We start from the raw sequence: 56,720 nt of genomic DNA, 5'->3' as shown, positions 1-56,720 counted from the left end.
CTTGACCTCGATGCCTGCGCCGTCCCCAACCATCTTCACAACGGTCGGGATCGCGATCACAGCCAGGACGGCGAGAGCGAAGCCGGACCACGCAATCGAACGCCGGTACCGAGCAACTGGACTGCCCCCCATTGCTGAAACCTGCGGTCGGCTCTGTTCCGACGCAGCAAGAACGCCAGCCGCCCGCACCACCAAACCCGCTGGGGCCGTCGCAGGTTCTGCGTGGATTTCGTCCAGCAATGCCGCCGCGGAAGTCAACTCCGCGCGGGCCACCGGGTCGTTCGCAAGTCTCGCGGCGACAGCTTCCCACTCTGCGCGCGGCAGGGAACAGTCGAGAAACGCAGCGATCTGAGCGTTGTCGATCTCGCCCCATTGACCTGCTGCAAGGGAACCCTGCTCCAAACCCTCGGAAATGGTCCGCGACAGTTGCGCGCGAAGCAACTCATAGGTTTGTAGCCGGTCGGAGCGGTCATCGTCCTCGGCGAGCACAGGCGCCGGTTCCTGACTAGGGCGTTCGATCATCGGGCAGAAATCCAATACCCATGTTCAGACGGACATATCGGAATTCTTTTCCAATTGCACCGTAATTTCTTTCAACCATTTCTGGGTTCGCTGCTTCAAACGATAGACTTCCTCGACCGCGCAACCCATCAGCCTCGCGATGTCACGTGCTGGCAACGACTCAGTGGCCGAAAATACAATCTGAAGGTACAACCGTTCATCGGCGGGAAGCTTTTCCGCAGCCGTATTGATGGCAGCGACGAGAGCTGCGCGGTGCTTTTCCTCCTCAAAGAGCAGCAAACGGTCCTCGGGCGTCGGCGACGAATCCGCGATCGAAATACCTCCACCCTCGCCAAGCAGCACGTCGAGCGAGACGGCCTCGTTGGCGGGGGGCGTGCGTTCCAGCCTCGCCATGCCGGCAACACGTGCGACCGACTCGGTGACGTCAGCAGCTGTCGGATCTTGCGCCAGCCTGCCGCGCAGTGCAGCAACGAGGCGATTGGTGTCCAGCGGACAACCCTCCCACACCACGGCTGCATAAATCGCCTGGTCGAGCGGCGTCGAACGAGAAATCGCCACCGGCATACGCCGTCGAGGCGCCTCACGCCGCACGAGATCGATCAAGATGCGATCGACCACGGTCAGAATAAAGCCAGTGAAGCTGCCGCGGCCTCCGTATAAGCGGATACGACGGAAATCATTCTCGATCAGCTTGAGGCATACTTCTTGATACGTATCCTCGCGTCCAGCTCGACCAAGGTTGCGCGGCAATTGTCTGGCGATCCGGCTGCGAATGTCGGTCTCGAAGTAACGCGAGAATCTCTCCCACGCCTCGTGCGGCGCTTTACTGAATTGTCCCGCCAGCTCGTCGGCGAGAACATCACGGGCGACAAGCGACAAATACGTCGCAAGCCGGGCGCGCCCGTCGAACCCCCGCAGCCGGGCATAATCGTCAGCCTTCAGTGATGCGACGATGTGAAGGAACGCAGCCTCCGCGTCCGCTCCTTCGCCTACCAGCTTCACGACGATCGACCACAGAGTCGTCGAGACGTGTTCGAGAAATCTGCTCGCCGCCCCAGCGTCACCGGAGAGGGCAGCATTGACGAGCGCGCGCTCAAAGTTGCCGCTCTGCGGTGGCACAATCTGCATCTCAGAGGAGACTGGCCGTTCGGCGACCGCATTCGCACGGTCGGCATCGTTGTCTTGCGGCTTGGCCTTTTTCGGGACCAACAGATTCTGGACCAACAGGCTGCGCGACCACATGACTTCTCCCCTGACAAACAGCCGACCCACCGAATGACAGTTGAACAGCCAGAGACTACGGCCTTCCCAAGTTGGCCTCTTTTGTCGCCAAATAACTGGTTCTTGTCGATAAACAACTGGTATCCCAATCTGGCGAGATTATGAATTGCAACAATGCAGCAAGCGCTAAAATTGCATAATGAATGCGTTGCTCGATCCTAAAGCGCGCGCTCCGCTTGCTGTGCAAGCGACGTCTGTTCGTCGTGCCTGCCCCGACATGGCAGTGAATTGTCACAACTACGCCAACCTTTGCGCCCGCAAATACCACAAGCCACATTTGCGTCGATCGCCGAGTCCACGCACCCATTGAAACTGCATGGTTATCGCCGGCGGCGTCAGCTGCGATGGGCGCGCGAGATCAGCACCACGTTTCCAGGGCTCGATACAAACAGGATTTAACCTGATAATCGCCACCCATGATTGCGCCATTGGGCTGGTGTGGCCGAGGCCGCACAGTCAGCAAAAATTCACAATCGTCCGACTGCACATTGCCTCGCCGGGCATGTGTTTCGAACCGGCGGCGTCCTTTTGAGACCGCGATAGAAAAAGAAGCCCGCCGGGTTGAGTCGGCGGGCTTCCTACGCGATTACTCCCGCTGGACCTTAGCGGCGATCTGCGATTGCTGGTGATCCTAATCCCGGGAAGTTAAGGAGCGACTGGCCAGTGCGCTCGCGCGATCCAATAGTGGCTCAGGGCTATTCCATCCCCTCAAGCTCAGGAACATCCCATAGCGAAACCGCCAGGATAATAAGCGATGGAGTCCACGCGAGCATAGCGCCTAATGCGACCGCTTGCAGAGTGGTCATGGATTACTCCGTGCTTCTTCACCCCACACGGGAGTAAACTAATCTGGCCAGAGTTGCTTCCCCGAGCGGTTGGGCGGCGATCTGAACGGCTTCCCGTTGGAGCCACGGCTGCTCTTCATGCCATAGCCCCATGCCGCCGATCCTGCGTTCCGATCTGCTCAAGCAACCCGTCGTGATCGCCGATGCCGGTATCTTCCGGCTCGCGGTCGGAGTCGTCCACCTCACCATCGACTGCGGGTTTGCGTGGAATCGCCTGATCGAGATTCCCGCCCCCGCTGCTGGCACCATGCTGCAGTGCCGCTGGATAGACTCCCGGACTGGGATTGGTACGATGTCCTTGCGCATTTGAAGTGCACGCGGTGCGGCTCGGTTAACTGGGTCGATCCGCGTCCGAATTGGACTGAAGTAATTATCAAAGGGGCATTTGTTCGCCCGAGTTTATCATTTGCTTATCGAGCTTTGTCGCATGTCTATTTCTGACGAACTGGCCAAACTCATTCCTATTGGCGAAGAAAACGCGGTATCTGGCCTGTTGCTTTGGAAGCAACTGAAGATGTGGTCGCCGGCGAGTATTAAACACAATTTGAGGCTGATGGCTCGGGAGGGCTTGATCGAACGCAAGCAAGTTCGGCTCGACGGGCACGAGACGAATTTGTATTTCAGGTCCCGCAGTTGATTCAGCACAAGCCCCGAGGCAAAGGCTGACTCAAGAGGGACCAATGACCGTGTAGGTATTCTCGGGGGTCAGACCTGCACATTGCTCATGGAAAGAAAAGATCATCATCCGACGGGACTGCAAAGATCTCTCCTCCAAAGCGCCTTGCGAACTCGGCCGCATTCTTCGGATCTCGGAAGCGGAAGAGAATGCAGTCTCGCCGGTCGATTTCTCGGAAACACCCAATGCGAAACTCTTCGCCGTGCTCGAGACAGAACTGGACCATCGCATCGAGTTCGCTACCAAAGCCTCGTTCGGGCACATTCAGCTGGACGAAATGCGGATAGACTGTGATCGCTGAGGGTCTTCCTCCATTTAAGCCGGGCATGGCTAGCGCCCTCTCGCTACTGGTCAATGCTCTCAGCGCTCGCGGAAGGCGCGATTCATCTGATCGGTGAAGGGTTTCGACAGATAGGAGGCGACCGTTCTTTCCTGGGTCGAAACAAACACCTCTGCCGGCATTCCCGGTACCAGTTTCATTCCACTCAGTTGAACGACGGTTTCCTCGGTCGGGAGCAGATTGACGTATGCAATGTAGTGCTCCTGGCCGTTGGTGGGATCACGCGCCGAGGCTGGCGAAACCAGAGTGACCTTGCCCTTCATCTCGGGTGTCGTGGTGCGGTTAAAGGCGGTGAGACGAATTCGGGCGGGCTGCCCTTCCCTTACCTGGTCGATGTCGGCGGGTGAGATCTTGATCTCGAACTTGAGTTCTGCGTTTTGGGGAACGATCGTGGCAATCTTCGCTGCAGGCGTAATGACGCCGCCCACCGTATGAACAAACAGTTCGTTGACGTAGCCCGAAACAGGAGCCCGTATTTCAGTGCGGGAAAGACGGTCCTCAATAGCCAGTTTGCGTTCGTTCAATTCGGAAATGCGGGCGTCCACTGTCCGGAGGTCGCGCTGCGCCTCGGTGCTGGCGTTCTGGTCTATGGCAATGATCTGGACCCTGATTTCGGTGGCGCGGACCTTGGCGCGGGCAATGCCGGCCGATATTTCGCCCCGCTCTCCGAGTATTCGCGCCCAATCACGGTGCGCGGAGTAGACGCGGGTGTATTCCACGATCTTTTTCTCGAAGAGAGCGTCCAGCTTGTCGCGCTCGGCACCCACCAATTTGATCTCTTGCTCTTTGGCAGCGAGCCGCGCTTCCATTCCTCTGATCTCCTCCCGGGTCTGGTTGATGCTAAGCTCGAGCTGCTCCTTCTGGCTGTCCCTGCCCAACTTGTTGCCCGCAAACAAACGGCTCTCGCCGTGGATCACAGCGTCAGCAGTGCTCGATAATCGAAAAAGGTCGGCCGGAAATTCAATTGAGCGAAGGTTGTCGCGTTCCGCAATCAGGCGCGCCTGGCGGCCCATGGCCTCGCCCAGTTGGGAGCGCACGATGAGAAGCTCTGCCCTGATCTGAACGTCGTCCAACGTCGCCAGCACCTGCCCTTCCTTAACGAGATCGCCCTGCCGAACCGCAAGCGTTTTTACGATGCCTCCGTCCCTGTGCTGGACCTCTTTCAGGTTTTGATCGACCTTCACGGTACCGGCGGCCACTATTGCGCCTTCCAGCCTTGCGATCGCCGCCCATCCGCCGCAGCCGATCACCAACAGACCCACGAGCGCGAGACCACCCAATACCCTTGGCCAAACGCGAAAGGCCCGTTCCGTGCCGCGAGCGATCGGGGATGGCAATGCGTCCGAGGTGAACGATTTCGAATCGTAATGTTTCATGGGCTGGTTTCCTCGATTGCCTTAACCGACGGCGACGGTGAACTGAAGGTGATGATGTCCGACAAGTTCAATGGTGAAGAACTCATCCGTGCCGGGCCGATCGTGTACGTCCACCAACGTCAACTGGTTGCTGTCATCTTCCTCGAATCGGAAACGAACCGGGCGATTGTCGCCGCCTGCCGACAGATAGACGTCGCTGAACATGTCAGAGATCGGGTTTGCCGCGCCGTCTTCCTGGAGGTAGCTGATCTCGTAGGTCGCAGCGACGATCCGATCGCCGACCGTGAAGTCGGTGATCTTGCGGACCGTCATCGCCTGCTGATCACCCTCAGGCCTTTGGAATTCGAACGTGTCTGCGCCGTCACCGCCCGTCATCGCGACCGAGGTTGATCCGGAGATGAGATGGTCATCGCCGGATCCGGTAATAACCTCGTCAAAGGCAGCAATCAGGTCGTGACCAATATCGACGCCGTCGGCCGTGCCGCTTCCGACATTGACCGTAATGCTGAAGGTTGCGGTCGAGTAGTCCAGCCGGTCCTGCCCGGCGCCTCCGTCATAGGAATCGTTAGCCGCGTCCGCCGCAGCCACGACATGATCATCGCCGCCGCCGCCGCTGACCGTGTCAGATCCCGCGCCATCCGAAATGGTGTCGTTGCCATCACCAGCTGTTATCGAGACCGAGGTTGATCCGGCGACGAGTTGGTCATCGCCAGATCCGGTAATGACTTTCTCGAATGATGCAACCAAGTCGTGACCAATATCGAGACCATCGGCCGTGCCACTTCCAAGGTCGACCGTGATGCTAAGCGTCGCGGTCGAATAATCCAATTCGTCCTGCCCGGCACCTCCGTTATAGGAATCGTTAGCCGCGTCCGCCGCAGCCAGGACATGATCGTCGCCACCGCCGCCGCTGACCATGTCACTTCCCACGCCATCCGAAATGACGTCATTTCCGGCTCCGCCCTCGATCGTGTCATTACCGGCACCCCCGGTCATCGAGACCGGCGTTGACCCCGCGCTTATGCGATCGTCCCCGCTTCCGCCGGCGACTTCCTCGAAGCTAGCGATCCGATCGTGGCCGATCTCCGCACCGTGTGCGGTTCCGTTCCCGAGGTCGGCCGTGACACCCAAGGCGGTCGCGGAGTAGTCCAGAGTGTCGCGTCCGGCGCCCCCGTCGTAGCTATCGTTAGCCGCGTCTGTTGCAGCTATTACATGGTCGGTGCCAGCCCCGCCTTGAACCGTGTCCCGGCCCGCCCCGTCCGACAATATGTCGTTCCCCGCGCCGCCCGAGATGAAATCGTCGCCATCCTCCCCCATAATCTTGTCGTCGCCGTCTTCGCCAAACAAACGGTCATTGCCGGATCCACCGTAAGCAACGTCGTTTCCTGGACCCGCGAACACCGCGTCGTTCCCTGCTCCAGCGTAGACAATGTCATTGCCGGCCCCCGCAGTGATGTAGTCGTCGCCGGATCCGCCCATGATGGTATCGTTGCCTTGGCGGGCGTAGATGGTGTCGCTGCCCGCACCGCCGTCGATCGTATCGGCCTCCTGCGTGCCGAGAAGACTGTCATCCGCGGCGGTCCCAATGATTGACGGCGCATCGAGCACGCTGAAACGGGCTGTCTGCACGACGGATGCAGCGCCGTCGGTGATCGTGTAGGTCAACGTGACGTCGCCAACCATGCCCTCGTCGACCACGAACATCCAGCCACCTTGTTCGGTCTCTGTAAGCGTGCCGGAGGTCGATGAAATGTTTACTATGCTCAGCGGGTTGCCATCCGGATCAGTGGCGCCTCCCAGCAGGGTTAGCATGGAAATCATCAATACCTGGTTGCCGACCAGGTCCTGCAGGTGGACCGGACCGATGGTGCGCGGCGCTCGGTTATGAAGGGGATCCAGAGATGTATCGGGCGCACGTGACTTGCGTTGCTTGTCATCTTCTCCGCCACCGCCACCGCCACCGCCGCCGCCACCACCGTCTTTGCCGTCTCCGTCGTCACCGGAATTTGCTCGGGCGGGCGGGTTCTCGCCAGCCCGAACCGCATTTCCGACCGGGCCGGTCGCGACAGGAACCGAAAACAGAGGCGCCGGTTCAAGGGGCGGAGAACCACTCACCGGAAATGCCCCAGCTTCCTGCGGCAGAGCCATCCGGATCGGGACGACGTTGCCAGAAAACTTGACGACGGGGTCCGCTGCGGTGGTCGCCTCCCCGTCAGCTACAGCTTCTTCAATGAAGGCGCTGACTTCACCGTCCATTTTTGACTCAGTCTGGTCGGCATCGTCATTACCCTTGTTGCTCGGCTGCGGTTTTTGTTCTTCCGCATTGACCGGAAGAAAACTTTTGAGATACGCGGCACAGCCGGTCAAGAACAACAGAAAAGCGAGCGGTACGATCCTTCTCTTTTCTTGCTCGGGCTCAGCGTAGTCGTCACGCTTCGGTTGCGACTGCTGTGATGCTGGCTTGAATGCTTTGACGCCGATCATGCTGGCCTCCTCACCTGCGTTCGGAGTTCTTCGGGAACCGGTCTCGCCGTCGGTTGGAGCCCCCCCGGCGTCATGATGTCCTGCTTTTTGCCGAACGAAGTGATGCGACCGTTCTGCACAATGGCAATGAGATCCACGGCGACCAGCGCACTGGGACGATGTGCAATGACGATCGTGATCCCGCCACGCGCGCTGATGCTCGCGATCGCTCGGGTGAGAGCTTCCTCTCCTTCGCCATCAAGGTTCGAATTCGGTTCGTCCATGACGACGACGAATGGATTGCCGTAAAGCGCACGGGCCAGCGCCACGCGCTGCCGCTGACCTGCCGACAAGGCTGTACCCTGCGGGCCGAGCTGCGTTCGGTATCCTTCCGGCATTTTCAGGATCATGTCGTGCACGCCTGCCGCCTTGGCCGCTTCGATAACCTTTAGGGAATCCGGCTGAGGCTCGAACCGGCAGATGTTGTCTTCGATCGTCGCATCCATCAGGCTGACTTCCTGCGGAAGGTAGCCGATATGCTGTCCGATCTCCTCCTCGCGCCATTGTGTCAGATCAGCGCCGTCCAGCCGGACGCTGCCGCGCAGCACCGGCCAGATGCCAGTGAGCGCGCGCACCATCGTGGTCTTTCCGCCGGCGCTGGGTCCAATGATGCCGAGCGCCTGGCCAGCCTCGAGCTCGAAGGCGACATCGCTCAGGATGATCTGTCCCGAACCAGGCACGGCGACCGTGATCTTCTCCACGCTGAGACGTTGGCGTGGCACCGGCAGCTTCATCGGCTCGTCAGCAGCGGCTAGTGCCACGACCGTGTCGCGAAGCCGCTGGTAGGCCATCCTCGCCGCGACGAAGGGCTTCCAGTTTCCGATCGCCTGGTCCACCGGCGCCAGGGCACGCGCCGATGCCACCGAGCATGCGATGATGGCTCCGGCGGTGAGCTCGCCCTTGATTGTAAGATAGGCACCGAGGCCAAGCACCGCTGATTGCAGCAGCATCCGCAGCACGCGCGACACCGCGGCAAAGGTGCCAGTGATGTCGTTCGCCTTGGTCTGAAGCTTCAGATGTTCGCTGTTGGCGTCGTTGAAGCGCCTCACGGCACGGCCCGCAAAGCCCATGGCCTTGAGGATGTCAGCACTGCGCGCGTTGCTGTCGGCAATGGTGTTGCGCGCCATCGCCGCCTTCCGGGTGGAAACGCTGAGACGCTTCGTCATGATTTCGCTAACGACGGTCAGAACCGTAAGCACGAACGCACCGCCGAACGTCAAGGCACCCAGAGCCGGATGCAGAAAGTAGATAAATGCCAGATAGATTGGCATCCATGGCAGATCGAACAAAGCTGCCGGTCCCTGGCTACCGAGGAAGCCGCGAACCGTATCGACGTCTCGTCCGCGTTCGAGGGCTTCAGACGTCGAGAAACCGAAACGCGGCATGTCGATTGCCACTCGATGCGCCAGCGGCGCCACCTTTTGATCCAGCCGAGCGCCTACACGCACCAGTACCTGGGAGCGAATGACGTCGAAGCAGCCCTGGAAGAGATACAGGCCGATGACCAGGCTCGAAAGGACGAGAAGCGTTGGAATGCTGCCGCTGGTCAGCGCCCGGTCGTAGATCTGCATCATGTACAATGATCCGGTCAACGCCAGCACGTTGATCACTCCGGAAATCAAGCACAGGAAGAGCACAATGCCACGGAATCCGCGCGTCAGCTCGGCAAGGTTACGGCGCTTCGCCGGAGTTAGCTCTTTTGAATTGGCCATGTGATGCGCTCAGTTCGTAAATGATGATTGAAACCCGGAAAGACGAGAACGCACGGGAAGCAGAATTCGCATCTGCTTCCCGTCTCGTTGTTGGAGCTTCACAGACCGAGGTTGGCGTTGGTCAGGTCATGATGACCCGCGATCTCGATCTTGAAGTCAGCATCGGCGCCATCGACGTTGCCTTGAATGACGGTGAAGTCGCCGTCGGCCCGAGTTTCGTGGCTTACCCCGAGCTGGCCCGCCGCAGTGGCTGCGCCGTTCACGAGCGTGAAGCTCTGGCTTCCTCCTGTGCCGGTATCGGCATCAATACCGCTCAGATCGAGCCGATCGCCAGGTTCGAACCCGAGGATGGTATCGCCGTTGGCCGCCGCGGCCGTCTGGAACTTGAACGTATCGTTCCCTTCGCCGCCGTCCATCACGTTGACCGCGTTGCTCGCCGTGATGATGTCGTTGCCTGAGCCAGTGCGAACGTTCTCGATGTTGCTAAACCGTTCGGCAACCGTCGGGCTTCCGATATCGCGGATTTCCCCGAGCTCCAGGTTCACTTCAAGGCCGTTGGCGAACCTATACTCAAGGGTGTCGGATCCCTCGCCGCCGTCAACCCGGTCTTTGCCATATCCGGCATTGATCCAGTCATCGCCGGCGCCGCCGAAGATGTCATCGTTGCCATCCCCGCCTTCGAGCCGGTTGGCGACGTCGCTGCCGGTTATGACGTCGTCCCCTGCGCCGCCGATGAAGTTCTCGATGCTGGTGAAATGCTCGACAGCCACTGGGTTTCCGATATCGCCGAGTTCTCCGGTCTGCAGGTTCACCCACAAGCCGTTAGCAAAGGAGTAGTCGAGCGTGTCGGACCCCTCGCCGCCGTTGTACTCGTCGACACCAAATCCGGCCTTGATGACATCATCGCCGGCGCCGCCATTGATGATGTCATTCCCCATGCCGCCGTTCAGATGGTCGTCACCGTCAGTCCCGTCGACCACGTCGTTCCCGTTGTTCGCGTTGATCACATCCTGCGGACGCAGCGCTCCGATGATCGTGTCGTTACCGCCGTTGAAGCTGAAGTTGATACGGTGCTGTGAAGTCAACCCGGAGATGTCCACCGAGTCGTCACCCACACCGCCTTCAACGGTGATGGTGTTGAAGTCGAGGCTGGTGCCGGTGAAGTTGCCGATGACGACAATGGTGTCGCCATCGCTGACGCCGCCGTCGGGTTGAGTGGGATTGTTGTTGTTGTTGGCGGTCGAGCTTAGTGCGTTGACGTTGATCTCTTCAATATTGTCGAGTTCGGCAATGATCGAAGCGTTGTTGGTGCCATTGCGGGTAATCACGATCTCCGTAGTCGCGTTGAGCCCCGTCATTCCAGCCAGTATTGCTTCCGCCCGGGTGTAGATCCGGAAGGTTTCAGCACCAGCCACGCCGTTGAGTTGGTAGGTGTCGGTTCCGTCGCCGCCGTCAATCAAGTCGCGGCCATCGGCGCCGCCCTGGACGATTTGATCGCCCCCGGCACCACCGAACACGATGTCGTTTCCGGCACCGCCATTCATCACGTTGTTGTCGCTGTCGAGGCTGAACAAAGCCTGCGAACCTCCCCCGCCAGTGATGTTGGTGTTGGTGTTCGCTATCACCGCATAGTTGTTCACGCCGTTAAAGCGGAGTGTTTCGATTCCGCTCAATGTATCGGTGCCTTCTGCACCGGTCGTGTCGGTGACGACAATGTTGGTTCCGGCGACATTGAAGCTGAAGTTGGCGAGGGGTCCAACAAAGTTTGCAACGTCGGTTCCGGCACCGCCGGCCACGAGGTCGTTGCCTGCGCCGCCGGTGATCGTATCGTTGCCGCCGGAGCCGGCAAGGTCATCATTGCCGGCATTGCCGTTGAGCGTATCGTTACCTCCGATAAAGAATGGGGAAACGCCGACGGCGATATCATCGCCGGCCGTTCCGTTGAAGGTATTGTTCAGCAGCGGAATGCCATTCCAGTCGACACCCACGGGACCGGTCGGTGTCGCAAAAACGGTTTCCGCCGTGCCGCCACCGTCAGTGAAGCTGACCACCACCCGAAGCTGGAGGCCAGCCTGATCACCGAACGAAGTCAACGCGTTATTGTCGGGGGTGAACGTCGCGGCAGTAGCCCCGGCAATGTTCGTCCACGTGGCACCATCGGGCGACGTCTGCCACTGATAGCTGAACGCTCCAAGACCGTTGGCATCGGCGATAGAAGCCGTGTTCAACGTGAGCGTCTGGCCCTCGGTCGGAGTAAGATCACTGATCACCGGCGCGCCCGTGGGCGGCACGTTGATGCCGATCTCCATATTCGAGAACCGCAAACGCTCGATATTCCAGAGCGTATCCGTACCGTCCGACTCCAGCCCGTCCGATACCGTCACGTGCGTGACCGTAACGCTTCCATTGGCGTTCGGAGTGATCGTGTAGTTGGCGCGAATGTCCGAAAAAACAGCTATATCGGTATCGCCCGCGCCATTGGCAGTCTTGATCGTACGCACGATCCCAAGCTGGCCGGGATTGATGAGGCCCGAGAACATGCTGGAGGCAAGGTTGGCCATGCTGTTGTGAACCGACAGCGGCGTACCCGTGTGCCCGGTATCGCTAGCGGCGAACACGCCGATCTGGACGTCGAGCCACTTGTCGCCGTCGATGATGTCGTCACCCATGCGACCGGTGATGAGATCGTTGCCGTCGCCGCCAAGGATGATGTCACCGGCGGTGAAGGACGTGACGCCGGTTCCAAGCAACGCCTGCAGCCCGCTCACGTGGGCGATGCCCTCGCCGTCGAGGGCGCTGCCGAGAAAGCCGGTCGTCCCCCCCGCACTTAGCGGGCCACGGTCCGCCGCCACGTCGTTGGTACCAGCCAGCACGTCGTTGAAGGCGGATCCCGACAGCCCCTCCATGGACTCGAACTCATCGAGCGAGGCGTTCTGCGGCAGAACTGGCGCCTCGTCAAAGATGATTGGGATCGACAGGTCGGCATTCACGCCAAACGTGTTGTCCTTGTAAGTCGCCCAGTCGAACCCGGACATGCCCACCATCTTGCCGCGGCCGGCGCTGCCGACCATGATGTCGTCGCCGCCCTCGCCGATAAACTCGTCGAAGCCGCCGTCGCCAAGAAACACGTCATGACCGTCGATACCGTCCTGGGCGAATATTTCGTCGAAGTTGTCGCCCGGGGCGCCGTCGAAAGTACCGGTCTCGATCCAGTCATTACCCTCGTTGCCAAGGATGCGCTCGGCATTCTTGTTGCCATAGATGAAGTCGTTGCCTTCGCCGGCGAAGACTTCCGAGCCCTCGTCGGTTCCGAGGAAGATGAAGTCCTGCCCCGCCCCGCCCATAACCAGGTCGAGACCCGGCCCGGCATGGACGACGTCGTTGCCAGAGCCGGCCTTGATGTTGTCGTCGCCGCCGGCATCGACGATGATGTCGTCGCCGTCGCCGCCGTTGAGGATATCGTTGCCAAAACCGCCGTCGAGGTAGTCGTTGCCGCCATCGCCATAGAGCGTGTCGTCGCCAATGCCGCTGATGAGGGTGTCTTCACCTGAAGGATTGAACGCGCCGACCGGCCCCGGATCGGTGCCGCCCAGCACGACGTGATCCCCGCCAGTGTAGCGCAGATATCCCGTGTCAGGCCCGGCCGTTGACGGGTCGTTGCGGATAACGAGCTGCGTCAAGATGCCGGTGCCGACCGGATCGGTGCTCTCGAGCGCACCGTCGCCATCGAGGTCGTTGAACTGCCTGGTCTGATCCACCTCGAGGATGAGGCCGGGGGTTGAGAACACGTCGGACGGCAGGTGCGTCGCGTCCGTGTTCCGCATCATCATGGCAGCGAAGGAGTTGTTCTCCATTTCGCCGAACAGATGCAGTCCATCGAGCCGCTGCAGGTAGTAGAAGCGGTCGCCGCTCTGCAGCATTTCCATCTGCACTTCGAACACGAAGTTGAACGTCGAGCCGAGCATGCCGCCGAACGGCATGATCTCTTCGGCCAGGCCGCCGATCCAGAGATCGACGTTGTTGAGGCCGCCCAGCGTGCTGCCAAGCACGGTAGCTGCGTAGTCGCCGGTGGCGTTGAGGAAGGCTTCTGCGTCATCCGGAACCGTAAGGCCTCCAACCGAAACGCCAGTTATGATGGTCAACGCAGCGTCACGCTTGCCTTCGATCGTGGTTTGGCCGGTGATCAGTGTGTGCGTACCGTAGGCGGCGATGAAGTTGATGATCGACGCTTCATGCTTGAGATGGCTCGCGAAATCCACCCAGCTCGTATAGGGCTTGAGCAGGACGTTCTGATTGCTCGCCTCGTAGAACTCCGCGCGGGCAGCATTCAGCGAGGGCACGCCGGTATCACGGCCGCGCGCCAGGTTGATGGTCGCGAGGTCGAGCGGAAGGCCGAGCAGGTTGTTGCGCAGGGCGCTGGTTACGAACTCGTCGATCTCGTTGCCGACCTGGCGGGTCATGCCACGGATGATGGCTGCTGCGGCGACTTCGTCGTTGATCACCCCGTCCACGCCGTTGAACGCCGTCGGATTGAGGAAGCCGGCGATCAGGCTGATATCATCGGCCACGAAGTTCGGGTCGAATCGGTCGATCGATTCGGTCAGCATCGAGTGCCCGAAGCGATAGACCACGTGCGCGAACTCGGCCACGATCGACGGGTCGAGCGTCGTGTCGAACCCATCCGGCACCAGGAACGTGTTGATCGTGGGCTGCACCTTACGGGCAAACTCTTCGAACACGAGGTGCTGGTACTGCATCTCGGTGCCGAACTTAGCGGCCTGGAACAGACGCTCGCCGTTCCACGAACCATCCGGGAGCTGCCATTCCGCGATGAAGGCCGCATCGCCGGTCGCGAGAACCACCGCCTTCGTATGCTCGACCAACCGGTTGTGCTCGGCATGGAACACGTGGTGGACCGCGGTCAAGCCGATGTTCTCGTTGACGCGGCCATCGCCGGCGATGAAGTGCGCATCGAGCAGCTCGTTGTCGTATTCGGTATCGCCGTTGCCCGGATTTCCCAGGCCGATGGTGATGTCGCCATCGGCGATCTTGCCAACCGGCACGGCATCGTGGGCAATGTCCGCCAGGAAGGCGTGACCGGTGCGAAGCGCAAGAGCGGTCGTCGGATTGACCGGGGCACCGGGGGTGCCCGACACGACGACGTCATCGGCGGTGTTCGGGATTCCGTCCCCGCCGATGCCCGTGATGATCTGTGGGAAGCCGGCCGCGTTGGGAATGAAGTTGCCGTAGGCGTCGGTCCTGAGCAGGGGAACGCTTCCGACGTCGAAGTCGGTCAGGTCGATCCCCAGAATGGTCCGGGCTTGCTCCTTGACCTCGCCCCAGGTCGCCATGCCGCCGTTCTCGCCTTCGATGAGCCGGCCTGTCGCTCGCGGCTCGAAAATGCCGGGCTCGACCTCGACGAGTTCGTACTGCCGCAGGAACACCTGGTGCGAGGCATGCGACGTGTAGGTCTGGTTCTGATCGACAAAGGAGGTCGTGGTGTTCACCGGCCTGACATCGTCCGGCGTGCCCATGATTCCGTCTGTTCCGGCGCTAACGGTTGCGCGGGTCAGCACCATGAAGTTCGTGTGGCTGCCCTCGACATAGAGCGGATCGTCCGGCTGCAGCGGGACGAACACCGTGCCGCTGCCGCCCTTGTTGACCAGGTCGAGGCCGTGATCGAAGAACTGCCCGAACAGTGTGAACCACGAATTGAACGACGCCGACAGGCCTTCATCGGGCGCGACGTTCGGCAGATGGACATTGTCGCCGTCCATGGTCACGCCGAAAGGCTCGAGTGCTGTGTCGCGCACGACACGGGCCCCCTCCAGGGTCGTCACGGCCGCTTCATGGACATCCGTGGCCGCAACCAGGGCAGCAGCCGCTGCGTCGATTTCTGACTGGTCCGCAGGTGGGTCCTGCACGGCCAGTGCGTCCACGAGCGTCTGCGCGTTCTGCATCACCACCCGCGCCTGGTACTCGGCATCGAAGGCCGGCTTGAACGTCTGGTAGATGGCAGTGATGGCAGCGAGATCGGCCATCTGGGTCTCAGAACCCGCACGCTGCAGTGCCGTCAGGATGGCTGCGGGATTGCCCAGCGTCTGGTCGACCAAAAGGTTCGAGATGGTGCGCAGGCTCGAGTCGAAGACGAGCGAGTTGGGATTGTTCGAGGGATTGTAGTTGGGCGCTGTTGGCATTGCCGGAGCCGGCCCCCCGGGGCCGTCGGGATCGAACACCGTGCCGTCTGCCGGCCTGTAGGCCGGATCGAGCAGCTCCGGGAACTGCCTGTCCGCGGCGCCCCATTGCTCCTGGCCCGGCAGCAGGTGGTTATAGGTACCGTCGACGGTGCGTAGGCCCCAGGCGAGGTTGTAGGCGGGAATCAGGCCGCCCGGTCCATACAGCGGTTGTCCGGCGGCGTGCGCCTCAGAAATCTCAATCTGCTTCAGAATGAATTCCAGATCGCTTTTGATATAGACAACCATGACACCCTCACCCGTTGTTGGACCAGACCGCTAAGGCGGCCAGGTTGTTGAAGTTAAAATCGATCATGAATCTGGTGCGCGGATCTGCACCGACGCCGCTGCTCGAAATGCTGCAGCTGCCTTGACCGCAGGCTGAACTCGATCTCGCCTCTGTCGACCGCCTCGTGGTCATTGCAACGCATCCTGCCCAATCGCGCTTCGTCTCTCAGGTGTGCCAAGACCGTGGCTCACGCGGATCGAAACCTGCTCTATGGTGCCATCTGAGACTTTTCGGAAAGCGCCGCTAAGGGGACAAGGTCCCGCGACGTGCGAGGCTCAAGGTCCCGGGCGCAACGAGGAGAAAGGTCCCGATAGAGATTAGGACCAAGGTCCCGAGACATCGTCCGGCTGAGGCGTTCCGCTGGCCGATGGCGCCGGCACCGTTAACCGGCTTCAGGCCGGCAGAGCGTTATTTCGTCGCCCCTGGATGTGCTATTCTTTGTGTTAATTGACGAGCGACGGAAACGAGTAACCCTTGTGAGACCGCACCGTATTTCGCTGTTCCTCGCTTTGCGCAAAGATGCAAAACTATGATTTGGCGGCCTGGCAAGATCGGCGGCTCCATGGCTACTTCGTCCGGACTTGCTCGCAAATTTGTTCTGGCGGCGGCCACTACGATAGCTGTCTCGATGGGATTGCTTGCACTGGCAGTCTCGCAACGGATCGAGGCCAGCATGATGCGAACGGCCACCGAAGAAGGCGCTCGCTTCACCGAAGTCTTTCTCGGGCCGTTGGCTCAAGACCTAGCCACCTCCCGCAGCCTGTCCCCCGAGAGCATGAAGAAGCTGGATGATCTGCTTGCGGGAAAGTCCGGCGAACGCATGATCCTGGTCAAGATCTGGCTGCCTGACGCGACCCTGGTGTACTCGACCAACAAGGAAGCCATCGGCCAGCGGTTTCCTTCGTCTCACATCACCGCAGCCGTCGCAGGCAAGGCGACCGGCGAGTTTGATTATCTGCAAGACGTCGAAAATGCTGCCGATAAGCATCTGCATACTCCGCTAGTCGAGATCTATGCGCCCCTGTTCCGCACAGGGACACAGGAGGTCATCGCCGTTGGCGAGGTATACACTGACGGCAGGACGCTTGCGGCCGATCTGGCCTCGATCAGGCTCACGTCCGCCGGAATAGTTGGTGCAGTCACCGCGCCCATGATGCTGATACTGTTTTTTATGGTCCGTGGTGCGTCAAACCTGGTCAACGGGTACCAGTCAACCCTGATACAAAATGTGGTCGAGGCAAAATACCTTGCCGCACAGAATGACAGGTTGCGCCGCCTGGCAGATGATGCCCGTCTGGAGGCCGCGGACTCCAACGAAAATCTCCTCGCCCGGATTGGACAGGATCTGCACGACGGGCCGATCCAGCTCGTCAGCCTATTGATGCTCAAGGTGACTGACCCCACGGCCACGAAGCAGCTTGAGACCGGACGTGGCAGCGCACATGATCCAGCCATTGAACCTCTGACAAGGCGGATACTAACCGAACTCCGCAATATCTCGACCGGACTCGTATTGCCCGAACTGGAGGGCTTGACGCCAAACGAAATCATCCGTCTTGCGGTGCAAAATCATGAGGAGGTGACGGGGACGATGGTCAGCCGCCAAATTGGCGATCTGCCCGCAGACCTGGCGAGGCCAGTAACCATCTGCCTGTACAGGATCGTGCAGGAGGGACTGAACAACGCGTTTCATCATGGAAAAGCGATCGGGCAACGCGTTGAGGTTTGGGTTGAAGCACAATCGATCGTCATCGTTGTAAGCGATAGCGGCCCGGGAGTTGTCGATAGTCATCGCGAGAGCTCACGCAGCAGAACGGGCCTTGGTATTGCGGGTTTGCGTAACCGCGTAGAAGCGCTCAAAGGCACTTTTGAAGTGATATCGCAGCGCGGCATTGGGACTCAAATTCGCGCAAAGCTTCCAGTCACTTCCACACCCAACTGAAATTGCAATTCTTCCGTGCGGCAATCTTCAGATGCTAACAGCTTGGTGTTGTACTGCGTGCCCGCACGCGCGGTGTAATCTCAGCTCGCCCGTAGGATTACGGTGAGCATTTAAGTCGGACAGCACCCGCCGCCCGCAACATATTAATGGTATATTAACATCGACGTTTACATTTGTCGCTTGATCGACCTATATTTACTGCCCGTGAGTGAATGACGGAATTTTTGTAGCGTTTTTATTTGTAGGAGGCCGATAGTGGTTTCCATTGGTTTAGTAGATGACCATCCTTTGATGATTGAGGGTATCATCACGCTGTTCTCCCGCGCGCAAGGCCTCGAGATATCATCGACCGGTTCGACGGCAAGAGACATCATCGATATTTCGTCACGCTTTCGTCCCGACGTCATCATCGTTGATCTCAGCATGGCAGGCGATGTCTACGAGGCCATTGCAACGTCGATCAAGGTCTCGCCGAACACGAAGATTGTGGCGTTCACTGCCGCGACCGGCGTGGACTCCGCAATCCGTGCTCTCGATGCCGGCGCAAACGGATACGTCCTGAAGGGCAGCAGCGCGCAAGAGCTGATCCAGGCCGTCGAAGCGGTCCGCCACGGCGAGACATACATTACGCAAAGTTTTGCGAGCCAGGTCATCGCAGCATTGCGCAATGCCTCGCTGCGAAGAGTCGCAGCGGAAGCGGTCAGATTCAGCATCCGCGAAGATCAGATCGTTCGACTGCTGTTGCGCGGAAAGACCAATAAGGAAATCGCTATCGCGCTAAAGATCAGCGAGAAGACCGTAAAAAATTACATGACAATTTTGATGCAGAAACTGAACGCTCGAAATCGCCTCGAGGTTGTCATTGCGGCACAGGCGCTTACCGAATTGGACAATTCCGATCGAACCTCACAAGGGCAGCAGCGTCAACTCTCCTGACTCCCTAGCCGGGCGTGCGGAGTTTTGCTGCATCGTCGGCTTGCAGTCGTTCTTTCTCCCCGCAAGACCATTGCTCGTTTTGCGCGCCGTCAACTCGCTTGTATCCACGACGTCGCGCTTCAACGAGATTTCTTCATTGAGAAGATCGCATTTGGCCTGACGTGCGCGCGCGTAACCTGGACTCACGGTGCTTCTTCAGTATCGAGCGCTCGACGACATGGATCTGGCGCGGCGCCCAACTCCTCAACCAGAGCTTTGAGCTCCGAGGCCCTCTGGGTCAGGGAGGCAGCTATCCGCGCGTCGCTAGCCGACTTGGCGAGCTTGAGCAGCGTCTCCACCTGACGCTCGAAATAGTCTCTGCCGATCACGATGGTCGCCCCCACAACTACCGGTCCAGATACATCATGCAGGAACCGGAAATTTATTCCAACCGAAATGTGCAAAGGTGAACATACCGACCTGACCGAGTTCGAACTGATGAAGAAAGGCCAGTGGTCGTCAACCAGGGCAATGGGCAATTACCTGCACGGCAACGATGCCGGCAAGCGCAAGGTGCAGCTGAGGAGTATCGCGAAGCGCGGCACGAGGGTTTGATCGTCGGCACTTGTCAAGGTTGAGGACAGTCTCGACGGCTCGATGCGTTGCGAACAGACGGAGAAGACTTTGTCGGAAGTGGTCAGCCCAGCTTGTCGGAAGTAGCAACCGTTCGCAGGCTAAATCGTTGAAAACATTGGAGCGGGTGAAGGGAATCGAACCCTCGTATTCAGCTTGGAAGGCTGCTGCTCTACCATTGAGCTACACCCGCGCTGGGTTGACCTAACACGCCGTGCAGGCCGCCTCAACCCGCCCCGCCGGCCCTATCAGAACATCCTGCGGGCCGGCCCATCGGCCCGTCCGGGCCCTTAACAGGGCCTGATTCGGTGCCTATATTGATGTTTCCATCAACAATGAAAGGAGGTGATCCAGTGTCTTATACCAAGCGCTGTCACCTCGCTGGGATCGCCCGCTAGGCCTTGAATTTACGGGTCTGGCATCGGGGCGCTCTCAGCCCTGGACCAGCGAGCACAACAAGTGGGGCGCGACGGGAACCATCCCGCCGCGCCTTTTTGTTTGCCCGAAGCTCATTTGCGCTGATGCCCGGCCTGCGAATTCGCTCACACGGAAACGCTCGCGATCGACCCTGCGATGGCGCTGTTGTTTGGCGGTTTTGCGCGAAGGGATGCGATCAAAAGCCGCAGAGATTAACGCAGCGCGGGCTGCGGCGATCTTTGACGATGCGCTCGCCGCCATTGATGGCCGAACTGCCGTAGTAGCGGTGATGGCCGGTGACGTCGTGCCAATCGCCTGCCTGCGACGACGCCGGCTGTGGTGCGCGCAATCTGGCGGCATCGCAGATGATGGTGGCTGGCTGGCGTCGCATGACGGTCTCCTTGAAGGGGGCGCCTTGGTTGGCGTTCTGCTCATCAGTCGAGAACTTGCCGGGCGACGTTCAAGGGCAATCCGATATATCGTGTTTCCGGAATGTTTCGCGCGGCCCATCGGGATGATCCGGGCCGAATCGTCTTTAAGGGGGCAACCAGTCCGGCCAGCCCATCAAGGAGAACCCGATGCTCTACGCCATTCTCGCCTATCACGTCGAAGCCGAGGTGATGTCCTGGACGCCAGAAGAGGATGCGGCTGTTATGACCGGCCTGCTGGCGGTGCATGACCGGCTCAACGCGAACAAGCTGCTCGGGCCCACGGCGCGGCTGGGCGGCACGGCGGAGGCCCGCACCTTGCGCGGACCGGGGAACGGGATGGTGATCGACGGGCCGTTTGCCGAGACCAAGGAGCAGTTGCTGGGCCTGTACGTGGTGAACTGCGACAACGCGGACGCCGCGCTTGATGTCGCGCGCGACCTGCGGCGCGTCAATCCGTCCGCCGTCTACGAGATCCGCCCGATCAGGCTTTATCTTCCCGGAGAATCCTTGCCGGAAACGGCTCAGGAAGGTGGTCAGAGCTGAGGTTTCGAGGCGTTGAGGCATTCGGATCAGGAAGGAATCACTCGCCTAGTTCGCGAGCGGGAACCAGGTCGTCGCGCCGCAGAGTGTTAGGAACCACACCACCGAAATGACGAACAGTAGATCTTCACGAGTCATGAGACGTCCGGACTGAGAGCCGCTTCGTCGGCCCCGCTTAAGGCACTCGCCTAGCAATTGCAGGCAGCACCGTCTTGTGATCGTCGGCCGGACCTTTGCGACTTCACAACCGCCCGTGCTCGCTTTCACAAGTGACAGCAATCCGCGAAATCACGCGGCCGGAACGGAACGTCCTGATCTATCGCCGGGTGCGGTGCAAGAAGACAAGTGATGCCGCGCCACAAGGAGTCGGTTGCATGTTGAAACTATGGGCGAGTGCGGCGCAGGCGACCCTCAAATGAATACCTGCGCTTCCGCCGGTATTGATTTGAATCAACCGGTGCCGCGACGAAGTCTTCCCGAGGGCACGGACATTGGAGAGCGTGATGCCGGTTCGATAAGCGCACTGCTCGCCGATGCGACGGACAAAATTCAGCGCAGGAAGGCTACAGCCACGACGAGCCCCAGCGTCAAAGCGCTCAACACTATTGCTACCACAATTGACCAATGATCCCGCACAACGTTGGTCAGCTTAGCTGACCAAAGCGGTTCCACCTTTGCGTATTTCAGGCACGGTGTATCCAATCCCGGCACCGTAGTTCTACGGAACGGAGTGGAAGCGCCACGGACGAATGGCATAAGGTTGTTTGGCGCGGCTGCATCGGCGGGCCGATCGCGCTGTCGTTAATTTCTTGGCGTTTGATCTAGATCAGGCCGAGCACCGTCCATAGGTCTCGAAATCTGGCTGCACTCTTTGTAACGGAGTTCATCCGATGCAAACCAGGGTCCGAACGCTGATTGCCCTTGTCATAGCGCTCACTTCGTTGGGCGCGATCACCGAGCGAGTGCGCGAAGCAGGCGTGACCGATACTGAAATTCGTATCGGGAACGTTATGCCCTATAGCGGGAGTTTGGAGGTCTTCGGAGCGATCGGAAAGGCCGAAGCGGCGTATTTTGAGATGATCAACGAGCGTGGCGGGATCAACGGCCGCAAGGTGCGCTTCATCTCATATGACGACAAATCCGATCCATCGGCGGCTCTAAGCCTCACGCGCGATCTCATCGAGAAAGACGACGTCCTCCTGATGTTCGGTTCGTTCGGAACTCCGGGGAACTTTGCCGTTCGCGCATACCTGAATGAAAAGCAAATTCCTCAACTCTTTGTCGCCTCCGGAGACGATCATCTGAGCGATCCGTCGATGTTCCCGTGGACCATGGGGTGGCAGCCCTCCATTCGGGAAGAGGGACGCATCTACGCCAACTACATCCAGGCGTTCTACCCCGGAAAAAGGATCGTGGCGCTTTGGCAGAACGATCATTTCGGTCGAGAACTGTTCAAGGGGTTGGAAGACGGGCTCGGTAACATCGCCCGGATGATCAAGGTCGACATCGCCTACAATATCGCAGATGAGCATCTGGACACACATGTATCGATCTTGAAGCGATCAGGCGCCGAAATTTTTGTATTTGCAGGGGTGCCGGCAAACGCAGCGAAGGTCGTCCGGATAGCGGCGGATCTCAATTGGCATCCGGTGTTCATCTTGAATCATATGGCGTCATCGATCGCGACGGCGCCAAAGTCCGCCGGCCCCGAAAAAGCTTTGGGCGTTGTCACAGCCGCCTTCCTGAAGGACGCAAATGATCCGGCCTGGAAGGACGAACAGGCCGCCAGGAACTGGCAGGCATTCATTGAGAAATATAATCGGGCCGGAGGCAAAGACGACACTTCCGCCGTCTTCGGCTACGCCGCCGCCGAGACATTGGCCCAGGTGCTCAAGCAATGCGGCAATGACCTGTCTCGCGAGAACGTCATGAAGCAGGCAGCGGCCCTCAAGGACTACCAAGGCTCCATGCTGCTGCCCGGGATCAAAATCAGCACTGGGCCCTGGAATTTTCGACCGATCAAACACCTGCGGCTAATTCAATTCGACGGCCGCACATGGCAGCCGATCGGCGAAGTGCTTGAAACGGCTTTCTCCAACGCCCAGAAGTAAGGGGCGCGCGTTTAAGCGGGCGGTCGGTGGGAGATTTCAGGGGCAGCGTATTGGGAGCGTTACGCGCGGCAACGGTCCGTCTACGCTTTCGCTACGCTCAAGCTACGCCGGACACGCTCCGACCTGACGGTCTCTGCGTGGCTGCGCCACGCGTAGCCCGTCAGGGCGAAGCGTGGTGGGGGAAGAAGGACTCGAACCTTCGAAGTCGTAAGACGGCTGATTTACAGTCAGCTCCCTTTGCCACTCGGGACACTCCCCCGTCCAACAACATCGCAAGCCAAACCGCTTGGAGGCGGCGGATCAGGCCATGGATGACGTTAATACCGTGAGCCGATGGCGCGCTCCCGGTCGGGCGCGTTTATGGGCGAAGGGGGGTGGCAAAGTCAACCAAGGCAAGCCCCTAAAATCGGCTCTCGAGGCACCCAAATTGCCATATTCGGGCCTCCGTGACACAAGCTCCCCATGAGCGATCGCGACCGAAAACCGCCGTTCCGCCGTGGTGGCGGTAAACCCTTCGAAAAAGGGCGGAAATTCGCCCGTCCGCCGGGCCGCCGGGACCGGGATGCGAACCCTGACGGGCCGGTGATTCTTTATGGCTGGCACACGGTTTCGGCGGCTTTGGCCAACCCGGAACGGCAGATCCGAAAGCTGTTCCTGACCGAAAACGCCGCAAAGCGCCTGGCGGACGAAAATATCGACACCCGCGTTCCCCCTGAAATCGTCCGTCCGAACGCGATCGACCAACGGCTCGGCCCCGACGCCGTTCACCAGGGGCTTCTGGCGGAGGCCGATCCCCTGCCCTCGCCGGATATCGATACGCTGCCGCTGGAAGGCATCGTGCTGGTGCTCGACCAGATCACCGATCCGCACAATGTCGGCGCGATCATGCGCTCGGCGGCGGCGTTTGCGGTCAAGGCGATCGTCACAACGGCCCGCCACAGCCCCGAGGCGACCGGCGTGCTGGCCAAATCCGCCTCCGGTGCACTCGAACTGGTGCCGCTCGTCACCGTGCAAAATCTCGCCCGCGCGCTGACCGAGTTGAACGACCGGGGCTTCATGACGGTCGGGCTGGACAGTGAGGGGATCGAGGATCTCGGCGCGGTAACCCTGCAGCAGCCCCTGGCGCTGGTGCTGGGCGCCGAGGGCAAGGGCCTGCGGCAACTGACGCGCGAGACCTGCAGCGTGGTGGCGCGGCTCGACATGCCCGGCGAGATCAAGAGTCTGAATGTCTCGAACGCCGCGGTACTCGCGCTTTACATGGGTGCGAGTCGATTGGGCTTGATGAAATGAAGACGCCCGCTCGCGGGAAGCGAACGGGCGCCAAAACTTTCAGGATTCTACTGGATCAGTAGTAGCGGCGCAGTACGCGCTGGCCGTAATAGCGCCCGGCGTGGCCGTAGCGGTGTGCGCGATAACCGTAGTGCGGACGGTTGTAGCCATAGCCGTAGCCGGAGATCGAGCCTTCGCGATAGACCCGACGCGGCGCCCAGTTGCCGGGACCGGTATAGGTCGGGCCCTGATTGACGTAATAATACTGCTGCTCCGGATCGGGCAGACGTTCGCGGACCCAGCCGCCGCAGGGATTACAACCCGCATAGCCATACGCCGCGACCGGCGCGACATAGACCTGCGGCTGCCAGCAACCGTTGTAACCGCACGCCATCGCAGGCGCTGAGGCCATGACGGCGACTGCGGCGATCAATCCTTTAATCAAATGACGCATTACTCTCTCCTGTAAGGTGTTTTCGTTGGCTTGATTTTCTTAGCGTGGAAATTGGTGCGGTCGCCGCCGGTAGTCCTGCGGCGCGTAGATGATCTCTGGCGGATCGACGGGTACGTTCGATTGCGCCGGCAGCGGCGCCGACTGCGCCGACCAGGACTGATGATAGCTCTCGGCCGGCTGCGGTAATCTGCGGTTCGCCGGCGGCTCGATTTCCAGCCGCCCGTAACCGGGCATGCGGCCGGCGCTCGGATAATAACGGCCGACGAGCGGAACGGGATCGATATAACGGCCGCCATAGATGGTCGGCTGGACCTGGTTGCCTTGGCCGAGACCCCACTCACCCTCGACCACTGCATAGGAAGCGTCGACACCATTAATGATGATGGGTACGCCGGGACGGCCGGGAATCACGATGTCGAAGCCACCGCCGGCAAAGGCGGCCGAATTCGTCGCGATAAAAACTGCCAATGTGACGCCGATGCGCATCGCTTGGGATCCCGGTTTGCCTCAAGTCCCAATTTAATCCAACACGGCATCGCAGGGGTTAAGGCGGCGGGCCAAACTGCGGGTAAGGCTAACGCGCAGGCATGGATCGCCGTTCAATTGCGAGAAATCGCGCTATCCAAACGTTAACGCCGGGATACCGCTCGATTGTCATTTGCGCGGCGATATCGCACCATCCCACCTTCGCCCGCTCTCTCCGAACTCCAGCCGAAATGCCTGAAATGACGACCAAAACGCCTGCGAAGAACGTGCTCTGGATCATGTGCGACCAGCTTCGCTACGACTATCTCGGCTGCACCGGGCATCCAGTTCTGAAGACGCCAAACATCGACGCGATGGCCAAACGCGGCGTGCTGTTTTCCAACGCCTATGTGCAGTCGCCGATCTGCGGCCCGTCGCGGATGTCGTTCTATACCGGCCGCTACATGCGCTCGCACGGCTCGCACTGGAACGGCTGGCCACTGCGCATAGGCGAACCGACGCTCGGCGATCACCTGAAGAAGATCGGCGTCCGCAACGTCCTGGTCGGCAAGACCCATATGGCGCCCGACCTGGAAGGGCTGAAGAACCTCGGCATCCAGCCCGACTCGATTATCGGCGTGCATGTGTCGGAATGCGGGTTCGAGCCCTATGAGCGCGACGACGGCCTGCATCCCACCGGGCGACCGCGCCCGGCCTACGACAATTATCTGCGCGAGCACGGCTACGATGCGCCGAACCCGTGGGAGCACTGGGCCAATTCCGGTGCGGCTGATGACGGGACCTTGCAGAACGGCTGGCTGCTGGTGCACGCCGACAAGGCCGCGCGCGTGCCGGACGAACATTCCGAGACGCCCTACATGACGCGGCGCGCGATGGAGTTCATTGCGGAAGCCGAGGATGACGGCCGGCCATGGTGCGTGCATCTGTCCTACATCAAGCCGCACTGGCCCTATATCGCGCCGGAGCCCTACGCCAGCATGTACGGGCCGCAGGACGTGCAGCCGGTGATCCGCTCGCAGGAAGAACGCGCCAACGCCCACCCGGTGTTCGCCGCCTATATGGACATGCGCTATTCCCGCAACATGTCGCGGAACGAGGCGCGCGAAAAAGTGATCCCCACTTACATGGGCCTGATCAAGCAGATCGACGACCAGATGGGCGTCCTGATGCAGTTCCTCGAAGCGCGCGGCCTGCTCGACACCACCATGATCGTGTTCACGTCGGATCATGGCGACTATCTCGGCGATCACTGGATGGGCGAGAAGGATCTGTTCCACGAGCAATCGGCCAAAATCCCGCTGATCGTGATCGATCCGTCGGCGGCCGCCCACGGCACGCGTGGCACCGTGAGCGATGCACTGGTCGAGGCGATCGATCTGGCGCCGACCTTCATGGATTATTTCGGCAGCAATCCGCCAGACCACATTCTGGAGGGACGTTCGCTGCTGCCGCTATTGCATGGCGACAAGCCTGCTGACTGGCGCAAGGCGGTGTTCTCCGAATACGACTACGCCATGCAGGACGTCCGCGTGATGCTGAACCAGCCGATCGAGCGCTGCCGGCTGTTCATGGTGTTCGACGGCCGCTGGAAATTCATTCACGCCTCCGGCTTCCGGCCGATGCTGTACGACCTCGAAAGCGACCCGCAGGAATTTGTCGACCGCGGCGCCGACCCCGCCTGCGCCGATATCGTGGCGCGGCTGCAATCGGAGCTGTTCGACTGGGCGCTGCATCCGAGGATGCACATCACCACGCCGAACGCGAAGATCGCCGCGTATGCGGCCCAGCAATTGCAGGTGAAGAACGGCGTGCTGATCGGCATCTGGGACGAAGCCGAGCTCGGGGCGATCAGGGAGAAGATCGGGATGAAGCCGTAAGACTGCGGCCCCATACGTGCGAACGTATTTGACGCCTCCGCGATCGATTTCTTCGCCCATCCCCTGCGCCGCAAGCCGGCGACGGATGTCTCCACCTCATGGGATATTCTCCCGATGGACATACCAATCCGGCGAGGCCGCCTTTCGCTGCAGCGGAAATGGATTGAATTGGTTCGCCGAAAAGATTTCCAAGAAGCCAACATCGCAAGCGCCAAAACCTGTGCTCGGACAGCGCGCGCCGTAAACCCTGAGCCTGCCGGCGCTCATATGCACTTGCCAGTTGGCGGTAACGACCTCCAGATCGCTCACATTCGCACTTGGGCCCGAAACAATGGCGCTTTTTGCGCCCAGAGCGTCGGTTGCTTGAGCCTGCGTCGAATAGGTGCCGGCAGGCAATCCGCACTCTTGATATTGATAACCCGCCTGCCTCAAATCCGCAGGCTTGAAGCCGCGCGTCGCGAGTTGGACCTCCACCTTGGCGACCTGGTCGTCAGGATCTGAGGCGCTCCCGATCAGCGCGATGCAATCGCCGCGGATCGACAGATTGTCGATAGCGACCAAAGGCGGGGCATTGGTCGGCGGCACTCCGACGGCGACAGGTTGGCCCGTCACGCTCGCCGTCAGGCCGTCACTGTCTTTCGCGGTCGCCACTGGCAGGTAATTCGCATTATTGCGCAGATTGTCGAAAGCAACCGTCCAGCCGGTCGTTCCCGAGGCGATTTTTTGCGGCTGTGGGAATTGACCATCCAATCGCACGCTAACCTCCGCGAGCGGCGCGGCCGAAGCAACGGCTGATCCGGTTACGGTTATGGAAGTCCCGGTGGCCGAGGCGGACGTTATGGAAACAGACGGAGGCGGAGTGTCAGCGAAAGGATGGCCTTTGAAAAAGGTCCACTGCAATTCGCTGGCGCTTGGTCCGTTCGGATTGGCGAATTGCCCGCTGTTGTCCCCAACCCAGTAATGCGCGCTGTTAAAGCCGCGATCGCCTTCGTAAAAGACTGTCTCGACGACAGAGCGCCGAGGTAGCCCATACTTTGTGTGCGTGCAGGCCACGCCTCTTGTCGTGCAGTCCGTGCTCGCGACAGGCGCCTGGTTGATTCCATAACGGCCGAGCCACGAATCCCGAATATTCTCCGAACCCGTTACGTTGACCTTGCAATCATTGCGGGCATGGATCGCCATGATCGGGATCGATCGCTGCTCGTCCGGCCTGCTCTGTTCCGCCCGCATGGCGGCGACGACTGCCGAAACCGGCTTGAAACGTCCCTGCAGATTGCAACCGAACAGTGCGACCGAGGACGCAGTCTCCGAATAGGGCAGACCTTCAACGGATCCCGCGGCCGCGAAATATTCGCTGCGTGCGACCGCCAAGTCCACCGCCATTCCGGCGCCTGAAGACAAGCCGGTGACGTAGCGCCGGTTAGGATCGATCTTAAGCGCAGCTTCCACCTCGAGCGCGATCTGGTACAAATCCTCGACCTCGCCTGCGCCTTCATGGATATGCTCGTCGATAAAGAACCCCCAGCAGTTGGTCGCGCGCTGTGGTAGAGGGTCAAAACTTGTGATGAAGGGGTAGACGACGATGAAATTGTCGCGCTCCGCTAGGTCCTTGAACCGGGTCTCGTTGATCATATTGACTTCGGTCTGATTACAGCCGTGCAAGACCATCACCATCGGCACAGGGCTTTGCCCGGTATAGGCCGAAGGGACGAAAACTTGATATTGGCGATCCCGCGACCCTGAGTAGGATTTCTTCAGGAACGATTTCTGTTCGATCCGCCCGGCGGCGGCCATTGTGGTAAATGCGAAGCAAGTCAAAAACGCCAGCACTAAGCTCGACCTTGACAACATTTGATCCTCCGATTTCTCAAACCATCGGCCAGCATCGCGTCGGCACATCAGCCAATTGCTCAATTGCGAGAATGTCCCAGACCGGAGTCAGGTCACGCGTTGCTCGTTTTTTGAATTGCTGCGGCCTGGCCTGAACTCGTAGCCATTCACGTCAGCGACCGTCGCGGTGTCGCTGTCGGATGTGCAGTTCGGTCAGAACTGCGAGACTGAGCTGCCGACCCGGCAACGATACCTTTGGCCTCGATCTCCCCAGACCTTGCTGGTCGTCAGTTGCAAACCTAGCGCATTTTAGGTTCGGGGGCTGTGAGTTAACTCACAGGTTGTATCGAAAGGATTCGAAGCTCGCGTCCGGCTTGACGATAGGAACACCACACCAAAGGGGAAGCCGTCGATGCCCCCGGCCACAAGAGACCGATAGCGGTGGACGAGCCACGCTAAACAGCTCCCGGCTGTGGTCATCGTGGCGCGGAAATGGGTGTTGCGGCGGAGCCACGTCGTGTTGGTAAATTGTGGCCACTCACGCCACATTTATTGCAGTTCCGAGCGCGCGGGCGCTACGGTCGACCGGCGAAACACTTTGCAGCCCTTCGAGGAGCGCAATGAAGCCCTATCGCGGCAATATCGGATCTGTCGGCTGGTCATCGTTTCTCGGCCAGGCATCGTGGCGTCGGCTACACGCGATGGCGATCGCGGTCTTGCTGCTCCTGGCGATCGGCGCAAGCCCCACACAGGCGAGGAATTCCGCGTCGGGAGCCTCGACTGCTCATGTCTATCTGCTCCGCGGCGTGCTGAATATTTTTTCGCTGGGTCTCGATGACATCGCGGCACAATTGCGGGCGCAGGGTATCCCGGTCACTGTCGCGAACTTCGCCTCCTGGTCGTCGCTCGCCGACGAAGCCGCCGCCGGGTACAAGAGCGGCAGGATCAAGACGATCATTCTGGTCGGGCATTCCTCGGGAGCGACCGCACTGCCCGACATGGTCGCCAAGCTGGATCAGCTTGGCGCTCCCGTGAAGCTTGCAATCGGCCTGGATTCGGTGTTTCGCACCAGGCTCTCGGGGCGCGTGGGACGCTACGTAAACTTCTACATCGCCAACGGCAACGGCGAGCCGGTCGCGAAAACCGCGCAATTCCAGGGCAAGCTCGAGAATATCAATGTGCAGGGCGTTCCTGGCGTCGGGCACATGTCCATCGAAAAGAACCGCATCATGCAGCGGAAGGTGATCAGCGAGATCGATGCTGTCGTCTTCGGCCGATCTGCACCATCTTCGGGGGCACATAGGCCGCGACAGCCTGGAGCGGCAAGCGCGGTGCGACCTGGCTCGGCAAACACCGCGGCGGTACGCCAGTAGCGCGGCTGGCTCGGTTCCGGGGCCGTCGCCGAAGCGACGAGTGCCGCAAATTCTGCCGATTCCTCGACGATAGATTACCCGTAGAGCCGCTGGGTGGCGTTGGGATGTGCATGTACGCCCAGAATCGCGGATGGAATCGCATGAGCAGTCCGACGCAGGTTGCGGCCGTGGTGATCTGGGCGGCTCTTTCCGCCTGCATTTGCTCGCCGAGTTGCAATCTGGCACTCGCCGGGCCGGTCGCACGCTCGACCAATGCTGCCGCGACGACCGCCCCTGTCGCGCCGCCAGCCGCGACCCAGCCGCAGGCGCGCGTCTACCTGTTCCGCGGCGCGCTCGGGCCGATCTTTTCGCGCGGGATGGACCATCTGACCAAGCGCCTCGAAGAAGCCGGCATCCGGGCCGACGTCTACGAATTCACCATTTGCCGGCTGATCGCGGATCAGGCCATCCGCGATTACCGTGACAATGCCGCTCCGATCGTCCTGATCGGTCATTCCATGGGCGGACTTTGTGCCCTGACGTTCGCCGGGATACTGAAGGCCGAAAACATCCAGGTTAGTCTGGTGGTCACCATTGATCCGGCCCAGGCAAGCCCGAAGGTGCCGCTGAACGTCGAGCGTTTCATCAACATTTTCCTGTCCGACAGCGTATTGGGCGGCGGCGATGTGGTGGCCGAGCAAGGCTACCAGGGTCATTACGCAAGCTTCGACTTGAAGCAGCACGAGGAAGTCACCCACATCAACATCGACAAGCAGGATTCCATCCACGAGCAATTGGTGACAGCGATTGCGCAGCTCGCGACGACGCCTTTACCGCCCAAGGGAGAGGCGCTGCCGCTGCGCTACATCGTTCCTCCCGATGCCCCGCTTGAGCTGTGGGACAGTGGCACGCCGCAATCCGCCCGTTCGGGCGATACCTTGCAGCGGCTCGCGGCATCTAACCATGTACCGCTGTGGTCACTTACACAGGTCAATCAGTATTCAGAGAGTGCACCGCTCACACAAGGCCAGCGCGTTTTGGTTCCGCGCCGTATCGCTCCGCCTGTCGCGACATCAGCGGCGACGCGACCGAAACGGTAGCTTGCAGGGTATTCTGCGGCGTCAGGTGGGCGGCAGGAACGGAATCAGCATCGGAACGCGACGGCAATACGATCCATAGGCATCCGCACCGAGTTCAGCCGTGAGGAAGCCTTCTTCCATGCGGGCCTTCAACGACATCCCGAGCGAGATCAGCGCCGCACCCAGCATCGCTGTCACTGTTCCGACCGCGACACCCGTCACCAACATCCCAAAGATAAGCCCCGTATAGATCGGGTGGCGCACCAGCCCGTAGGGGCCGGTATCAATGACCTGATGGCCTTCCTTGTGCGTGATCGCGTTCGACCAGAAACGTCCGAGATGAATTCTCGCCCACCATGTGAACGAGATCCCCGCAAGGACAAGGCACGCCAGCGCGTAGATGCCAACGCTGCCGAACTGCCAGAGCGGCTTTTCCCCCAGAACCTTGCCGGTCAATGGCAAGAAAAGAATTGCCCCTGCGAGAATGGGGAAGCGGTATTTGAGCGAGTCCCAGGTCATCACGTGTTTCTTGGTTTGACCGGACCAGAACGACGCCAAAACCCAACTGATGACCCACAAAATCCAGATGATGGCGAGCAACTGTGTGGGCCATGTAGTGGTCCAGCCACTCAAGGCGAAAGTGAACCATTGACCAGGATCGTTCAGCATGTCGCGGACCTTCAGTGAGGGATTGGATCAACCGCCAAACCGGCGCTCGATGTGAAACGATCGAGCGCGACTACTCGGCGTTGAGCTCCATTCAGGCTGATGGTGGCCGGCATCAAGCAGATGCGCAATGGTTTCTCGCAACACAGGTTCGACGGCGCCCGGCGCATAGCCCAGCTCTCGTTGTGCTTTCTCGATCGACAAGGCCCCTGCTCGCAATGCGATACGAACGCCTTCGGCCGTACCGGACGGGGGCCGGCGCGTCACGTGATCGGCGATGAACTCCAGCGTTGCTGTGACCATTTCGGCGACCTTGCCGTTCACGTGAATGCACCGGACGCGACGTCCGCTGATATCAGCCATGAGTTCGAGAACCTGTCTTAGCGGCATGCTTTCGCCGCCGAGAACGTAGCGATGTCCAGCTTGTCCACGCTCCATGGCGAGGATCAGCCCTTCGGCGGCGTCGCGCACATCGACGAGGTTCACGACAAAATCAAGATGCAATTGAAGGCGTCGCTTGAGAAAATACCGGAGCATTGCCGTCGGCGGCGTAACGTTGTGATCGTAAGGTCCGACCGGCATGGTGGGACAGCCGATTACCACCGGGTATCCGGATGCGGCCGCCTGCATGGCGAACCGGTCGGCGAGCATTTTCGAGCGCGTATATGGACCCGGCATGTCATCCGGCAGGAGCGCATCGTCGGCGACAGGAACCATCGATGGCGAGGCACGGAACAGAATGGATTCCGTCGAGCAGTGCAGAAAGCGCTTTATGCCGCGCTTTCGCGCCGTCTCAATGACGATTTCGGTGCCACCGTAATTGACGGTGTGAAAATCAGCTTTTCGCGGCAGCCACATCCCCGGTAGGCCGGCCAGGTGATAGACCTCGTCGACCCCGTCCATTGCTCGGTCCACCAGGTCGCGATCAAGTACCGATCCACCGACATACTGAACCTGCGTCAAGGCGCGGGGTGGTGGCTGAAGATCGAGAACCCTCACCTGCCCACCTCGCGCGATCAGCGCCGCGACGAGGTGTTTTCCGATGAACCCACTGCCGCCTGTGACCAGTATGCGCGTCATGCTGCGGGTGCACTCAAGCTGAACTATTTGAGATCACGATGTGGCACCTTGCGGATGCCCGTGGATAATGATGGCGAGATCGCGCCGAAAGCCCAGCGCGATAAGCAACTTCGCCATGACAAACATTGGTCCGAGCAAAAGGTGGCTCGGATTGTCAACCAGCGCCGGCTGCCGTCGCTCAAACACGCGGTGCCCAATAATCTGCGATGCGACGCCAACGACAATCAGAATGGCCGTAAGTGACCACATGCCGGCAGTTGTCGCATGACCAACGATCACGGCGGCGACTGAGAGCAACACAACCGCAGCCCCAAGGATCGCGGCTCCGAGCGCGAAGTCGAGCAGGAACCAGTAGATGAGCACCGGCACGACAGCGATGGTCGCCGCGCTGGTCTGGAACCCGAATACGGTGATGGACCACAGGCTGAGCGGGAGAACGGCGGCCAGGAACAAGAACACGATGCCGAAGACATGCATCGCGCAATTCCAGGGGTCACGATGATATTCAACGTAGTCCGCAAGCTGCCGCCGAAAATATGAACTCATGCGGTGATCCCCTGTTCTGTCGGCAGCCGCCGCTAAACTGAGTCAACCAAGAACCCGACGCCCCTGCTGGCTAGAGTTAAACTTGGGAATCATCGTCAAGTCAAAGCGCGGCCGCGGCGGTATTCGCGGCTCATTGAGCGCGCGAAGACGCCCCCAATATAGTCAAATCATGCGGTAATTCAGGCAGCTAACATGGTACATGAGCCCCTGGAACCGACACACCTTGCGACAATTTTTCCAGTAAATGTGGCCGTTTAACCAAGCAATTTATGAGTACACGCCCTGCTCCGCTGAGCACCGGCGCGATGTTCCCACCGGAATGAGGCTGACGACCCGACGACGTATCCGGATTGAACCAACTCATCTGGAACCTGGGCGCGATCAGGAAGAAGGTCGGAATGAAGCCTTAGAGGCGCGTACGCCATAGATGGCGACTTACTCCGATAATATATGCGCCTGCCGCCAGGCCGCCGGCGGCGTCCCTACCGTCCTGCGAAACGCACGATTGAAGGCGGCCTCGGAATCGTACCCCACCGCCTCTGCCACGCGCGCGATCGGATCGCGCCCCGAAGCCAGCAGACCTGCCGCGAGTTGCATGCGCCAGCGCGTCAGATACTGTATCGGCGGTTGCCCGATGAGATAGGTAAATCGCTGCGCGAGCGTCGACCGCGACAACCCCACCATCCTCGCGAGTTCATCCAATGTCCAGTCAGCCGCTGGTTTGCCATGCAGGAGATTCAGCGCCTGACCGACGTGTCGATCGCCCAGGCCGGCAAGCCAGCCGGTCTGTTCGGGACCAAGTGCTTCGATATGGCATCTGATCGCCTCGACGAAGAGCAGTTCGCCCAGTCGGGCAAGGACGCCCTCTCCACCCGTCCGGCGCCCTTCCGTCTCTGCCCGTGCGGCATTGATCAGAAAAGCAAGGCTCGAATTGCCGCGATATGAACTTCCCCGCAGATGCAGGACCGCAGGCAGCGACTCCAGCAGCGGGTTGAAAGGACGCGTGTCGCAGCCGAGAAATCCGCACAGGATGCGCGCGTCGGCGGGGCCGCTGTCACCGAGGTGGATCCTGTGGGGAAGCTGATCGGCCGTCGGCTGATGATAGTAACTCAGATCAGGGATCGCCTGCATGCCCGGCGCACTCGAAAGCACATGGGCTGCGCCTTGCGGAAACGCGATGATGTCGCCCGCGTCGAGCCGTACCGATGGCTCATCGATCAACCCGCCCCAGCAGCAGCCATCGACCACGACGTGATACTCGATCACGTGCTGTGCCCCCGGCAGCACGGCTGAAGCGCAGGCAGACGATGCCGGCGCCGCGGCCACCCACGGCGCGCGGACGTCAAGATGGAAGAACATCGCACTGCTGAGTCGTACGGCGCGCAACACATCGGACAGGGCATCCGCGCCCATAATCGCAGCTCCAATCGGACGCTCGGTTACGCTTTTCGGGCGAACGGCAAAAAATAGGAAGGATTCAGACGCTCAGTCAAGCCATCCGGCGGTCTGGTCATTTGCCGCGCCCTCGCGAGGACCTATGTCCTAGCACGCAAACCGGAGGCTGAAATGAATAAGATGGTTAGAGAATTAAACGAGCAGAAGCTGGAAGGTTTCGTTGCGCGGATACTGGATGATCTGGGCGCGACCATGATTGCGCCTTTGGTCCGCATCGGTGATGAACTCGGGCTGTACAACGCACTCGCTGAGGCGGGCCCGGTGACGCCGGAAGAACTGGCCCGCCGCACCGGAACGGTCGAGCGCCTTGTGCGCGAATGGCTTAGTGCCCACGCAGCAGCCGGTTATCTGGACTATGACGCCACGACCAAGCGCTTTGCCATGAATCCCGAGCAGGCCATGGTCTTCGGAAATCCCGAAAGTCCGGTCTACATGCTAGGCTCATTCGAGGTCTGCCAGGCGGTGATGCTTGACCAACCCAAGGTGAGCAAGGCTTTCCGCAACGGCGGCGCCGCCGGCTATCACGAACGATGCAATTGCCTGTTCAGCGGAATGTCGCGCTTCTTCGGCGTGAGCTACAAAGCCCATCTCGTTCAGGAATGGCTTCCCGCATTGGACGGTGTGATTGAAAAGCTCAATAGCGGTGCACGGGTCGCCGATATCGGCTGCGGCCATGGCATCTCCACCATTCTCATGGCGAAAGCCTTCGAAAGATCCATATTTGTCGGGGTCGACAACCACGAAGATTCTATCGCCTGCGCCCGCGACGCCGCGAAACGCGACGGCGTAGCAGCCAGGACGGAATTTGACGTCGCCACAGCCAAGAATTTTGTGGGCAGCAACTTCGACCTGATCTGTTGTTTCGATGCGCTGCACGACCTTGGCGACCCCGTCGGCGCGGCGAGCCGGATTCTGGAGGCTCTGGCCCCCGATGGCACATTCATGGCGGTGGAGCCACGTGCAGGAGACAGGCTGGAGGACAATATCAACCCGGTCGGCCGGCTCTATTATGCGGGCTCCACCATGATCTGTACGCCGGTTTCGCTGGCGCAGGAGGTCGGGCTCGCCCTTGGCGGGCAAGCGGGACCGGCCCGGTTGGAGGCGGTTCTGCGCGAAGCCGGATTTAGCCGCATCCGGATCGCGGCCGAGACGCCCTTCAACATCGTTCTGGAAGCACGGCGATAAGGGATGGGGCGAACGTGCTGTAAACTTCTTGAGCTGCCGGGAGCACTTGCTCACCGGCGGCAAGGGTCCATGTCATGACGCAGACATTACGAGCAAAACAAAGCAACCGAGAGCTTGGCCAAGCCGGCTGGATCCTTGATTATTGGGTCGCCTCTTTGATCGCAGCGGTGGAGCGCGCCATACGTCATCGACGCGCGAAGCATCGCGCCATGATGCAGGCCGCCGACCCGATCTCCGCTGCATCCACGCGTAACGTTGCGGGCGCGGACCGCGATCCTAATTCGTGATCTTGTACCCCGTTTCCTTCACGACCGGCTGCCAGAACGCGGTGTTGGCAGCGAGTTGTCGGGTCAGGCCTTCGGGCGTCGAGCCAACCGGGATCAGGCCGATCGCGAGCAGCTTCTCCTTGACCTCGGGCTTGGCAAGCGCGGCGGCGGCCGCCTCGCTCAGTTTCTTCGCGAAATCGGTTGAAGCGCCCGCCGGCAGCCACATGCCGTACCAGGCATCCGCCACCAGATCGATGCCGTTCTCCTTCAAGGTGGGCGCGTCCGGCAGGAACGGCGAACGCGTCTCGTTGCCGACCGCGAGAATCCGGATGTTGCCGGCGCGATGCTGCGGGATGGCATCGGTCAACGTGGAAATCGCAAACGGCATATGGCCGCGGACGAGATCGTTGATGATCGGCGCGCTGCCGCGATAGGCCACGCGCGTCAGCTTGATGCCCAGCGCCTGCTCGAGCCGCGATCCGCTAAAATGCGGAATGGTGCCGTTGCTGGGCACGCCGAACGTGGCCTTGTCCGGATTGGCTTTCAGCCAGGCGACGAATTGCTTGAAGTCCTTGACCTCGGCCGGGACGGCGGTGCCGACGAAGACACAGAACTCGAATCGCACAAGCTGGCTGACCGGGACGAAATCCTTCGCCGCGTCAAAACTCGGTGTCGTCTCGACCATCGGCAGCAGATACATCGTCGGTCCCGTGGTCACGAGGACAGTCGTGCCGTCGGGATTGGCCCCCTTCACCGCCTTGATGCCGATCAGGCCGTCACCGCCGGTGCGGTTCTCGACGATGATGTTGCGGTCGAGCAATGGGCCGATGTGCTGCGCCAGCAAGCGGCACAGCGCGTCCCCGCCGCCGCCGGCCGCGAAGGGAAAGATGATTTTGGTCAGCGGGCCCGATTGTGCCAGCGCCTGGCCCGTCAAAGCGGCCAGCGAACATGCGGCGCTTCCGGCCAGAAAATCTCGGCGTTTCATCCTATTCCTCCGAACGCTTTATAATTGTTGATCAGACCGTCGCGCCGAGGCGCCCCGCGTCAGGCCAGTACCGTTTCGACTACAGTCATGATTCCGATCGCGACGGTGGCAAGACCCACTGCCCCCTGCAGGCCGCGATTGGCCCAGGTGAGCGAGCGGGCGGAGACCGCAAGCGGCACCGCAATCACCGTCGACAGCGCGCCCATGCCGATCATCGAGCCGACGCCGAACAGTGCGACATATCCGAGGCCGACCGCAGGACTGGAAGCCTGCGAAACCGTCAGCACCAGAAGCGCGGCAGAGCCCGCCATGCCATGCATCAGCCCGACCAGTAGCGTGCGCCAGCGGAAGCCATGGTCATGCGCATGCGCCGCGCGGGCATGCGGCGCGGTTTCGCCAGCATGGCTGTGGGCGTGGAAATGCACCGTGCCGTCGCCATGGCCATGCTGGTGGAAATGCACGCGGTCGCGCCACAGCCGCCACAGCACATGGGCGCCGAGGCCGACCAGCATGAAACCGACGGCGGTCTCCATCGGCCGTGCAACGTCGTCCGGGATCGCGCGGCCGAGCAGGACGGCGGCGCCGGCAAAGATGAACAAGGTGAGCGTGTGGCCGAGCCCCCAGGTCAGCCCGTGCTTGACGATGTCGGCGACACGGCTGCGGCGCGCGGCGATGCTGGAGACGGCGGCGATGTGATCGGCCTCGAGCGCATGCTGCATGCCCAGCAAAAACCCCAGCCCAAGAATTCCGAACATACGCCCCCTGCTCACTGTATCAGCTGAAGTTCGGCTCAAGCGTGAACTTCTGATTTTGGATTTGACCCGTCTTCTTCCCGCGAACCGGTGCCCACCCACGGATCACGTCCGAGGGCATGCTTCGCTTGAAAACGCTATGAAATACCAGTTGGACGCCTTTGTCAGGTCAAGACTTCATCGAACAGGCTTGTCATCGATGCCCAGGAACGGCGGTCGGCCTGTTCGTTGTACAGCGCGGTGCGCATCATCGAGCCGTCGGCGGCCGGGTTGGTGAAGCCGTGCAGCGTGTTGCCGTAGGCGATGACCTGCCAGTCCTTCGCATCTCGTTCTCGAAATCGGCAACCTATTCCGGCGGCGCCAGGGGATCGTCAACGCCGGTGCAGACCAGCACGCTGGCCTTCACCTGCCCCGGTTGCGCCGGCATTTTTGTCGCCAGCATGCCGTGGAAGCTGACCACCGCCTTCAACTCGGCGCCCTCGCGCGCCAGCTCCAGCACAACCGACCAGAACCCGATCGCCGCCAGCCTGCCGGCATCAACCTGGCAGCGCGGCGAGCGCAGCCAGCGCGGCGCGGCAGGACCGCACCTGGCGCGACAGCTACAACCGCTGGGACGATAACAGCGGCTTCTGGCCGGGCGATGTCGCGGCCGGCGGCGTCGGCGGCGCAGTCGGCGGCGCCATCGCCACCGCCCCGATGGGCGGCGAAGCCTATGCCCGCCGCAACGGTTTTGTCTGTCCCCGGCACCTGGTTCCGCAGCGAGGACGGCCGGCAGCATCTCTGCCAGTAGGACGATTGCGAATCGAGTTTGGAAAAGGCGGCTGGAAAGCCGCCTTTTCCATGCGGAAGCGATGAAAGCAGTTCTTGAGGTTCTGGCCCTTTGCGACCAAGTCTGGTATTCGAGCCGCCGAAGATCGGCCCCGCGCGGCGGGTATTTTCGCCGCGCACCGATCGCTTCAATTCGCCGGTTTAGCTCAGCGGTAGAGCAGCGGTTTTGTAAACCGAAGGTCGGGAGTTCAATCCTCTCAACCGGCACCACGACCTAGGCCTCAGATGGCAAGTACAGGCTGGTTCTGGTACCGGCTTCACTTTTCTTGCCGAGAACCTGCCGATCGTGCGGCATGCCCCCGGGCACAGCCAGCAGTCGTCCCAAAAACGAAAAACCTCCGGCAGGGCATTGCCGGAGGTTTCGGAGGTTTATCATAAGTAGTGTTGCGTCTCCTTCGAGACCAAGGAGGCCGCCAGGGAATCTGCCGGCTACCTGTATGTCAGACTAGCTTATAAAATTAGCTGAGTAAATAATATTATTGAGACTGCTTAATTTTCCCTGCTTTGCCTGGCGAGCCGAAGCCCCGGTTTATTACCCCTTCGCGCGATCGGTTCTGGACGAGCGGCGACTTACGAAGGAGAGCATGAAAAAATAGAACCCCCAGCGTTTTCGGCTGGGGGTTCTTTAGAGAGTGTCAGACGTTCAGGATCAGAAGTTGCGCTGAGCGCGAACGTTCAGGAACACAGTGCTCTGGTCCTTGAACTCGTACACAGCATTCGGCTTCGGAGCCGTCGCGGTGAACGTCGAGCTACCCGTCATCTTCTGGTCGAGGAAGAACGCACCGACTTCAGCCGAGAACGTCAGGTTCTTGACGGGCGTCCAGCGGGTGACCACACCAACCTGAGCGATGTTGAAGTCAGGGTTACAGGTGTAGTTGCCAACGTTGTTGCCGACAGCAGCCTGGCCACCGTGAGTTGCCGCGAAGCCAGCGCAGTAGGCTCCCTTGGCAGTCGTGGTGCCCAGACCGTTGATGTTGTCGTTGGTGCCGCCGTCATAACGGACGGAAGCGTAGCTGCCCCAGAGGCTGGTCGACCAGTAGGGATCCCAGTTGTGGTTGAACGCACCACGGACACCCCAAGCCGAGGTCAGGATGATACCACCCGTTCCGCCGATGCCCGGCATGAAGACACCGTCAGCCGAGTTGCCAAAGGCAACGCTCTGGTAAGCGCCGTTGCCGCTGCCACCGAACATCGAGAAGTTCGGCGTACCACCGCTCGTGGAGATCACGGACTTCGTGGAACCCTTTGCGTACGTGACGTCGATCTTGAAGTCGTCGCCAGCACCGGTCGGGAGGTTCTTGATCTGCAAGGCAGCCGTCACCGCACCGCCCCACTTGTCGTCGGGATGACCGGAGAGTTCCGAGCCGTTGGTCGGAGCGCCAGCGGCGCCAAGGGTGTTGTAGGTGGCGCTCACGAGGTGCGCCAAACCTGAAATCTGGAACAGACCCCAAGCCTGGTCGACGCGGATGTTGCCGGCGATGTCGGGAGAATGCAGCCCGCTGTAGGCGTTGGTGCCGCCGCCGTTGACGTTGACGCCGTTGGCCAGGTTCCAGACCGCGGTGCGGTTGAACACGGTCGGATCATCGAGACCGATGGTGGCCGACACGCCGTTTCCGAACTGAGCGGTGTACTGGATGTTGTTGACGCCGGTGACGTAGTCCGGGCCGCCCATCAGGTACGAGTTGTTGTTGCCCGGATAGCCGTTCCAAGGCGTCGCGTAGGCCGAAGCCGACTTACCGAAGGTGAAACCAGCGAACTGGATGAACACCATTTCAACCGCGACATAGCCGCCGCCTGCCGTGGAAAGCAGCGCGTTGTTGAGCGGCTGGCCGGTGGTGGCAGCAGTTCCGGGGTTCGTCGTTCCGAAGTTCTGGAACTGGAAGTCGCCCTGACCGAAGGTGCGGACTACGCCGTATTCGGTGGCGGTACGGGTATCGACCGTGATCGCCATACGGGAGCGGGAGAGGAAGTAATCGCGGTAGCGATTGCCCTGGCCGCCGTCGCCGCTATAGAACGGGCCGCCATAGACGCCGCCATTGAACGTGGTGTCGACGCGAACGTAACCACCCAGCTTGATGCAGGTGTCGGTGCCCGGGATGTAGAAGAAACCCGCACCATACAGGGAGCAGATCCTGACGTACTCGACCGCTTTGGCCTTGACGGGAAGATCGGCAGCCTGTGCTCCGCTCAGGGCGACGAGACCCGCCGCTGAGCCGAGAATAAGGCTCTTGATCATAGTCATGTTAAACCTCCAAGTTGCTCTGCAAGGACGAGGGCGGACCCAGCTGTTTCCCCCAGAAAAGGTCCGCCCTCGCCTTTTGAAACCGCTCAGTCGTTTCGCGTCTTCGGACACACCCGCATGAACGCGAGGGACTTAAGCGAACCACCAAAACGGAACGATCAAGGACCCCCCAGACCGTCTCCAGAACTATGCATGTGCAACTTACGTAATCAAAATACTTTATGAACTCAGTTATCTCTATCCCGACCGACTGTGTCGCTGCGGCAACACCGAAGAACACGCGATATTGAGTTCGGGGAACCACTTTAGCGCTGCCCAATTGGATGATTTTGTTATTAAATCAGCTAAGCTGCTTCGTGAGACTCGGGGCCAGGCAAAGCCATGGGACAGGACGCACGCAAGGGATCGGACTCGTCGAACCGCGCCAAGCGCGGAGCGTCAAATGAGTTCAGCGGGAAGAATCACGACGTCACCCGGCAATTCGCCTGGGAGATCGCCGCCATCAACGTGCATCTCCAGGAGATTCGTTATTTCTGGGCAAAAGCCCTCGGCGTCAGCGGCCCGCAATGGATGATCCTGATGGCTCTGGCCGATCTGGATCAGGGAGAGGGCGTGGCTGTGAAGGTCGTGTCAAAGATGCTCCATGTTGACCCGTCCTTCGTAACAACCCAGTCGAAAATGCTCGAGAAGAAAGGCTTCATGCGCCGAAAAACGTCGGAGGACGACGCCAGAATTGTGCAGATGTCCTTGACGGACAAGACCTATAAGCTCTTCGCAGGCTTGGCTTCCGAGCAGGAGGCCCTCAACAATTTCATCTTTGCGGAATTCAGCGACCGCGAACTCAGCGAATTTACTGACAAGCTTGCAGCGCTGAAGAACCGCATTGAGAAGGCCAGCCTGAAGCTGACTGTGGGCATATGACCTGCAATGCGGTCGTAGCCTAGTCAGGTACCGATTCGAGGCGATCGGCCACCCAGTCAAAGATGAACTCGTTGGCAAGCGTGGGGTTGTCGCGATGTCCATGCGCGGCAGCCGTTTCAGAGCTCTCGAAAATTTTCAGGGAAACGTCGGGATGCTCGGCCTTGAGCCGTTCGAATAGATCGGTCACGTAGTCACTTTCGAGCCAGCCCTGCTCGCCCAAGGTGATCAAGAGCGGGCAGCGGAGTTTTGGCCCGAGCCAACCGCCTTCAGTTCCGGAACTACTCAGTGAGAGGCGATTCATCAAGAATGCGCGCTCATGCATGTCCCAGATACCGCCGTCACAAACCGCGGCGGCGAAACGATGGTCGAGGGCAACGCCACGCGCCACAAAGGACGACTCCAAACCGTCGCTGAGAATCGCGATCCTGTGTTCGTCGATATCGTCCCTCGTGTAGAGGTAGTCCATCACGTGCCCCACCGATGTTTCCAGATCGGAACGGCCGACTATTTTATCGAACTCGACGCCGGTGCCGGATCCGAACAGATCTACGGCGAGCAGCGCCATTCCCCGGTTGCTGGCATAGCGCGCCACCTTGAAGAGATATTCTTCCTTCCGATGTCCGGGGTCGCCCATGCACACGACGACAGGCGTTTGATGAAAGGCGGCGGGTGCAGGCAAAAAATAGCCCTCCAGCGCATGGCCCTCCAGCCAGGGAATCTCGACGACCTCGCCGGCGGGAGTCATATGCTCGATGTAGCTGCGGGCGCAGCCTCGCATGGTTAGGAGCGCACGCTCCTGTTTCGTGTCGGCGGCGTCTAAACCGAACGCTGAGGCTTGATAGTAGTTGATGGCGCGAAGCCAGTTACTTCGTGCGGTCAGCACATGACCGCGCTCGAAGGCAGCATTGGCACGCTCATTACTGAGGTCGGCCATCCCTATCCATTCCCGATACCAGGAATCGCCGCCATCCGTTGGGTCTATCCGGCTTGCGGCAAGGAAGCATTCGGAGATCATCGAACCGCCTTCCTGCGCCGCACCCAACAGCCTCATGAACTCGATCGAGAACTCTTCGCTGTCAGGCCATTGGACCCAGCCCCCTGCGCCAAATTGAACGTTCATATCGGAGATAGTCCGGAGCAGATCAGGTGACAAAATTAGTTATATGGTATAATATAACATAATACCTTACCTAAGGGCAAGCTCCGGACAAAGGCCCGATGGATCCTGGTCGTGCGGTAGGGTTACTGCAATCGAGGGTAGCTTCGATCAGGGTAGCTTCGATCAACGAGTAGGCCGGAATGTGCCAACTTTTACGACATCCATCCGCGATGGGCGAAAAGAGCGTGTCAGCCTATACCGGTGGCCGCACTCAGTGCTTTTCGTGCAACTTGTCCACTTGGACCGCAATCATCCGTAGGTTTATTTTATGGCCCAAAACCCATCAAATCGGTCTGCCGCAGGATCCGGCGGCTGGTTCTGAGGCTATTCACCGGTGGCTCTGGCGCGTCGTGTCCAACCGGCCTACCCCGCCGTCGCGCCCATATCTCCCCTTCCCAACCGGAACCACCCCTCCTTCTGCACGTTTTCCTCGCATGAGAATTCGTGAAGAAAACTGCAACATGGTTTTGCTCGCCGTTGTCACATCTTTCAGCGTGGCCATCGCAGGCGGCGCTACGCTGCTGGGGTTTGCCGACAACAAGCCGGTCCAGTTCGCTGATCGGACGGCGGGTCGTGTCGAGCAGCCGCCCCCGCCCGACAAGCGAATCATCTACGTCAACGACCAGCCGCCGGTGCGCGTGATCGGCGCGCCATTCGTGCCCAACACGAATCCCCGCGAGCGCTAGCTCCCGCTTCGCGGGGCCGCGCGCTTACGGCACCCGACATCACACGCCATCTGCACATTGCCGGTCACGACTGTCACCGTTTTGTCACCTCGCGCGCAAAAGCGTGGCAGTTATCCCCTGTTACCTCTCCACCTGCTTGATTCCACAAAAGCGGTTTGATGGAGTGACTTGGGCCGAGGTGTTTCATGAAATGGATGAGGGAACGCGATCTCCTGATCGCGCAGACGATGGAGTTCGTTCAATCGGTGACCGGCAAGACGCCGGAGACCGAGAAGACGGTCACCACGCCGGTTGCCCTGCTCTCTGTCGAGACATCCGAAACCATCCTCGCGGCTGCGGCCCTTCCCGACATTGAGGCTCTGCTGGCGGAGACGTCGCCGCCCGCCACCCAGGCGCCGATAAACGTATCAAGAGAAGAAGTACCGCGGGAGATATCGAGGCTCGCTCCTCCTGCGCGTCTTGACCTGCGGGAGGATTTCCAGGCCGAGATCAAGGCGCGGGTCGCCAATTTCCGCGCCCATCAGGAGCGGTTCAACCGCGAGCGCGAGGCCTATTGCAGCGCGACCATGGCGAAGGTCCATGCATCTCTCAGGGAAGGCGAGCCGCCGACGCGTCCGGGGAAGTAGGCCCGGGACGCAAACCGCGTTGCCCCGGCATCCGCACGATTTTCAGAGCCAAATTCAGAGCCAGGCGTAGACCAGCGCCATGTTGGCCGCGCAGGCGACCAGCAGGCAGACGGTCAGCGTGAGTTGGACACGCTCGCAGGAGGTCTGGAGGCTCGTTCTCATGGCCGGAAACATCCGGCGATTCTGGCGGTCGAGTCTCGGGGATTCTTTTTTCGGGAATTTACGGCTCGTTAAAGACTCAGAGACTCCACGAAAATGGGCCGAAACGAGCCAAATTGCTCCCGAAACAGCCTGTGAAATGGCGGCATGGCAGCCAAGCCTGAAACCCGGACCCCGCTTCCGCGTTGACCGTTTTTACCGGAGCCGACAATGCCCTACGCGCTGTTCTCAAACGATGCCAAGCTGAGCAAGGCCTATCCCTCCGCGGCCGACGTCTGGAAGATTGCCCAGAAGAGCGGCCTCGTGGTCGATGTCGTCTCCGAGCAAGACAGCACCGCCCCTCGCCCGGTGCTGGACCATGATTACGAGATCAAGCCGTGCCAGCTCGAGCCGCATGAAGACCCCGCCCGAAACAAGGCCGAGGCCGAGCGCGAAGCGCAGACGGAATTGCAGTTGGCGTCGTAAGGACGGCGGCGGCCGGGCGGGCAAACCCGAACGGACAAGCAAAGCCCGGACGGACAACGGCTCTCGGCAGATGGGTCCCGTTCGCCGGGGACGACATCCGAGGCGGTAAATCGGTTCTACGGCGTCGCCGAGACCAGCGATGCCTCCGCAACCAGAGTGACACAGGCCTTGCGCCGCTGCAGTCCCCTGATCGCGCCGGTCACCTTGCGCACCCTGCCGGCCCCGCACGAGGGGTCCTGCACAAAGGCGATTTCATAGGGAGCAAGGATAAGCGGTTCGGATTTCAGGACCGTTTGAGCAAGGCACGGAAACGCCGCTGCGGAAAAGATCAGCCCTAACGCAAAAGCACGCATGTTCGTTGTCCCACCAGCCGGCCGGAACCATAATATCGGATCGTGACGAAAAGTTGCATGCAGCGCGAAATTTTTTTCGCGCCCGCCAAAAGCAGCCGAGGCACGCTCGCCCCGGCATTCCTCAAACAACGGCCGACGTGAAGCCGGCCTTTGCCCCCAACAAAAAGGCCGGCGTAAAGCCGGCCTTTGTCGTGTCGATACGAAGCGGCGTATCAATATCTGGCGGCGGCAGGCCCACCCCAACCAAACCGGTAGTTCACGCCGACCTTGGCGGTGTGTTCGTCGTTGCGGAAGCTGCGGCCGGTGACATCGGCAGGACCAGACGTGAACGTGGTGTCGCCGAAATTGTAATACTGGTACTCGGCCTTGGCCGACCAGTTCGGGGCGAACATGTATTCGAGGCCGCCGCCGACGGTGTAGCCGTCCTTGTGATTGCCGTTGGTAGTGAAGCCCTGCGGCACACCGGCCACCGACACCCCGAGATTGTTGCCGTCGCGCCAGGCGTAACCGCCCTTGGCGTAGAGCAGCGCCGGACCCCAAGTGTAGCCGAGCCGGCCGGTCACCGAGCCGAGCTGGTCGGTGTTGGATGTCACGAGGGTGCCGCCCGGAAACAGGACGCCATTATTATTGTTGTTCGGCAGCCAGCTATACTGGGCTTCGGCGCCCAGCACCCAGTTCGGCGCGAACTGATAGTCGAAGCCGCCCTGTACGCCGCCAAGGAAGCGGGCGTCGCTGCCCTGCAGGGAATTGTTGCCCGCGAAGGCGCCGCCGACATGGCCGCCGATATAGAACCCGGTCCAGTTATAGACGACCTGAGGCGCGGTATAGGCTGGCGCCTTGGTATAGGGCCGCGGCGGCATGTCAGCCGCAAAAGCTGGAGCCGCCATGGCGGCCAGCGCGGCAGCGCCGAGCAGGAACTTCTTCATATCACTTTCCCCATTCCGGACATTGCGGATACCAATCCAAACAACGTGACCTCATTTAGGTTGCTTTGCGGCAAGTGCCCGCGACCCGATGGCAGGCCGCTGTGACGGTGCAGCAACAAAGCGTTTTAGTTCCCTCGCACGTAAGGCTTTTTCCCCGGTTAAGGAGGTGGTCTCCCACTTAGTTGATGTCCGGGATGACTAAGGCAAGGTTCAACCCTCGCCGAAAAGTGATCCGAATTCGTTCACGGTTCCGCCCCGGGAACGCCAGACGACGGCCCCCGCCGGCAAGCCTTTGCGGCCGCCGGCGGCGAGGCCTCACAACTCAATAGCGAGCCACTTCGATGACAGCGTCGGCAAAGGCCTGCGGCGCCTCCTGCGGAGGGTTATGTCCGATCCCGCCGGTGAGGAGGCGGTGGGCATATTTGCCGGAAAACTTCCTGGCGTAGACCTTGGGATCCGGATGCGGCGCGCCATTGGCGTCGCCTTCCAGGGTGATGGTGGGCACGGCGATGGCGGGGAATTCGGCCAGCCGCTTTTCCAGTTCGTCGTATTTCGCCTCGCCCGGGGCTAGACCAAGCCGCCAGCGATAGTTGTGGATCACGATGGCGACATGGTCGGGGTTGTCGAAGGAGGCCGCGCTGCGTTCGAAGGTGGCGTCATCGAAATTCCACTTCGGCGAGGCGAGCTGCCAGATCAGTTTTGAAAACTCGCGCCGGTATTTTTCGTAGCCCAGCCGGCCGCGCTCGGTCGCGAAGTAATACTGATACCACCATTGCAGCTCGGCCGATGGCGGCAACGGCTTCTTGTTGGCCTCCTGGCTGCCGATCAGATAGCCGCTGACCGAGACCAGCGCCTTGACGCGCTGCGGCCAGATCGCCGCGACGATGCCGGCGGTCCGCGCGCCCCAATCGAAGCCGGCGACCACTGCTTTGTCGATCTTCAGCGCATCCATCAGGTCGATGACGTCGGTGGCGAGCGCGCCCTGCTGGCCATTGCGCGGCGTATCGCTTCCGAGGAAGCGGGTCGTGCCGTAGCCACGCAGCCAGGGCGCGATCACCCGGAAGCCTGCCGACGCCAGCACCGGCACGACATCGACGAAGGCGTAGATGTCGTAGGGCCAGCCGTGCAGGAGGATGACGACGGGACCATCGGCGGGTCCTGCCTCGGCATAACCAACACTGAGGACGCCGGCCTCGACCTGTTTCAGCGTGGCAAACGAAGTGTGGGCGCCCGGCCTGATCGGGGCCGCGCCCGACTTTGCGTCGCCGGACTGCGCAAAGAGGGCGCCGCTCGTGGCGAACGGTGCCGTCGCAAGCGCCGCGGCGGCGGTGCCAAGGAAGCGGCGGCGGTCTGGGTTGGTTTGCTGGGACATGGATCTCACTCCGGTTCTTTATCTTATACGATTATATCGTATACGATATAAATAACACACCACCCGACTGTCAACCCTTCCGATTTAATCGTATGCGATGCAGATGGGCGCAAGGCATCACACTCTCGTGTGGAGGCCAGCATGAAATCCGCCAATGAAGGAATCTGCCAACAAGACCCAAGCTCAAGGCCTTCTGCGCTCTCAAGCAGACGCGCGCAAATCAGCGTGTCATTTTCTCCAGTTCCGCGAATGGCGCGTACGCCACCCCCGCACAGGGTTCGACGGCGTTTTCGATGATGCGGTCGAGGCGGCCGTCGACGAAGAGCATGGCGCGTTCACGCGGCTCGCGGTAGCCGCCGTCGGGCTCGCGCGGGCTGAACCGGAGACAGGCCACATAGCGCTGCCGCCCGCCGACCACGCGCTCGACCGGCTCGGCCATGACGGCATCGCGCACGCCGACGGGATTGTTGAGATAGGTCCTCAGAAACGCCAGCACTTCGGTGCGGTAATTCTTGGGAAATGGCTGGCTGGAGACGCCACGATCGTCGGTATAGGTGATCGACTTGCCGTCATCGCTGGCGGCACAAGCCGACAGCATGATCGGCAGCAACATCATCGCCGCGATTTTGGCCGAACGTCTCAAGCGAACTTCCCCTGCCCGTCGCCGTCTCTTAAACCGCCCGGCGGCAGAATGGAATTCGCAACTCGGTTATCAACTCACATTCGCTCTCGAAAAGTTGAGCGCGCGCCAGCCCACGGCCATTAGCGAAGCAAATGGCGCGTGGGCTGGTCTGACATTCGCAAGGCGCGCCGGGCAATGGGGGCGAAACGCGCGCCGGCGAATCGGATTCAGCTGCGTTTGGCGGCGGGCGTCACGTGCTTGACCGCGATGTGCGGCTTCGCATGCATCTTGTGCAAGCCAATGTGCTGGTGGCGATGATGCCGGTAGTGATTGTGATGACGGCGCACTGAACCTCTCCTGAATCGGACTTTCGGATTCCGTTCATTTGAATGACATCTTCGTCATGTCCGTTGACGGCGACCGCCGATGAAAATTGGCGAAATCAAGGGTAGCGGCGCGGGAATGTTCTCGGCCCGCGGGGGTTCAAATCAACGGGCTTCGGTGTAGGATTGTCGAACCGGCCATCAGGAGAGATGCATGAATAGATTTGCGATAAGGCTTTTGACTCTTGCAATGTTGTCGCTCACGCTCGCGGCAGCTCCTGTCGTCAGCGTCGTCTACGCAGCGCCCGACAACGAGCCCCCGCCGCCGCCGAAGAAGAAAAAGAAATCCAGCGAAGCCCGCCCGGGCATCGAGCAAACCGCATTTGCCGACGGCTATCGCGCCGCCTACGCCGCGATCTACGAGCGCCACGACTACCCCTCGGCGATTACGCAGCTCAAGGCGCTCGGCCGTGACGACAGTGCCGCCGTCGCCAACCTGATCGGCTACTCCTATCGCCAGCTCGGCGACTACAAGGTCTCGCAAATCTGGTACGAGCGCGCGCTCAAGGCCGATCCGAACCACGTCAAGACCTGGCAGTATTACGGCCTGTGGCAGGTCGAACAGGGCAATCGCGATCAGGCGCAGCATCACCTGAACCGGATCGCTCAGCTCACCGGCACGACAAGCGAGGAATATCGCTCGCTCGCCGCTGCGCTGGAAAAGCCGCCGGGCACCGGGCTGGTTTACTGAGGCGCTGACGAAAACAACCGGCGCAGTGCGAAAGCCTGCGCCGGTTTTTTGTTGTTCCGAATTTACTTCATCAGCTTCTCGACTTCCGCGCGGAATGCCTGACGCGCGCCGTCGCGCGAATAGAACATGTGACCACCGGAATAGACGACGAGTTTCACCCGGTCCGGACTGGCATAGTCCGGCAATTGGTCGAGCAATACCTTGGAAGCGAAATAGGGCGTGGCGAGATCGAACAGCCCGTGGCCCACCAGCAGCTTCATTTTCGGGTCGAGCGCGAGAATCTGGCGAAGCTGCGAGACCGACTCGGCTGGCCCGCGGCCGAAATCCCAAGACCGGTTCACGCTCTCGCTGAGCAGTTGGTACGAACCATCAGGCCGCCAATTGAGTTTGCGCGTGGTGATGTCGACGGCCGCGCTCGTCAGCGGCGCCATCAGCGAATCGCCGGAAGGATCGCCGAAATGGGCGTAGTTCGAATCCGGATAGGGATCGAGGCCCGAGACCGAGGCATCGTAACGTCCGGTCACCCGGCCGCTGCGGCGATCGAACTCCCTGCGGAATTCGCCGACTTCGAAACGCCCGGCAAGCCTGCGGCTCACGGCCTGATCGATGCCGGTCAGCGCAGCTACCTTGTCAGCGAGCCGCGTCGTTGCCTCCTTGTCGGCCTGTCCCTTGATGAGATCGGTGAGATATTCAGTCTGTGCGTAGCGTTCGACCTCGGCGAGATCGGCGCGCGTCATCGCGCCCTTGGCCTCGCGCGCCACCGCCGCCATGCTCGGCAGGCTGTACACATACTGCAGCAGGCTCGAGCCGGAAAAGTCGCGGAAGTCGAGCAAGGGAGAAACCAGGATCAGCCCGCGTACGCCGACGCCCTGCTGGGTCTGCAGGTTGCGGACGATTTTCGGACCGCGAATGCCGCCATAGCTCTCGCCTGTCACGAATTTCGGCGACAGCAACCGGTCGTATTTTTCCAGCCAGCGCCGGATCACCAGCGCAATCGAACTGACGTCGCCGTCGACAGAAAGGAACCGCTTGCGCACGTCCTCGCCGGACGCGACGAAGCGGCTGTAGCCGGTGCCGACGGGATCGATAAAAACGAGATCGGTGAAGTCGAGCCAGGTCTCGGCATTGGGCAACACGTCAGGCGTCGCGGACGATACCGCGCCATCGCCGCCGATCGACAATCGCCACGGCCCGGCCGCGCCGAATTGCAACCAGGCCGAAGACGCGCCCGGGCCGCCGTTGAACAGAAACGTCACCGGCCGGTTTGCGCGATCGGCTCCGTCGAGCTGATAGGAGTTATAGGCGATATCGGCCTGCGGCTCGCCCTTGTCGTCGAACAGCCGGATCGAGCCTGCGGTGGCGGTGAAGTTGAGCGTGCGGCCAGGCAGCGCCAGTGTCTGCCTGGTGGTGGAATCCGGCGGCAGGCGATGTTGTTCGGCCGCAGACGGCTGTGTCGCCGCGGTGCCCCGCCCCGCTCCACCCTTCTGGCCCGATGGCGACGGTGACGGCGTGGCGGCGGCCGGCTGCTGCGAGGTCGGCGAACTGGCCTCCTCGGCACGCGCGCCGCTCACCCAACACACGACCAAAAGGGTAGCGGCAAGACGCACGGGCCACGTCGCCATGAAATGAAAAGCCATACCGTTTGCTCCCTGCGCGCCCCGCGATCCAGCCGTGCCCTGCGGATTCTTCCGTAACAGTGCGACAATGAGGCCGTGGTGCACAACAAGGAGAAACTTTCTCGAAAATCACAATCCCGACAGCATCGCGTGAGAAAGCGGTCAGCGCGTCCGGTGGTTGTCCTCACCGGCCGATCGGTGATATCGGTCGGTTCCGCTGGCCCACCGGCCAGGTATTTTTGTCGATCCATGAAACCATTTTGGCGCTGGCGCGACTAACGAACCTGCGCTTTTCAATGGGGTCCTAGAAAATGAAACGTACGATTGCTCTCTGTCTCGGCCTGCTGGCGCTGGTTTCTCCGGCGGCCGCAGATTCGCCGGTCGCGGTCGTCGAGGACGTTCAGGGCAAGGTCACCGGCGCAGAATTCATGGACTATGTGACGCCCAAAGCGGTCATCAAGATCGGCGACGGCGGCTCCGTCATTCTCAGCTACCTGAAGTCATGCCGGCGCGAGGCGATCAGCGGTGCCGGCACCGTCGTCGTCGGCACCGAGGAGAGCGCCGTTCACCTCGCCGAGGTCAAGGCCGAGAAGACGAATTGCGATCCCAACCAGGCAAACGCGACCACCCGCGAGACCAGCGGCGTCGCCGCCACCGTGCTGCGCAGCGTCGACAGCAGCAAATCGGCTTCCTTGCCCCAGCCGCAGCTCACCCTTTACGGCGCCTCGCCGCTGGTGGAGGCCAAAGGCCGCGGCAAGCTGACCGTTCGGCGCCTCGACGTGCCGGGCGAACGTCAGGAGATTAATCTTGGCGGCACCCAGCTTAGGGGACGCTTCCTCGATTTCGCCAGCGAGAACGTAGCCCTGGTCCCCGGCGGCCTTTACGCCGCTACGTTCAAATCATCGCGGATCGTGTTCCTGGTGGATGCGCAGGCCAAACCCGGCGCGACGCCGATCGTCGGCCGGTTGCTGCGGATGGAATAGGCGTGACGGGCCATCCCGCTTGAGAATCAGGCGCAGCACGCGCAACAGGATGGTGGTTGCAGCCATCGCGCTGGTCTGCGCGGCGGCTTCGGTTTCTCCGGCGGCCAGACCGATCCGCGGGCTATCCCTCGATATCCTCACCGCACTGCGCTGGGAACTGTTCGGTCGAAGGCAGGATCCTGCCGCATCGCCGGCGGTCGTTGTCGCAATGGACGAGGAAAGCCTGCGCACTGATCCGTTCAAGAACGCGCCGATGCTGACCTGGACCGGGGAGATCGGCCGCGTGCTGTCAGCGACACTCGAAGGCGGCGCCAAGGTCGCCGGCTTCGACATGGTGATCCCGAAATCGATCGAGCAGTCGGAGATTCCGTTTGGCGAGGGCACGCTCGGCGAGAAAGTCCGTGGATTCGACCGCGACTTTCTTCGCGCGCTTGCCGGCGCGGCGGCGAACGGCAAGGTGGTGCTCGGAGAAGTCCTGGGCGGCAACCAGCCGGTCAGGCCATCGCCGGGACAGCGCGTCGCGGTACGCCAGCAGCAGAACATCCGCCCGCTCAACGTCCATGTCGACAGCGACGATATCGTCCGACGCCTGCCGCTGAGCTTCACCGTGAACGGGGCGAAGGTGCCCTCGATGGCGGTCGAGCTGGCCTCGCGGGCGCTGGGCGCGGCACCCGGGTTCGACGAACGCGGCAGGCTGACGCTTGCCGGCTATCGGGTCCCCGGCCGGGTACCGAACACGATGACGCTGAACTTCGAGGGCGGCGCCGACGACATTCCGACTTTCTCATTTGCCGATCTGCGCGCGTGCGCGGTCAAGAACGACAAGGATTACTTTCGGCGCTGGTTCGCCGGAAAGGTCGTCATTTTCGGCAGCGTTCTCGATATCGAAGACCGCCGACAGACCTCCAAGCGTCTTGCGACTGGGCTCGAAGGCGCGCGCGCGCCGCGCTGCGCAGCCGAGAGCACGCCGGTCACGGCCGGTTTCAGGATCAGCACGATAGCCGGCGTCTATATCCATGCAACGGCGGTCAACAATCTGATCTCGCGCAACGCGGTAGTCGAACCCGGTCCGGTGGTGCGCTTCCTGATCTCGACCCTATTTGCGGCGCTGGCTGCAGTCGCCGCGTGGCGGTTTCGGCCGCTCAGCGCAGCACTGGCCTGGATGGCCGTGATCGCGACCAGCATCGCCGGCGCCACGATCGCGTTCAACCACGCGCTGGCGCTGCCGATCGCCGAGCCGTTCCTGGCGAGCCTGTTCGCGCTCGCCGCCACGATCGGCTTCCGCTTCGTCGTCGCCGACAAGGACCGCCGCCTGCTGCAGAAGAGCTTTGCGCTCTACCTTGCCCCGCACGTCATCAACCGCATGCTGTCGTCGAACAAATTGCCGGAACTCGGCGGCGAAACCCGCAACGTGACGGTGTTCTTCTCCGACATCGAAGGATTTTCGCTGATCGCCGAAAAGATGTCGCCCGACAGCCTGATGGAGCTGATGAACGAATATCTGTCCGCGATGACCGACGTCATCGAGCGTCACGGCGGATATGTCGACAAATATATCGGCGACTCCATCGTGGCGGTGTTCGGCGCGCCGGCCGACGATCCCGACCATGCTGCGAACGCGGCACGCGCCGCGCTGGATTGCTGCACGCAGCTGACGGAACTCAACGCCTCCTCTGCCGCCTTCCACGAATACAAGCTGGCGCAGCGGATCGGCATCAATTCCGGCGAGGCGCTGGTCGGCAATTTCGGATCGCGGCGGCGCTTCAACTACTCGGTGATGAGCGACGCGGTGAACCTGGCATCGCGGCTGGAGGGCGCCAACAAGTTCTACGGTACCACCGTCATCGCTTCCGAGACCACCGTCGCCCTTACCGGCGAGGCCTTCGCCTGGCGCGAACTCGACGCCATCAGGGTCAAGGGGCGAACCCAGGCGCTCAAAATCTACGAATTGCTGGCGCTGTCGACCGGGCTGACCTCCTCGCAGGAGGCACTGATCGCCAACTACGCCGACGGGCTTGTGCAGTGGCGGGCCCGCGAGTTCGAGCGCGCCGCGCAGTATTTCGGCCGTTCGGCCGACATCGACCGGCCAGCGTCGTTGTTTGCCGCGCGAGCCCGGGAATTGGCCCAAAACCCGCCGGGCGAGGACTGGGACCCGATCCGGACATTGCAGGAAAAATGACGCTTCGATGACCAGCGGTTTACGTTACCGGCGCGAAAGAGCCCCTCGGCCATCTCGACAAGTCCCGGTAAGGTGTATAGACGAGCGCGGCGCAATCCGGCGCCACGCGATACCCAAGAGTTCGTCGTCCGATGGCCACCCCCAAGCGATACGACCGGATCGCCTTCGTCGCGAGCGCAAGCACCGAGGCGCAGGCCGCGCTGGCGCAGCTCGTCAAGCTCTACGGCAACCACGATGCCGACGACGCCGACGTCGTGGTAGCGCTCGGCGGCGACGGATTAATGCTGCAGACGCTGCACCGGCATATGCGCTCGGGCAAGCCGATCTACGGTATGCATCGCGGCACCGTCGGCTTCCTGATGAACGAATTCACCACGCACGACCTGCATACGCGGCTGGCGGCTGCGCGGGAATCCCTGATCAATCCGCTGCTGATGCGCGCGACCGACGTGCATGGCGCGGTGCATCTGCATCACGCCATCAACGAGGTCGCGCTGTTTCGCCAGACCAACCAGGCCGCGCATCTGCGTATCCTGATCGACGAGCACGAGCGGATGGCGGAATTGATCGCCGACGGCATCCTGGTCGCAACGCCGGCCGGCTCGACGGCCTATAATCTCTCGGCGCAGGGACCGATCCTGCCGATCAACGCCGCGCTTTTGGCGCTGACCCCGATCAGCGCGTTCCGCCCGCGCCGCTGGCGCGGCGCCCTGCTTCCCAACTCCGCTTTCGTTGTCATCGAGGTGCTCGAGGGCGAGAAACGCCCGGTCGCCGCCGCCGCCGACCACGACGACGTGCGCGATGTCCACCGCGTCGAGGTGCTGTCTGACAAGACGATCTCGATGCGGATGTTGTTCGACCCCGGTCACAGCCTCGAGGAACGCATCCTGCGCGAGCAGTTCGGGTCCTGACGCCCGCCTGGTGACCGCCCGGTGACCTTGAACCGGGTTCCTATCCGGAAAAAGTGGCGCCATTCGCTATCTGCGCGAGCCTGATAGACCGGCTTCGCAACCATTCCTTAACGAGCGCCGCGATATGGTTAACACCAGTATACTGTTTTGCTGGGCCGGGCCGGACCATGTATCGCATCGACTTCAACAAGCTGCGGTTTCTGATTTGCGACGACAATCCGCACATGCGCCGCATCTTGCGGACGTTGTTGCACTCGTTCGGCGCGCGCGAGGCCTATGAGGCCGAGGACGGCGCCACTGCGCTGGAAATGTACAGCCATTACGTGCCCGATATCGTCATCACCGACTGGTCGATGCCGATCTTCGACGGCCTCGAACTGGCGCAGATGATCCGGCAGCCGGAATCGAAGGGTAACCCTTACGCGCCGATCATCATGCTGACCGGGCATTCGGAGAAGCGTCGCGTAACCGTCGCACGCGATGCCGGCGTCACCGAGTTTTTGGCGAAGCCGATCTCGGCCAAGGGACTCTACCAGCGCATTCTCAATGTCGTCGCCAACCCGCGCCCCTTCATCAAGACCAAGACCTATTTTGGCCCCGACCGCCGGCGCAACACCAACAACGCCTATATCGGCCCCGAGCGCCGCGTTGGTGGCGAGGTGGAAGTCATGCAACAGCCGTCGCTGCTCGACAAGGCGCGTTCCGCCGTCTAGCGCCGGCCTGGAGAGACCATCATGACGAAACAGAAGCCCGGCACGATACAGGTCAAGTCGTTTGGCGATCACCACGTGATCACGCAGCCCAATCCCCTGCGTAAGGTATTGCTGCGCGTTCCCGAATCCGATCTCGACGATCCCGTCGGCCGCGCGGAAAAGGCGCTCGCCGGATTGTCCGGCGAATTCAAGAACTGGATGACGATCGAGGCCGACCGGCTCTCGGCGGCGCATGCGGTCGTTCTCCGCGACGGCTTCACCACCGACAACCGCGAAGAGCTGTTTCGCGCTGCCCATGACATCAAGGGCGACGCTGCCACGTTCGGCTTCCCCTCCGCAGGTGCTGCCGCCGAAAGCCTCTGCCGCATCATCGAACACGCGCCCGACCTCGATCTGGTCCCGGCGGAGCTGATCACCCACCACATCAACGCCATTCAGGCGATCGTGCGCGAGCGCACCAAGCTCGACACCGCCACGATGGCGAGCAAGCTGAGCAAGCAACTGCGCGGCGTCGCGGACGAATTCCTGCTCAAGGTCAACCGCGACCGCCCCGAACATCTCGAAGCGATCCTGGCGCCGAGTATTGTGCCGGCGGAGTAGGACCGCGTCTCTCAACGAGTCGTCCCTGCGAACGCAGGGACCCATAACCACAGCCGTTTGTAGCTGAGCGAAAGCCGTCGACCTGCATTTCAATGGATAAGCCGCGGCGTATGGATCCCCTTGGTTCACAGAACAAGTGCAACACCTGCTATGGTGTTGTTGCGATGGGACAATGTTATTGCCAGCTCAGCCTTGAAGAGCGGATCGAGATTTATCG

The 56,720-nt window shown here is 60.9% G+C and carries 50 protein-coding genes and 3 tRNA genes (1 of these 53 running past the window's edge); 26 read left to right on the top strand and 27 right to left on the bottom strand.

Features of this window, described 5'->3' with window-relative positions:
* Positions 1–522, bottom strand: partial view of an anti-sigma factor gene (locus IVB22_RS01460; protein ID WP_247515557.1) — the 5' portion only. The gene continues 279 nt to the left of window position 1, outside the view; the window shows 522 of its 801 coding nt (coding positions 1–522); its start codon is at positions 520–522; the stop codon falls past the left edge of the window.
* Positions 523–546: 24 nt separating this feature from the next.
* Complete coding sequence (locus tag IVB22_RS01455; RefSeq protein ID WP_247515556.1) at positions 547–1,764, bottom strand: sigma-70 family RNA polymerase sigma factor; 1,218 nt, start codon at positions 1,762–1,764, stop codon at positions 547–549.
* Between the two features lie 975 nt (positions 1,765–2,739).
* Here IVB22_RS01455 and IVB22_RS01450 point away from each other — a divergent pair.
* Both IVB22_RS01450 and IVB22_RS01445 read left to right on the top strand, forming a co-directional pair.
* Positions 2,740–2,958, top strand: coding sequence for a hypothetical protein (locus IVB22_RS01450; protein WP_247515555.1), 219 nt, complete (start codon positions 2,740–2,742; stop codon positions 2,956–2,958).
* A gap of 117 nt (positions 2,959–3,075) precedes the next feature.
* Positions 3,076–3,285: a hypothetical protein gene (locus IVB22_RS01445; protein WP_247515554.1), complete on the top strand. Its 210-nt coding sequence runs from the start codon at positions 3,076–3,078 to the stop codon at positions 3,283–3,285.
* Between the two features lie 85 nt (positions 3,286–3,370).
* On the opposite strand, the gene IVB22_RS01440 is transcribed toward IVB22_RS01445, so the two are convergent.
* From IVB22_RS01440 to IVB22_RS01420, 5 genes are all read right to left on the bottom strand, one after another.
* Positions 3,371–3,652 (bottom strand): hypothetical protein, encoded by a 282-nt coding sequence (locus IVB22_RS01440; RefSeq protein ID WP_247515553.1) that lies wholly within the window; start codon positions 3,650–3,652, stop codon positions 3,371–3,373.
* A 32-nt stretch (positions 3,653–3,684) separates the two neighbouring features.
* Positions 3,685–5,040 (bottom strand): HlyD family type I secretion periplasmic adaptor subunit, encoded by a 1,356-nt coding sequence (locus IVB22_RS01435; protein ID WP_247515552.1) that lies wholly within the window; start codon positions 5,038–5,040, stop codon positions 3,685–3,687.
* 21 nt (positions 5,041–5,061) lie between these two features.
* Positions 5,062–7,524, bottom strand: a complete 2,463-nt coding sequence (locus IVB22_RS01430) for a cadherin-like domain-containing protein (RefSeq protein WP_247515551.1) — start codon at positions 7,522–7,524, stop codon at positions 5,062–5,064.
* Positions 7,521–9,275, bottom strand: a complete 1,755-nt coding sequence (locus tag IVB22_RS01425; RefSeq protein ID WP_247515550.1) for a type I secretion system permease/ATPase — start codon at positions 9,273–9,275, stop codon at positions 7,521–7,523. Before IVB22_RS01425 ends, IVB22_RS01430 begins: the two co-directional genes overlap by 4 nt.
* A gap of 98 nt (positions 9,276–9,373) precedes the next feature.
* Complete coding sequence (locus IVB22_RS01420) at positions 9,374–15,757, bottom strand: peroxidase family protein (protein ID WP_247515549.1); 6,384 nt, start codon at positions 15,755–15,757, stop codon at positions 9,374–9,376.
* 602 nt (positions 15,758–16,359) lie between these two features.
* Here IVB22_RS01420 and IVB22_RS01415 point away from each other — a divergent pair.
* The 3 genes from IVB22_RS01415 to IVB22_RS01405 all read left to right on the top strand — a co-directional run bounded on the left by IVB22_RS01415 (position 16,360) and on the right by IVB22_RS01405 (position 19,269).
* Entirely contained in the window at positions 16,360–17,739 is a 1,380-nt protein-coding gene (locus IVB22_RS01415; RefSeq protein ID WP_247515548.1) for a sensor histidine kinase, read from the top strand.
* Between the two features lie 255 nt (positions 17,740–17,994).
* Complete coding sequence (locus tag IVB22_RS01410) at positions 17,995–18,675, top strand: response regulator transcription factor (RefSeq protein ID WP_247515547.1); 681 nt, start codon at positions 17,995–17,997, stop codon at positions 18,673–18,675.
* 435 nt (positions 18,676–19,110) lie between these two features.
* Positions 19,111–19,269, top strand: a complete 159-nt coding sequence (locus tag IVB22_RS01405; RefSeq protein WP_247515546.1) for a hypothetical protein — start codon at positions 19,111–19,113, stop codon at positions 19,267–19,269.
* Positions 19,270–19,406: 137 nt separating this feature from the next.
* On the opposite strand, the gene IVB22_RS01400 is transcribed toward IVB22_RS01405, so the two are convergent.
* Together IVB22_RS01400 and IVB22_RS01395 are read right to left on the bottom strand one after the other, a co-directional pair.
* Positions 19,407–19,480: transfer RNA gene (locus IVB22_RS01400), tRNA-Gly, on the bottom strand.
* A 420-nt stretch (positions 19,481–19,900) separates the two neighbouring features.
* Positions 19,901–20,095 (bottom strand): hypothetical protein, encoded by a 195-nt coding sequence (locus tag IVB22_RS01395; protein WP_247515545.1) that lies wholly within the window; start codon positions 20,093–20,095, stop codon positions 19,901–19,903.
* Between the two features lie 187 nt (positions 20,096–20,282).
* Here IVB22_RS01395 and IVB22_RS01390 point away from each other — a divergent pair, with 187 nt between their 5' ends.
* From IVB22_RS01390 to IVB22_RS01380, 3 genes are all read left to right on the top strand, one after another.
* Positions 20,283–20,678: a YciI family protein gene (locus IVB22_RS01390; protein ID WP_247515544.1), complete on the top strand. Its 396-nt coding sequence runs from the start codon at positions 20,283–20,285 to the stop codon at positions 20,676–20,678.
* Positions 20,679–21,090: 412 nt separating this feature from the next.
* Positions 21,091–21,303 (top strand): hypothetical protein, encoded by a 213-nt coding sequence (locus IVB22_RS01385; protein ID WP_247515543.1) that lies wholly within the window; start codon positions 21,091–21,093, stop codon positions 21,301–21,303.
* A 262-nt stretch (positions 21,304–21,565) separates the two neighbouring features.
* Positions 21,566–22,786, top strand: a complete 1,221-nt coding sequence (locus IVB22_RS01380; protein ID WP_247515542.1) for an ABC transporter substrate-binding protein — start codon at positions 21,566–21,568, stop codon at positions 22,784–22,786.
* 173 nt (positions 22,787–22,959) lie between these two features.
* Here IVB22_RS01380 and IVB22_RS01375 read toward each other — a convergent pair.
* Positions 22,960–23,045 (bottom strand) — tRNA-Tyr (locus IVB22_RS01375).
* 203 nt (positions 23,046–23,248) lie between these two features.
* Between IVB22_RS01375 and rlmB the strand changes: the two genes are divergently transcribed.
* A complete protein-coding gene (rlmB, locus tag IVB22_RS01370; protein WP_247515541.1) occupies positions 23,249–24,076 on the top strand; it encodes a 23S rRNA (guanosine(2251)-2'-O)-methyltransferase RlmB in 828 nt (275 codons plus the stop codon).
* A 55-nt stretch (positions 24,077–24,131) separates the two neighbouring features.
* Here rlmB and IVB22_RS01365 read toward each other — a convergent pair whose 3' ends face one another.
* Positions 24,132–24,509: a hypothetical protein gene (locus IVB22_RS01365; protein ID WP_247515540.1), complete on the bottom strand. Its 378-nt coding sequence runs from the start codon at positions 24,507–24,509 to the stop codon at positions 24,132–24,134.
* Positions 24,510–24,548: 39 nt separating this feature from the next.
* The gene (locus tag IVB22_RS01360; RefSeq protein WP_247515539.1) at positions 24,549–24,995 is read right to left on the bottom strand and encodes a hypothetical protein; all 447 of its coding nucleotides are present in this window, start codon (positions 24,993–24,995) and stop codon (positions 24,549–24,551) included.
* A gap of 239 nt (positions 24,996–25,234) precedes the next feature.
* On the opposite strand from IVB22_RS01360, the gene IVB22_RS01355 reads away from it, so the two are divergent.
* Positions 25,235–26,872 carry an alkaline phosphatase family protein gene (locus tag IVB22_RS01355; RefSeq protein ID WP_247515538.1) on the top strand — a complete coding sequence of 546 codons (1,638 nt, stop codon included), beginning with the start codon at positions 25,235–25,237 and terminating at the stop codon, positions 26,870–26,872.
* A gap of 96 nt (positions 26,873–26,968) precedes the next feature.
* Here IVB22_RS01355 and IVB22_RS01350 read toward each other — a convergent pair whose 3' ends face one another.
* Positions 26,969–28,723 carry a PHB depolymerase family esterase gene (locus IVB22_RS01350; RefSeq protein ID WP_247515537.1) on the bottom strand — a complete coding sequence of 585 codons (1,755 nt, stop codon included), beginning with the start codon at positions 28,721–28,723 and terminating at the stop codon, positions 26,969–26,971.
* Between the two features lie 599 nt (positions 28,724–29,322).
* Here IVB22_RS01350 and IVB22_RS01345 point away from each other — a divergent pair.
* Positions 29,323–30,075: a hypothetical protein gene (locus IVB22_RS01345; protein WP_374207426.1), complete on the top strand. Its 753-nt coding sequence runs from the start codon at positions 29,323–29,325 to the stop codon at positions 30,073–30,075.
* Positions 30,076–30,242: 167 nt separating this feature from the next.
* A complete protein-coding gene (locus IVB22_RS01340) occupies positions 30,243–31,154 on the top strand; it encodes a lysophospholipase (protein WP_247515536.1) in 912 nt (303 codons plus the stop codon).
* Positions 31,155–31,175: 21 nt separating this feature from the next.
* Here IVB22_RS01340 and IVB22_RS01335 read toward each other — a convergent pair whose 3' ends face one another.
* The 4 genes from IVB22_RS01335 to IVB22_RS01320 form a co-directional block, all read right to left on the bottom strand.
* A complete protein-coding gene (locus tag IVB22_RS01335; protein ID WP_247515535.1) occupies positions 31,176–31,802 on the bottom strand; it encodes an isoprenylcysteine carboxylmethyltransferase family protein in 627 nt (208 codons plus the stop codon).
* 27 nt (positions 31,803–31,829) lie between these two features.
* Complete coding sequence (locus IVB22_RS01330; RefSeq protein ID WP_247515534.1) at positions 31,830–32,879, bottom strand: NAD-dependent epimerase/dehydratase family protein; 1,050 nt, start codon at positions 32,877–32,879, stop codon at positions 31,830–31,832.
* Between the two features lie 33 nt (positions 32,880–32,912).
* Positions 32,913–33,425, bottom strand: a complete 513-nt coding sequence (locus IVB22_RS01325; RefSeq protein ID WP_256467365.1) for a DUF962 domain-containing protein — start codon at positions 33,423–33,425, stop codon at positions 32,913–32,915.
* A gap of 435 nt (positions 33,426–33,860) precedes the next feature.
* Positions 33,861–34,838: an AraC family transcriptional regulator gene (locus IVB22_RS01320; RefSeq protein ID WP_247515532.1), complete on the bottom strand. Its 978-nt coding sequence runs from the start codon at positions 34,836–34,838 to the stop codon at positions 33,861–33,863.
* A 153-nt stretch (positions 34,839–34,991) separates the two neighbouring features.
* On the opposite strand from IVB22_RS01320, the gene IVB22_RS01315 reads away from it, so the two are divergent.
* Complete coding sequence (locus IVB22_RS01315) at positions 34,992–36,065, top strand: class I SAM-dependent methyltransferase (protein ID WP_247515531.1); 1,074 nt, start codon at positions 34,992–34,994, stop codon at positions 36,063–36,065.
* Between the two features lie 74 nt (positions 36,066–36,139).
* Positions 36,140–36,352: a hypothetical protein gene (locus IVB22_RS01310; RefSeq protein WP_247515530.1), complete on the top strand. Its 213-nt coding sequence runs from the start codon at positions 36,140–36,142 to the stop codon at positions 36,350–36,352.
* On the opposite strand, the gene IVB22_RS01305 is transcribed toward IVB22_RS01310, so the two are convergent.
* From IVB22_RS01305 to IVB22_RS41805, 3 genes are all read right to left on the bottom strand, one after another.
* Positions 36,342–37,316 (bottom strand): Bug family tripartite tricarboxylate transporter substrate binding protein, encoded by a 975-nt coding sequence (locus IVB22_RS01305; RefSeq protein ID WP_247515529.1) that lies wholly within the window; start codon positions 37,314–37,316, stop codon positions 36,342–36,344. The two genes, IVB22_RS01310 and IVB22_RS01305, sit on opposite strands and share 11 nt — an antisense overlap.
* 59 nt (positions 37,317–37,375) lie before the next feature.
* Positions 37,376–38,071: an urease accessory protein gene (locus tag IVB22_RS01300; RefSeq protein WP_247515528.1), complete on the bottom strand. Its 696-nt coding sequence runs from the start codon at positions 38,069–38,071 to the stop codon at positions 37,376–37,378.
* 161 nt (positions 38,072–38,232) lie between these two features.
* Positions 38,233–38,355: a hypothetical protein gene (locus IVB22_RS41805; RefSeq protein WP_374207452.1), complete on the bottom strand. Its 123-nt coding sequence runs from the start codon at positions 38,353–38,355 to the stop codon at positions 38,233–38,235.
* Between IVB22_RS41805 and IVB22_RS01295 the strand changes: the two genes are divergently transcribed.
* Entirely contained in the window at positions 38,350–38,688 is a 339-nt protein-coding gene (locus tag IVB22_RS01295; protein WP_247515527.1) for a hypothetical protein, read from the top strand. The genes IVB22_RS41805 and IVB22_RS01295 overlap by 6 nt on opposite strands.
* 343 nt (positions 38,689–39,031) lie before the next feature.
* Positions 39,032–39,106 (top strand) — tRNA-Thr (locus IVB22_RS01290).
* A 439-nt stretch (positions 39,107–39,545) separates the two neighbouring features.
* Here IVB22_RS01290 and IVB22_RS01285 read toward each other — a convergent pair.
* The gene (locus tag IVB22_RS01285; protein WP_247515526.1) at positions 39,546–41,138 is read right to left on the bottom strand and encodes a porin; all 1,593 of its coding nucleotides are present in this window, start codon (positions 41,136–41,138) and stop codon (positions 39,546–39,548) included.
* A 381-nt stretch (positions 41,139–41,519) separates the two neighbouring features.
* Here IVB22_RS01285 and IVB22_RS01280 point away from each other — a divergent pair, with 381 nt between their 5' ends.
* On the top strand, positions 41,520–42,059 hold the full coding sequence (locus tag IVB22_RS01280; protein ID WP_247515525.1) for a MarR family winged helix-turn-helix transcriptional regulator: 540 nt from the start codon (positions 41,520–41,522) through the stop codon (positions 42,057–42,059).
* Positions 42,060–42,078: 19 nt separating this feature from the next.
* Here IVB22_RS01280 and IVB22_RS01275 read toward each other — a convergent pair whose 3' ends face one another.
* Positions 42,079–43,179 (bottom strand): S9 family peptidase, encoded by a 1,101-nt coding sequence (locus IVB22_RS01275; RefSeq protein ID WP_247515524.1) that lies wholly within the window; start codon positions 43,177–43,179, stop codon positions 42,079–42,081.
* Positions 43,180–43,679: 500 nt separating this feature from the next.
* On the opposite strand from IVB22_RS01275, the gene IVB22_RS01270 reads away from it, so the two are divergent.
* The 3 genes from IVB22_RS01270 to IVB22_RS01255 all read left to right on the top strand — a co-directional run bounded on the left by IVB22_RS01270 (position 43,680) and on the right by IVB22_RS01255 (position 45,154).
* Positions 43,680–43,904 carry a hypothetical protein gene (locus IVB22_RS01270; protein WP_247515523.1) on the top strand — a complete coding sequence of 75 codons (225 nt, stop codon included), beginning with the start codon at positions 43,680–43,682 and terminating at the stop codon, positions 43,902–43,904.
* A gap of 185 nt (positions 43,905–44,089) precedes the next feature.
* A complete protein-coding gene (locus tag IVB22_RS01265) occupies positions 44,090–44,530 on the top strand; it encodes a hypothetical protein (protein ID WP_247515522.1) in 441 nt (146 codons plus the stop codon).
* Between the two features lie 369 nt (positions 44,531–44,899).
* A complete protein-coding gene (locus tag IVB22_RS01255; protein ID WP_247515521.1) occupies positions 44,900–45,154 on the top strand; it encodes a hypothetical protein in 255 nt (84 codons plus the stop codon).
* Between the two features lie 116 nt (positions 45,155–45,270).
* Here the strand turns inward: IVB22_RS01255 and IVB22_RS01250 are convergent, their stop codons facing one another.
* From IVB22_RS01250 to IVB22_RS01235, 4 genes are all read right to left on the bottom strand, one after another.
* Positions 45,271–45,507 (bottom strand): hypothetical protein, encoded by a 237-nt coding sequence (locus IVB22_RS01250; protein ID WP_247515520.1) that lies wholly within the window; start codon positions 45,505–45,507, stop codon positions 45,271–45,273.
* A gap of 212 nt (positions 45,508–45,719) precedes the next feature.
* Positions 45,720–46,433, bottom strand: coding sequence for an outer membrane protein (locus IVB22_RS01245; RefSeq protein ID WP_247515519.1), 714 nt, complete (start codon positions 46,431–46,433; stop codon positions 45,720–45,722).
* 322 nt (positions 46,434–46,755) lie between these two features.
* Positions 46,756–47,805, bottom strand: a complete 1,050-nt coding sequence (locus IVB22_RS01240; RefSeq protein ID WP_247515518.1) for an alpha/beta fold hydrolase — start codon at positions 47,803–47,805, stop codon at positions 46,756–46,758.
* A gap of 220 nt (positions 47,806–48,025) precedes the next feature.
* The gene (locus IVB22_RS01235) at positions 48,026–48,448 is read right to left on the bottom strand and encodes a hypothetical protein (protein ID WP_247515517.1); all 423 of its coding nucleotides are present in this window, start codon (positions 48,446–48,448) and stop codon (positions 48,026–48,028) included.
* 516 nt (positions 48,449–48,964) lie between these two features.
* On the opposite strand from IVB22_RS01235, the gene IVB22_RS01230 reads away from it, so the two are divergent.
* Positions 48,965–49,501, top strand: coding sequence for a lipopolysaccharide assembly protein LapB (locus IVB22_RS01230; protein WP_247515516.1), 537 nt, complete (start codon positions 48,965–48,967; stop codon positions 49,499–49,501).
* 62 nt (positions 49,502–49,563) lie between these two features.
* Here IVB22_RS01230 and IVB22_RS01225 read toward each other — a convergent pair whose 3' ends face one another.
* The gene (locus IVB22_RS01225; RefSeq protein WP_374207451.1) at positions 49,564–51,123 is read right to left on the bottom strand and encodes a S10 family peptidase; all 1,560 of its coding nucleotides are present in this window, start codon (positions 51,121–51,123) and stop codon (positions 49,564–49,566) included.
* Positions 51,124–51,428: 305 nt separating this feature from the next.
* Here IVB22_RS01225 and IVB22_RS01220 point away from each other — a divergent pair, with 305 nt between their 5' ends.
* The 5 genes from IVB22_RS01220 to IVB22_RS01200 all read left to right on the top strand — a co-directional run bounded on the left by IVB22_RS01220 (position 51,429) and on the right by IVB22_RS01200 (position 56,503).
* The gene (locus tag IVB22_RS01220) at positions 51,429–52,100 is read left to right on the top strand and encodes a hypothetical protein (RefSeq protein ID WP_247515514.1); all 672 of its coding nucleotides are present in this window, start codon (positions 51,429–51,431) and stop codon (positions 52,098–52,100) included.
* 49 nt (positions 52,101–52,149) lie between these two features.
* Positions 52,150–54,279 (top strand): adenylate/guanylate cyclase domain-containing protein, encoded by a 2,130-nt coding sequence (locus IVB22_RS01215; RefSeq protein WP_247515513.1) that lies wholly within the window; start codon positions 52,150–52,152, stop codon positions 54,277–54,279.
* Between the two features lie 131 nt (positions 54,280–54,410).
* Complete coding sequence (locus IVB22_RS01210; protein ID WP_247515512.1) at positions 54,411–55,190, top strand: NAD kinase; 780 nt, start codon at positions 54,411–54,413, stop codon at positions 55,188–55,190.
* Between the two features lie 167 nt (positions 55,191–55,357).
* Positions 55,358–55,903: a response regulator gene (locus IVB22_RS01205; protein ID WP_025590237.1), complete on the top strand. Its 546-nt coding sequence runs from the start codon at positions 55,358–55,360 to the stop codon at positions 55,901–55,903.
* Positions 55,904–55,924: 21 nt separating this feature from the next.
* Positions 55,925–56,503, top strand: coding sequence for an Hpt domain-containing protein (locus tag IVB22_RS01200; protein ID WP_247515511.1), 579 nt, complete (start codon positions 55,925–55,927; stop codon positions 56,501–56,503).
* Positions 56,504–56,720: the final 217 nt, after the last annotated feature.

Origin of the sequence: Bradyrhizobium sp. 190, assembly GCF_023073415.1 — a bacterium.
GTDB lineage: Bacteria > Pseudomonadota > Alphaproteobacteria > Rhizobiales > Xanthobacteraceae > Bradyrhizobium.
Note: the sequence above shows the minus strand (reverse complement) of the source record. Positions and strands in the feature narration are given on the sequence as shown.

Excerpts from the sequence above, each read along its gene's own strand:
- IVB22_RS01355 (WP_247515538.1), top strand. The coding sequence starts at position 25,235 with ATGACGACCAAAACGCCTGCGAAGAACGTGCTCTGGATCATGTGCGAC.
- IVB22_RS01300 (WP_247515528.1), bottom strand. The coding sequence starts at position 38,071 with ATGTTCGGAATTCTTGGGCTGGGGTTTTTGCTGGGCATGCAGCATGCG.
- IVB22_RS01305 (WP_247515529.1), bottom strand. The coding sequence starts at position 37,316 with ATGAAACGCCGAGATTTTCTGGCCGGAAGCGCCGCATGTTCGCTGGCC.
- IVB22_RS01385 (WP_247515543.1), top strand. The coding sequence starts at position 21,091 with ATGAATACCTGCGCTTCCGCCGGTATTGATTTGAATCAACCGGTGCCG.
- IVB22_RS01225 (WP_374207451.1), bottom strand. The coding sequence starts at position 51,123 with ATGGCGACGTGGCCCGTGCGTCTTGCCGCTACCCTTTTGGTCGTGTGT.
- IVB22_RS01230 (WP_247515516.1), top strand. The coding sequence starts at position 48,965 with ATGAATAGATTTGCGATAAGGCTTTTGACTCTTGCAATGTTGTCGCTC.
- IVB22_RS01440 (WP_247515553.1), bottom strand. The coding sequence starts at position 3,652 with ATGCCCGGCTTAAATGGAGGAAGACCCTCAGCGATCACAGTCTATCCG.
- IVB22_RS01360 (WP_247515539.1), bottom strand. The coding sequence starts at position 24,995 with ATGCGCATCGGCGTCACATTGGCAGTTTTTATCGCGACGAATTCGGCC.
- IVB22_RS01240 (WP_247515518.1), bottom strand. The coding sequence starts at position 47,805 with ATGTCCCAGCAAACCAACCCAGACCGCCGCCGCTTCCTTGGCACCGCC.
- IVB22_RS01255 (WP_247515521.1), top strand. The coding sequence starts at position 44,900 with ATGCCCTACGCGCTGTTCTCAAACGATGCCAAGCTGAGCAAGGCCTAT.
- IVB22_RS01380 (WP_247515542.1), top strand. The coding sequence starts at position 21,566 with ATGCAAACCAGGGTCCGAACGCTGATTGCCCTTGTCATAGCGCTCACT.
- IVB22_RS01390 (WP_247515544.1), top strand. The coding sequence starts at position 20,283 with ATGCTCTACGCCATTCTCGCCTATCACGTCGAAGCCGAGGTGATGTCC.
- IVB22_RS01445 (WP_247515554.1), top strand. The coding sequence starts at position 3,076 with ATGTCTATTTCTGACGAACTGGCCAAACTCATTCCTATTGGCGAAGAA.
- IVB22_RS01365 (WP_247515540.1), bottom strand. The coding sequence starts at position 24,509 with ATGCGTCATTTGATTAAAGGATTGATCGCCGCAGTCGCCGTCATGGCC.
- IVB22_RS01405 (WP_247515546.1), top strand. The coding sequence starts at position 19,111 with ATGTGCAAAGGTGAACATACCGACCTGACCGAGTTCGAACTGATGAAG.
- IVB22_RS01425 (WP_247515550.1), bottom strand. The coding sequence starts at position 9,275 with ATGGCCAATTCAAAAGAGCTAACTCCGGCGAAGCGCCGTAACCTTGCC.
- IVB22_RS01345 (WP_374207426.1), top strand. The coding sequence starts at position 29,323 with ATGAAGCCCTATCGCGGCAATATCGGATCTGTCGGCTGGTCATCGTTT.
- IVB22_RS01210 (WP_247515512.1), top strand. The coding sequence starts at position 54,411 with ATGGCCACCCCCAAGCGATACGACCGGATCGCCTTCGTCGCGAGCGCA.
- IVB22_RS01450 (WP_247515555.1), top strand. The coding sequence starts at position 2,740 with ATGCCGCCGATCCTGCGTTCCGATCTGCTCAAGCAACCCGTCGTGATC.
- IVB22_RS01205 (WP_025590237.1), top strand. The coding sequence starts at position 55,358 with ATGTATCGCATCGACTTCAACAAGCTGCGGTTTCTGATTTGCGACGAC.
- IVB22_RS01335 (WP_247515535.1), bottom strand. The coding sequence starts at position 31,802 with ATGCTGAACGATCCTGGTCAATGGTTCACTTTCGCCTTGAGTGGCTGG.
- IVB22_RS01280 (WP_247515525.1), top strand. The coding sequence starts at position 41,520 with ATGGGACAGGACGCACGCAAGGGATCGGACTCGTCGAACCGCGCCAAG.
- IVB22_RS01435 (WP_247515552.1), bottom strand. The coding sequence starts at position 5,040 with ATGAAACATTACGATTCGAAATCGTTCACCTCGGACGCATTGCCATCC.
- IVB22_RS01250 (WP_247515520.1), bottom strand. The coding sequence starts at position 45,507 with ATGCGTGCTTTTGCGTTAGGGCTGATCTTTTCCGCAGCGGCGTTTCCG.
- IVB22_RS01245 (WP_247515519.1), bottom strand. The coding sequence starts at position 46,433 with ATGAAGAAGTTCCTGCTCGGCGCTGCCGCGCTGGCCGCCATGGCGGCT.
- IVB22_RS01270 (WP_247515523.1), top strand. The coding sequence starts at position 43,680 with ATGGTTTTGCTCGCCGTTGTCACATCTTTCAGCGTGGCCATCGCAGGC.
- IVB22_RS01215 (WP_247515513.1), top strand. The coding sequence starts at position 52,150 with ATGGTGGTTGCAGCCATCGCGCTGGTCTGCGCGGCGGCTTCGGTTTCT.
- IVB22_RS01420 (WP_247515549.1), bottom strand. The coding sequence starts at position 15,757 with ATGGTTGTCTATATCAAAAGCGATCTGGAATTCATTCTGAAGCAGATT.
- rlmB (WP_247515541.1), top strand. The coding sequence starts at position 23,249 with ATGAGCGATCGCGACCGAAAACCGCCGTTCCGCCGTGGTGGCGGTAAA.
- IVB22_RS01265 (WP_247515522.1), top strand. The coding sequence starts at position 44,090 with ATGAAATGGATGAGGGAACGCGATCTCCTGATCGCGCAGACGATGGAG.
- IVB22_RS01200 (WP_247515511.1), top strand. The coding sequence starts at position 55,925 with ATGACGAAACAGAAGCCCGGCACGATACAGGTCAAGTCGTTTGGCGAT.
- IVB22_RS01415 (WP_247515548.1), top strand. The coding sequence starts at position 16,360 with ATGGCTACTTCGTCCGGACTTGCTCGCAAATTTGTTCTGGCGGCGGCC.
- IVB22_RS01330 (WP_247515534.1), bottom strand. The coding sequence starts at position 32,879 with ATGACGCGCATACTGGTCACAGGCGGCAGTGGGTTCATCGGAAAACAC.
- IVB22_RS01325 (WP_256467365.1), bottom strand. The coding sequence starts at position 33,425 with ATGAGTTCATATTTTCGGCGGCAGCTTGCGGACTACGTTGAATATCAT.
- IVB22_RS01320 (WP_247515532.1), bottom strand. The coding sequence starts at position 34,838 with ATGGGCGCGGATGCCCTGTCCGATGTGTTGCGCGCCGTACGACTCAGC.
- IVB22_RS01350 (WP_247515537.1), bottom strand. The coding sequence starts at position 28,723 with ATGTTGTCAAGGTCGAGCTTAGTGCTGGCGTTTTTGACTTGCTTCGCA.
- IVB22_RS01310 (WP_247515530.1), top strand. The coding sequence starts at position 36,140 with ATGACGCAGACATTACGAGCAAAACAAAGCAACCGAGAGCTTGGCCAA.
- IVB22_RS01430 (WP_247515551.1), bottom strand. The coding sequence starts at position 7,524 with ATGATCGGCGTCAAAGCATTCAAGCCAGCATCACAGCAGTCGCAACCG.
- IVB22_RS01315 (WP_247515531.1), top strand. The coding sequence starts at position 34,992 with ATGAATAAGATGGTTAGAGAATTAAACGAGCAGAAGCTGGAAGGTTTC.
- IVB22_RS01275 (WP_247515524.1), bottom strand. The coding sequence starts at position 43,179 with ATGAACGTTCAATTTGGCGCAGGGGGCTGGGTCCAATGGCCTGACAGC.
- IVB22_RS01455 (WP_247515556.1), bottom strand. The coding sequence starts at position 1,764 with ATGTGGTCGCGCAGCCTGTTGGTCCAGAATCTGTTGGTCCCGAAAAAG.
- IVB22_RS01395 (WP_247515545.1), bottom strand. The coding sequence starts at position 20,095 with ATGCGACGCCAGCCAGCCACCATCATCTGCGATGCCGCCAGATTGCGC.
- IVB22_RS01285 (WP_247515526.1), bottom strand. The coding sequence starts at position 41,138 with ATGACTATGATCAAGAGCCTTATTCTCGGCTCAGCGGCGGGTCTCGTC.
- IVB22_RS01220 (WP_247515514.1), top strand. The coding sequence starts at position 51,429 with ATGAAACGTACGATTGCTCTCTGTCTCGGCCTGCTGGCGCTGGTTTCT.